At 65.6% G+C, this 53651-nt stretch carries 63 protein-coding genes (2 of these 63 running past the window's edge); 34 read left to right on the top strand and 29 right to left on the bottom strand.

The annotated features are described in order from the left end of the window. The 4 genes in view from zapE to L5876_RS10315 are tightly spaced (at most 5 nt apart) and all read left to right on the top strand, a layout consistent with a single transcriptional unit that may run on beyond the window. Window positions 1-54 carry the 3' end of a cell division protein ZapE gene (gene zapE / locus L5876_RS10330; protein WP_236956268.1) on the top strand. The gene continues 1083 nt to the left of window position 1, outside the view, so only the last 54 of its 1137 coding nucleotides appear in the window; its start codon lies off the left edge, out of view; it ends in the stop codon at window positions 52-54. Beyond that, window positions 54-725: an O-methyltransferase gene (locus L5876_RS10325; RefSeq protein ID WP_236956267.1), complete on the top strand. Its 672-nt coding sequence runs from the start codon at window positions 54-56 to the stop codon at window positions 723-725. Before zapE ends, L5876_RS10325 begins: the two co-directional genes overlap by 1 nt. Before the next feature lie 5 nt (window positions 726-730). Next, a complete protein-coding gene (locus tag L5876_RS10320; protein WP_236956265.1) occupies window positions 731-1201 on the top strand; it encodes a hypothetical protein in 471 nt (156 codons plus the stop codon). Further along, on the top strand, window positions 1198-1563 hold the full coding sequence (locus L5876_RS10315) for a TfoX/Sxy family protein (protein ID WP_236956263.1): 366 nt from the start codon (window positions 1198-1200) through the stop codon (window positions 1561-1563). The genes L5876_RS10320 and L5876_RS10315 overlap by 4 nt, the downstream gene beginning before the upstream one ends. Here L5876_RS10315 and L5876_RS10310 read toward each other — a convergent pair. Then, the gene (locus tag L5876_RS10310) at window positions 1560-2003 is read right to left on the bottom strand and encodes a DUF6265 family protein (RefSeq protein WP_236956262.1); all 444 of its coding nucleotides are present in this window, start codon (window positions 2001-2003) and stop codon (window positions 1560-1562) included. The two genes, L5876_RS10315 and L5876_RS10310, sit on opposite strands and share 4 nt — an antisense overlap. 90 nt (window positions 2004-2093) lie before the next feature. On the opposite strand from L5876_RS10310, the gene L5876_RS10305 reads away from it, so the two are divergent. Both L5876_RS10305 and mdh read left to right on the top strand, forming a co-directional pair. Then, window positions 2094-2855, top strand: a complete 762-nt coding sequence (locus L5876_RS10305) for a helix-turn-helix domain-containing protein (RefSeq protein WP_236956261.1) — start codon at window positions 2094-2096, stop codon at window positions 2853-2855. A 78-nt stretch (window positions 2856-2933) separates the two neighbouring features. Continuing rightward, on the top strand, window positions 2934-3896 hold the full coding sequence (gene mdh, locus L5876_RS10300; protein WP_236956260.1) for a malate dehydrogenase: 963 nt from the start codon (window positions 2934-2936) through the stop codon (window positions 3894-3896). A gap of 240 nt (window positions 3897-4136) precedes the next feature. Here the strand turns inward: mdh and L5876_RS10295 are convergent, their stop codons facing one another. Beyond that, window positions 4137-4634: a tryptophan-rich sensory protein gene (locus L5876_RS10295; protein ID WP_236956259.1), complete on the bottom strand. Its 498-nt coding sequence runs from the start codon at window positions 4632-4634 to the stop codon at window positions 4137-4139. A gap of 167 nt (window positions 4635-4801) precedes the next feature. Between L5876_RS10295 and L5876_RS10290 the strand changes: the two genes are divergently transcribed. After that, window positions 4802-5353 (top strand): GNAT family N-acetyltransferase, encoded by a 552-nt coding sequence (locus tag L5876_RS10290; RefSeq protein ID WP_236956258.1) that lies wholly within the window; start codon window positions 4802-4804, stop codon window positions 5351-5353. Window positions 5354-6611: 1258 nt separating this feature from the next. Here the strand turns inward: L5876_RS10290 and L5876_RS10285 are convergent. Next, window positions 6612-7355 carry a LytTR family DNA-binding domain-containing protein gene (locus tag L5876_RS10285; protein ID WP_236956257.1) on the bottom strand — a complete coding sequence of 248 codons (744 nt, stop codon included), beginning with the start codon at window positions 7353-7355 and terminating at the stop codon, window positions 6612-6614. A 176-nt stretch (window positions 7356-7531) separates the two neighbouring features. On the opposite strand from L5876_RS10285, the gene L5876_RS10280 reads away from it, so the two are divergent. The 4 genes from L5876_RS10280 to L5876_RS10265 all read left to right on the top strand — a co-directional run bounded on the left by L5876_RS10280 (window position 7532) and on the right by L5876_RS10265 (window position 10426). Next, entirely contained in the window at window positions 7532-8113 is a 582-nt protein-coding gene (locus L5876_RS10280) for a DUF2306 domain-containing protein (RefSeq protein WP_236956256.1), read from the top strand. Between the two features lie 81 nt (window positions 8114-8194). Continuing rightward, on the top strand, window positions 8195-8653 hold the full coding sequence (locus L5876_RS10275; protein WP_236956254.1) for a DUF2141 domain-containing protein: 459 nt from the start codon (window positions 8195-8197) through the stop codon (window positions 8651-8653). 108 nt (window positions 8654-8761) lie between these two features. Then, on the top strand, window positions 8762-9490 hold the full coding sequence (locus tag L5876_RS10270) for a hypothetical protein (RefSeq protein WP_236956252.1): 729 nt from the start codon (window positions 8762-8764) through the stop codon (window positions 9488-9490). Window positions 9491-9535: 45 nt separating this feature from the next. Further along, a complete protein-coding gene (locus L5876_RS10265; RefSeq protein WP_236956251.1) occupies window positions 9536-10426 on the top strand; it encodes a DUF1036 domain-containing protein in 891 nt (296 codons plus the stop codon). A 5-nt stretch (window positions 10427-10431) separates the two neighbouring features. Here L5876_RS10265 and L5876_RS10260 read toward each other — a convergent pair whose 3' ends face one another. Both L5876_RS10260 and L5876_RS10255 read right to left on the bottom strand, forming a co-directional pair. Beyond that, complete coding sequence (locus L5876_RS10260; RefSeq protein ID WP_236956250.1) at window positions 10432-11067, bottom strand: DUF1109 domain-containing protein; 636 nt, start codon at window positions 11065-11067, stop codon at window positions 10432-10434. Next, on the bottom strand, window positions 11064-11615 hold the full coding sequence (locus L5876_RS10255; RefSeq protein ID WP_236956249.1) for a sigma-70 family RNA polymerase sigma factor: 552 nt from the start codon (window positions 11613-11615) through the stop codon (window positions 11064-11066). The genes L5876_RS10260 and L5876_RS10255 overlap by 4 nt, the downstream gene beginning before the upstream one ends. 309 nt (window positions 11616-11924) lie before the next feature. Here L5876_RS10255 and L5876_RS10250 point away from each other — a divergent pair, with 309 nt between their 5' ends. Genes L5876_RS10250 through L5876_RS10235 form a run of 4 tightly spaced genes read left to right on the top strand, consistent with a single transcriptional unit; the run spans window position 11925 to window position 14405 of the window. Next, window positions 11925-12221 (top strand): DUF2282 domain-containing protein, encoded by a 297-nt coding sequence (locus tag L5876_RS10250; RefSeq protein WP_236956248.1) that lies wholly within the window; start codon window positions 11925-11927, stop codon window positions 12219-12221. A 23-nt stretch (window positions 12222-12244) separates the two neighbouring features. Then, window positions 12245-13105 carry a DUF692 domain-containing protein gene (locus tag L5876_RS10245; RefSeq protein ID WP_236956247.1) on the top strand — a complete coding sequence of 287 codons (861 nt, stop codon included), beginning with the start codon at window positions 12245-12247 and terminating at the stop codon, window positions 13103-13105. Next, window positions 13098-13823 carry a DNA-binding domain-containing protein gene (locus L5876_RS10240; protein WP_236956246.1) on the top strand — a complete coding sequence of 242 codons (726 nt, stop codon included), beginning with the start codon at window positions 13098-13100 and terminating at the stop codon, window positions 13821-13823. The genes L5876_RS10245 and L5876_RS10240 overlap by 8 nt, the downstream gene beginning before the upstream one ends. 3 nt (window positions 13824-13826) lie before the next feature. Then, entirely contained in the window at window positions 13827-14405 is a 579-nt protein-coding gene (locus tag L5876_RS10235) for a DoxX family protein (protein WP_236956245.1), read from the top strand. On the opposite strand, the gene L5876_RS10230 is transcribed toward L5876_RS10235, so the two are convergent. Then, window positions 14393-14986, bottom strand: coding sequence for a YceI family protein (locus L5876_RS10230; protein WP_236956244.1), 594 nt, complete (start codon window positions 14984-14986; stop codon window positions 14393-14395). The two genes, L5876_RS10235 and L5876_RS10230, sit on opposite strands and share 13 nt — an antisense overlap. A 70-nt stretch (window positions 14987-15056) precedes the next feature. Here L5876_RS10230 and L5876_RS10225 point away from each other — a divergent pair, with 70 nt between their 5' ends. The 8 genes from L5876_RS10225 (at window position 15057) to L5876_RS10185 (ending at window position 24737) form a co-directional block, all read left to right on the top strand. Continuing rightward, window positions 15057-16331, top strand: coding sequence for an MFS transporter (locus L5876_RS10225; protein WP_236956243.1), 1275 nt, complete (start codon window positions 15057-15059; stop codon window positions 16329-16331). Between the two features lie 108 nt (window positions 16332-16439). After that, window positions 16440-17636 (top strand): ADP-forming succinate--CoA ligase subunit beta, encoded by a 1197-nt coding sequence (sucC, locus tag L5876_RS10220; protein WP_236956242.1) that lies wholly within the window; start codon window positions 16440-16442, stop codon window positions 17634-17636. Window positions 17637-17645: 9 nt separating this feature from the next. After that, window positions 17646-17972 carry a hypothetical protein gene (locus L5876_RS10215; RefSeq protein ID WP_236956241.1) on the top strand — a complete coding sequence of 109 codons (327 nt, stop codon included), beginning with the start codon at window positions 17646-17648 and terminating at the stop codon, window positions 17970-17972. Next, window positions 17969-18415: a thioesterase family protein gene (locus tag L5876_RS10210; RefSeq protein WP_236956240.1), complete on the top strand. Its 447-nt coding sequence runs from the start codon at window positions 17969-17971 to the stop codon at window positions 18413-18415. Before L5876_RS10215 ends, L5876_RS10210 begins: the two co-directional genes overlap by 4 nt. Window positions 18416-18431: 16 nt before the next feature. Continuing rightward, window positions 18432-19328 (top strand): succinate--CoA ligase subunit alpha, encoded by an 897-nt coding sequence (sucD, locus tag L5876_RS10205; protein WP_236956239.1) that lies wholly within the window; start codon window positions 18432-18434, stop codon window positions 19326-19328. A 234-nt stretch (window positions 19329-19562) separates the two neighbouring features. Then, entirely contained in the window at window positions 19563-22535 is a 2973-nt protein-coding gene (locus tag L5876_RS10200) for a 2-oxoglutarate dehydrogenase E1 component (protein ID WP_236956238.1), read from the top strand. A gap of 47 nt (window positions 22536-22582) precedes the next feature. Continuing rightward, window positions 22583-24181, top strand: coding sequence for a 2-oxoglutarate dehydrogenase complex dihydrolipoyllysine-residue succinyltransferase (gene odhB / locus L5876_RS10190; protein ID WP_272906942.1), 1599 nt, complete (start codon window positions 22583-22585; stop codon window positions 24179-24181). A 106-nt stretch (window positions 24182-24287) separates the two neighbouring features. Beyond that, complete coding sequence (locus L5876_RS10185) at window positions 24288-24737, top strand: hypothetical protein (protein WP_236956237.1); 450 nt, start codon at window positions 24288-24290, stop codon at window positions 24735-24737. On the opposite strand, the gene L5876_RS10180 is transcribed toward L5876_RS10185, so the two are convergent. The 3 genes from L5876_RS10180 to L5876_RS10170 all read right to left on the bottom strand — a co-directional run bounded on the left by L5876_RS10180 (window position 24734) and on the right by L5876_RS10170 (window position 26707). Then, window positions 24734-25225, bottom strand: a complete 492-nt coding sequence (locus tag L5876_RS10180; RefSeq protein WP_236956236.1) for a MarR family winged helix-turn-helix transcriptional regulator — start codon at window positions 25223-25225, stop codon at window positions 24734-24736. The genes L5876_RS10185 and L5876_RS10180 overlap by 4 nt on opposite strands. Before the next feature lie 19 nt (window positions 25226-25244). Then, entirely contained in the window at window positions 25245-26333 is a 1089-nt protein-coding gene (locus tag L5876_RS10175; protein ID WP_236956235.1) for a hypothetical protein, read from the bottom strand. A 116-nt stretch (window positions 26334-26449) separates the two neighbouring features. Further along, window positions 26450-26707: a hypothetical protein gene (locus tag L5876_RS10170; RefSeq protein ID WP_236956234.1), complete on the bottom strand. Its 258-nt coding sequence runs from the start codon at window positions 26705-26707 to the stop codon at window positions 26450-26452. 145 nt (window positions 26708-26852) lie between these two features. Between L5876_RS10170 and lpdA the strand changes: the two genes are divergently transcribed. Next, window positions 26853-28259 (top strand): dihydrolipoyl dehydrogenase, encoded by a 1407-nt coding sequence (gene lpdA / locus L5876_RS10165; RefSeq protein WP_236956233.1) that lies wholly within the window; start codon window positions 26853-26855, stop codon window positions 28257-28259. Between the two features lie 194 nt (window positions 28260-28453). After that, window positions 28454-29017, top strand: coding sequence for a GNAT family N-acetyltransferase (locus L5876_RS10160; protein ID WP_236956232.1), 564 nt, complete (start codon window positions 28454-28456; stop codon window positions 29015-29017). On the opposite strand, the gene L5876_RS10155 is transcribed toward L5876_RS10160, so the two are convergent. The 5 genes from L5876_RS10155 to L5876_RS10135 all read right to left on the bottom strand — a co-directional run bounded on the left by L5876_RS10155 (window position 29018) and on the right by L5876_RS10135 (window position 32315). After that, window positions 29018-29323, bottom strand: a complete 306-nt coding sequence (locus L5876_RS10155; protein ID WP_236956231.1) for a transcriptional regulator — start codon at window positions 29321-29323, stop codon at window positions 29018-29020. Further along, the gene (locus L5876_RS10150; RefSeq protein WP_236956230.1) at window positions 29320-29937 is read right to left on the bottom strand and encodes a hypothetical protein; all 618 of its coding nucleotides are present in this window, start codon (window positions 29935-29937) and stop codon (window positions 29320-29322) included. The genes L5876_RS10155 and L5876_RS10150 overlap by 4 nt, the downstream gene beginning before the upstream one ends. Window positions 29938-30007: 70 nt before the next feature. Continuing rightward, window positions 30008-30622 (bottom strand): hypothetical protein, encoded by a 615-nt coding sequence (locus L5876_RS10145; RefSeq protein ID WP_236956229.1) that lies wholly within the window; start codon window positions 30620-30622, stop codon window positions 30008-30010. Between the two features lie 68 nt (window positions 30623-30690). After that, window positions 30691-31611, bottom strand: a complete 921-nt coding sequence (locus tag L5876_RS10140; RefSeq protein ID WP_236956296.1) for a tyrosine recombinase XerC — start codon at window positions 31609-31611, stop codon at window positions 30691-30693. Between the two features lie 20 nt (window positions 31612-31631). Continuing rightward, complete coding sequence (locus tag L5876_RS10135) at window positions 31632-32315, bottom strand: DUF484 family protein (protein ID WP_236956228.1); 684 nt, start codon at window positions 32313-32315, stop codon at window positions 31632-31634. A 155-nt stretch (window positions 32316-32470) separates the two neighbouring features. Between L5876_RS10135 and L5876_RS10130 the strand changes: the two genes are divergently transcribed. Next, on the top strand, window positions 32471-34636 hold the full coding sequence (locus L5876_RS10130; protein WP_272906948.1) for a primosomal protein N': 2166 nt from the start codon (window positions 32471-32473) through the stop codon (window positions 34634-34636). A gap of 25 nt (window positions 34637-34661) precedes the next feature. Continuing rightward, entirely contained in the window at window positions 34662-35408 is a 747-nt protein-coding gene (locus tag L5876_RS10125) for a TerC family protein (RefSeq protein ID WP_236956226.1), read from the top strand. Here the strand turns inward: L5876_RS10125 and solA are convergent. Then, window positions 35379-36497, bottom strand: a complete 1119-nt coding sequence (solA, locus tag L5876_RS10120) for an N-methyl-L-tryptophan oxidase (RefSeq protein ID WP_236956224.1) — start codon at window positions 36495-36497, stop codon at window positions 35379-35381. The two genes, L5876_RS10125 and solA, sit on opposite strands and share 30 nt — an antisense overlap. Window positions 36498-36768: 271 nt before the next feature. Between solA and L5876_RS10115 the strand changes: the two genes are divergently transcribed. The 7 genes from L5876_RS10115 (at window position 36769) to L5876_RS10085 (ending at window position 43004) form a co-directional block, all read left to right on the top strand. Beyond that, on the top strand, window positions 36769-37314 hold the full coding sequence (locus tag L5876_RS10115) for a F0F1 ATP synthase subunit delta (RefSeq protein ID WP_236956223.1): 546 nt from the start codon (window positions 36769-36771) through the stop codon (window positions 37312-37314). Window positions 37315-37320: 6 nt separating this feature from the next. Then, window positions 37321-38853, top strand: coding sequence for a F0F1 ATP synthase subunit alpha (gene atpA, locus L5876_RS10110; protein WP_236956222.1), 1533 nt, complete (start codon window positions 37321-37323; stop codon window positions 38851-38853). Between the two features lie 25 nt (window positions 38854-38878). After that, on the top strand, window positions 38879-39766 hold the full coding sequence (locus L5876_RS10105; protein WP_236956221.1) for a F0F1 ATP synthase subunit gamma: 888 nt from the start codon (window positions 38879-38881) through the stop codon (window positions 39764-39766). 28 nt (window positions 39767-39794) lie between these two features. Further along, on the top strand, window positions 39795-41237 hold the full coding sequence (gene atpD / locus L5876_RS10100; protein ID WP_236956220.1) for a F0F1 ATP synthase subunit beta: 1443 nt from the start codon (window positions 39795-39797) through the stop codon (window positions 41235-41237). Between the two features lie 121 nt (window positions 41238-41358). Continuing rightward, complete coding sequence (locus tag L5876_RS10095) at window positions 41359-42207, top strand: hypothetical protein (protein ID WP_236956219.1); 849 nt, start codon at window positions 41359-41361, stop codon at window positions 42205-42207. A gap of 69 nt (window positions 42208-42276) precedes the next feature. Further along, window positions 42277-42681, top strand: coding sequence for a F0F1 ATP synthase subunit epsilon (locus tag L5876_RS10090; protein ID WP_236956218.1), 405 nt, complete (start codon window positions 42277-42279; stop codon window positions 42679-42681). Between the two features lie 71 nt (window positions 42682-42752). Beyond that, window positions 42753-43004: a hypothetical protein gene (locus L5876_RS10085; RefSeq protein WP_236956217.1), complete on the top strand. Its 252-nt coding sequence runs from the start codon at window positions 42753-42755 to the stop codon at window positions 43002-43004. Window positions 43005-43196: 192 nt separating this feature from the next. Here L5876_RS10085 and L5876_RS10080 read toward each other — a convergent pair whose 3' ends face one another. The 14 genes from L5876_RS10080 to L5876_RS10015 form a co-directional block, all read right to left on the bottom strand. Further along, on the bottom strand, window positions 43197-43694 hold the full coding sequence (locus L5876_RS10080) for an RNA pyrophosphohydrolase (RefSeq protein WP_236956216.1): 498 nt from the start codon (window positions 43692-43694) through the stop codon (window positions 43197-43199). Continuing rightward, window positions 43691-44929 carry a divergent polysaccharide deacetylase family protein gene (locus L5876_RS10075; protein WP_236956215.1) on the bottom strand — a complete coding sequence of 413 codons (1239 nt, stop codon included), beginning with the start codon at window positions 44927-44929 and terminating at the stop codon, window positions 43691-43693. Before L5876_RS10075 ends, L5876_RS10080 begins: the two co-directional genes overlap by 4 nt. A 123-nt stretch (window positions 44930-45052) precedes the next feature. Further along, window positions 45053-46357, bottom strand: a complete 1305-nt coding sequence (locus tag L5876_RS10070) for a S41 family peptidase (RefSeq protein ID WP_236956214.1) — start codon at window positions 46355-46357, stop codon at window positions 45053-45055. Between the two features lie 29 nt (window positions 46358-46386). Then, entirely contained in the window at window positions 46387-47616 is a 1230-nt protein-coding gene (locus L5876_RS10065; RefSeq protein ID WP_236956213.1) for a murein hydrolase activator EnvC, read from the bottom strand. A gap of 36 nt (window positions 47617-47652) precedes the next feature. Next, window positions 47653-48123: a 23S rRNA (pseudouridine(1915)-N(3))-methyltransferase RlmH gene (rlmH, locus tag L5876_RS10060; RefSeq protein ID WP_236956212.1), complete on the bottom strand. Its 471-nt coding sequence runs from the start codon at window positions 48121-48123 to the stop codon at window positions 47653-47655. Window positions 48124-48132: 9 nt separating this feature from the next. Further along, a complete protein-coding gene (gene rsfS, locus L5876_RS10055; RefSeq protein ID WP_336886692.1) occupies window positions 48133-48540 on the bottom strand; it encodes a ribosome silencing factor in 408 nt (135 codons plus the stop codon). A gap of 46 nt (window positions 48541-48586) precedes the next feature. Beyond that, window positions 48587-49588, bottom strand: coding sequence for an L-histidine N(alpha)-methyltransferase (egtD, locus tag L5876_RS10050; protein ID WP_236956211.1), 1002 nt, complete (start codon window positions 49586-49588; stop codon window positions 48587-48589). A gap of 40 nt (window positions 49589-49628) precedes the next feature. After that, window positions 49629-50276: a nicotinate-nucleotide adenylyltransferase gene (locus tag L5876_RS10045; protein ID WP_236956209.1), complete on the bottom strand. Its 648-nt coding sequence runs from the start codon at window positions 50274-50276 to the stop codon at window positions 49629-49631. After that, window positions 50276-51328, bottom strand: a complete 1053-nt coding sequence (obgE, locus tag L5876_RS10040; RefSeq protein ID WP_236956207.1) for a GTPase ObgE — start codon at window positions 51326-51328, stop codon at window positions 50276-50278. The genes L5876_RS10045 and obgE overlap by 1 nt, the downstream gene beginning before the upstream one ends. Window positions 51329-51412: 84 nt before the next feature. Continuing rightward, window positions 51413-51955 carry a GNAT family N-acetyltransferase gene (locus L5876_RS10035; protein WP_236956206.1) on the bottom strand — a complete coding sequence of 181 codons (543 nt, stop codon included), beginning with the start codon at window positions 51953-51955 and terminating at the stop codon, window positions 51413-51415. A 111-nt stretch (window positions 51956-52066) separates the two neighbouring features. After that, on the bottom strand, window positions 52067-52333 hold the full coding sequence (gene rpmA / locus L5876_RS10030; protein WP_236956205.1) for a 50S ribosomal protein L27: 267 nt from the start codon (window positions 52331-52333) through the stop codon (window positions 52067-52069). A gap of 3 nt (window positions 52334-52336) precedes the next feature. Further along, entirely contained in the window at window positions 52337-52837 is a 501-nt protein-coding gene (locus L5876_RS10025) for a 50S ribosomal protein L21 (protein ID WP_236956204.1), read from the bottom strand. A 192-nt stretch (window positions 52838-53029) separates the two neighbouring features. Further along, window positions 53030-53323, bottom strand: a complete 294-nt coding sequence (locus L5876_RS10020; protein WP_236956203.1) for a hypothetical protein — start codon at window positions 53321-53323, stop codon at window positions 53030-53032. 78 nt (window positions 53324-53401) lie between these two features. After that, window positions 53402-53651, bottom strand: the 3' portion of a protein-coding gene (locus tag L5876_RS10015) for a hypothetical protein (RefSeq protein ID WP_236956202.1). The gene runs 44 nt beyond the window's last position; the window shows 250 of its 294 coding nt (coding positions 45-294); its start codon lies beyond the right edge, outside the window; it ends in the stop codon at window positions 53402-53404.

Here is a 53651-nt window from a genome sequence, read left to right as displayed (position 1 = left end):
GACTACCTGGCCGCGGCGCATGAAGCGAAACTGGAAGCGGAGGGCGAGGACTGATGTCGCGATCCATCGGACTGAACGAGACACTGACCGACTATCTGCGGACGATGAACCCGGAAGAGCATCCGGCGCTGAAGCGCTGCCGCGCGGAGACGGCGACGCGCGGCGATGCGCGCATGCAGATCAGCCCGGAGCAGGGCGCGTTCATGGCCTTCCTCGCCGGGCTGACCGGCGCGAAGATCGCGGTCGAGGTCGGTGTCTTCACCGGCTATTCCGCGATGTCCGTCGCGATGGCGATGAAGGGAAAGTACGGCGAACAGGCCCGCGTCTATGCGCTCGAGAAAGACCACGACCTGATCGCGCTGGCCGAGAAATACTGGGCCGAGGGCGATGTCGACGACGTGATCCAGCCCATCCTCGGCGATGCCCGGAAGACGCTGGCCGAACTGGCCGCCGAAGGGCTGGCCGAGAGTGTCGACTTCATGTTCGTCGATGCCGACAAGACCGGCTATGGCGACTATTACGCCGCCGCGCTGACCCTGCTGCGTCCGGGCGGGATCATCCTCTTTGACAATGTTCTCTGGGGCGGCAGCGTCGCCGACCCGGCCAAGCATGACGCCGACACCGAGGCGCTGCGGGCGCTGGCCAAACGCGTGCGCGACGACGACCGGGTCGATCAGGTCTTCACCGCGATCGGCGACGGCCTGCTCATCGCGATGAAGCGATAAGGGGGGTGCGTCCAGCCCTGATCCTCGGTTTCGCCGCGCTGATGTTCACCGCGATCCCGTGGTTCGTCGCGGCGAATTTCTGGAGTTTCGGCGATCCGCCGGCCCGGACCCAGTTCGCGCCGCGCGCCGACGCAGTCGTGGCGCGGATCGAGACCGAGGCGGTTGGCACCAGCCCATTCGTGAATGTGCTGGTCTGGATGGAGCCGGTGGAGGACGGCGGTTTCGCGACGGGACGGCGGCTGATCGCCGACGATCTCGCCTCCCGCCTGCCGCGCGAGGTTGACGCTGTCGAGGCGGACTATGCGCCGGGCACCGTGATGAATGTCAGGGTCACGGACGATGCCCTCTATCCCGCGACGATGGGCTTCTTCGACTATGCCGCCTGGTTCGTCACGCTATTCTGCCTTGTGGTCGGAGGTGTCGGCCTGTTCGGCGTCTTCGTCTCCTTCCGCATGGTGCTGGAGGGACGGGGATGAGCCTCAGCCCGGACTATCAGGACTTCCTCAGCGAGCTGTTCGAGCCGATGGGCGGGGTGCGTTTCCGCAAGATGTTCGGCGGGGCGGGCGTGTTCCATCAGGGGCTGAATTTCGCGATCGTCGCGGACGACACGCTCTATTTCAAAGCCGATGAAACGACGTTCGCCGATTTCGACGCGGAAGGCTGCGGCCCCTTTGTCTATTCCACCGACCCCTACAAGGCGATGACCGGCTACCGGCTGGTGCCGGAGCGGCTTTATGACGAGCCGGACGAATTCACGGTATGGGCGCGCAAGGCCTTTGCCGTGGCGATGCGTGCCGATCTGAAAAAGCCGCCGGCGAAGCGGAAGTTCACCGGCTAGTCGATCACGCGGGTCCAGACGAAGCTGAAGCTCTGTTCACCGCTCATGTCTGAGATGGTGGCGGTCATCGTGTCGCTTTCGCGTGTGTAGCGGATGCGCTGCGGGAAGTCGTGCTCTTCGTTTTCGAACACGGCATGGCTGTCACCGGTCTCGACGAGGCGGAAACAGGTCGCCGGTCCGCCATTCGGCTGGGCGCAGTATTCGCCTTCACCGGCGTCATTCCACACGATGCGGAGATATTCGAAGGCGCGAGCCTCGCCATCGACGAGGGTGCGATTGACGCCGAGGAAGAGGCCACCATGGCCGTCGGTCCAGATCTCCTCGGTGACCTGCGGGCCGGGCCCGGACGTCCAGTGACCGGTCATGAAGTCGAATTCGCCGGCGAGCGCTGGGGCTGTCAGGGTCGTGGCGAGGGCGAGGGCCGCAAGGGTGACGCGCATGGAAAGCTCCGTTCGTGTTGTGCCCGCAGGCTAGACCGGCTTTTCTGATCCGGTCTTGAACAATCCGGACAGGGCTCGGGATATCTGGTGATGAGTGAAGCGCATTATGATTTCCGCCCGGCTTCGGGGGCGTTTTCCGCGATTGCCGAAGGTGTCTGGCATTTGCGGTCCGGCGCGCGCGGATCGCAGGTGATCGCGCCGGACGGGTGCTGCGAGATCATCGTGCACCGTGGCGCGGTGCCCATCGAACACCGGGCAGATGGTTCCTCCACGCGCCAGCCGGACGCCTTTCTCTACGGTCCGCTGACCCGGGTCCTGCGGATCGAGCAGGACGCCGACATGGAGGTGTTCGCGGTCCGGCTGCGCCCCTGGGCCGTCGGGGCCTTCACCGCGCGGCCGGCGGAGTGGCGGGACCGGCTTGTCGGCCTCGCCGAGCTCGGCCTTGAGCTGACTGCAGACACGTTCGATGATTTCGCCGCACAGGCCGAGGCGAAGCTGACACCCCTGCCGCTTCCAGACGCCGCCGGGACGGTTCAAGCCGCCATTGCCAGAATGGAATCGGGTGCGCTGGCTTCTCTTGACGCTGCGGCGGACGCTGCGGGAATCACGGTGCGGACGCTGGACCGGCGGTTCGAACGCGTGGCCGGGCTGACGGCGGCGATGTATCTGCGGCTCGTCCGCTTTCACCGGGCAAGGGATGCGATCAAGGCCGGGGCGGGGCGTCTGAGCGATGTTGCCGCCGACGCCGGCTATGCCGATCAGGCGCATATGACGCGGGATTTCCGGCGTTTCGCGGGTGAAACGCCGAAGCTGGTCCGCCAGCCTGCGGCGTTTGATCCGCTCTACCGCTAGCAACCCGCCTTGCCGCAAGTCCGGCGCGGCGCTAAACCGGCGCGCAAGTTTTTCCGCATTTGCGAAGGAGACGCGCCCATGGCCCGCAAGAAGATCGCCCTTATCGGTTCCGGCATGATCGGGGGCACGCTCGCCCACGTCGCCGCGCGCGAGGAGATGGGCGACGTCGTCCTGTTCGACATCGCCGAAGGCACCGCCAAGGGCAAGGCGCTGGACATCGCCGAAGCCAGCCCGGTGTTCGGCAAGGACTCCAACCTCAAGGGCGCGTCCGACTACGCCGCCATCGCGGGCGCCGATGTCTGCATCGTGACCGCCGGCGTGCCGCGCAAGCCGGGCATGAGCCGCGACGACCTCCTGGGCATCAACCTCAAAGTCATGAAGGCCGTGGGCGAGGGCATCAAGCAGCACGCGCCGGACGCTTTCGTGATCTGCATCACCAACCCGCTCGACGCGATGGTCTGGGCGCTGCGTGAATTCTCCGGCCTGCCGCACAACAAGGTCGTCGGCATGGCGGGCGTGCTCGACAGTGCACGTTTCCGCTGGTTCCTGGCCGAGGAATTCGGCGTGTCCGTCGAAGACGTGACGGCCTTCGTGATGGGCGGGCATGGCGACACGATGGTGCCGCTGCTGCGCTATTCCACGGTTGCGGGCATCCCGGTGCCGGACATGGTGGAAATGGGCTGGTCCTCGAACGAGAAGATGGACGCCATCGTCGACCGCACCCGCAAGGGCGGCGGCGAGATCGTCGGTCTCCTGGGCAATGGCTCGGCCTATTACGCCCCGGCGGAAAGCGCCATCGCGATGGCGAAGTCCTATCTCAACGACAAGAAGCGCATCCTGCCCTGCGCGGCGCACCTGACCGGCCAGTTCGGCGTCGACGACCTCTATGTCGGCGTTCCGGTGGTGATCGGCGCGGGCGGTGTGGAGAAGGTCGTCGAGATTTCGCTCAATGCCGACGAACAAACCATGTTCGACAGCTCGGTCGATTCCGTGAAGGGCCTCGTCGAGGCCTGCAAGGGCCTGGAACCGAGCCTCGCCTGATCACCTTACGGCGAGTTCATGGATGTGACGTTACGGTGAGTTAAGTCTGGTGACGTTGATCGGTCATATATGAAGATTAGTGAGATTCCCGGGACGCAATAGGGGCGTCTCACTCTTATCCGAGAGAGACTGGCCGCACCCTCACCGGTGCGGCCATTTTCTTTGGTGATCCAGAGAGAGGAATTTGTTGCTCGCGTTCGCGAAACGAAAAACCGGTCCCCACTTTTTCTGCGAACGCTTCTAGAGCCCCGTATTCAGCCGCATCAGTTCGAAGCTGGCGGCGAGGGCATAGCTCTGGAAGATCAGGGGCAGCCACAGGAAGGCCCCGGCGCCGACGCTGGCGCGTCCGACGGCCCAGGCTGCGAAGACGGTCGTCACCCAGGAAGCGAGAACGGCCAGCAGGCCAAGCGACAGGTCGCGCATGAAGAAGAAAACAATCGTCCAGGCAAGGCCGCAGACGATCGTGCCGAGCACGCCGGCCGCGCCGAGCCAGCGCCAGCCTTCGCGGCCGAAGCGCTCGACGCTCCACAGGGCGAAGGCGAGCAGCATTGTCTTGGCGACCCAGAACATGGTCAGGAGGCCGCCGGGGAGCAGCCAGGCGGGCCGGTCGAGGTCCTGATAGACCCAGTCATAGGCACCAGCCGCATTCGCGCCGCCCGCGATCAGCCCGGTAAAGGCCGCGGTCAGGACGAAATAGACAGCCAAGCGTCCCACGGTGGGACGTTCGCGACCGGACAAGGCGTGCTCCTTCATCATGCGTACGCGTTTGACATGAGGGCGGTGCAATTGCCGGGCCGCAATGGGGCGGAACATGTGCAATGCAGTTCACCTGTCGGTCATTTCACTTGCGCGCGTCCGCCGAGCGGGGCCTTCTCCATGTCACACAGGGACAGAGCGAGGCGGAGATGAGCATCGACACATCGACATTCGGACCGAGGCTGGAGACCGAACGTCTCATCCTGCGCCCGCCGGTCGAGGCCGATTTCGAACCGCTCGCGGCGGCGATGCAGGACGAGGAAAACACCCGTTATATCGGCGGTGTGCAGAACCCGCCCCAGGCCTGGCGCGGGCTGATGGCGATCATCGGCCACTGGGCGGTGCGCGGCTATGGCTTCTTCTCGGTGCTGGAAAAGGACACCGGCCAATGGGTCGGCCGCGTCGGCCCGTGGAATCCGCATGGCTGGGTGCAGCCGGAAGTCGGCTGGACGATCGCCCGCGCGCATTGGGGCAAGGGCTATGCGAGCGAGGCGGCGTCGGCCTCGATCGACTGGGCGTTCGATCACCTCGGCTGGGACAGCGTCATCCACCTGATCGATGAAAAGAATACCGGCTCGATCGGCGTGGCGAAGAAGCTCGGCTCCTACCATACCGGCCAGCAGGCCGAGGTCGCGGGCTTCGGCATGATCGTCGATGTCTGGGGCCAGACGCGTGACGAGTGGCGGGGGCGTCGGGGCTAGAGGGTTTCCGAATCCTCACGCCAGCCGATTGATCCCAAATTTCGGGAAGAAATTTCTAATTGCGACGCATTGAATCCAAGGCTTCGTACACTTCGGCCCAATGCTCCGGTTCGGGATTCTCCTGTTTGAATCTCTCCGCTTCTTCCGACGGGAGTTTCAAGTACCAAATAACGAACTTTGATCGGTAGCTGATCGCCTCACTTCTCTCATGAACATCTGTGTGATCTCGCGGCAGGAAATCTGGAAATTTTTGCCAAGGTGGTATCACTTCCGTTCTCCATACCGGTTTCGTCGTGATGACGCTCCCCGGTTTCGCGAAGCGAAGACCGGGGTCCACAAAACTTAGATCATGGCTCCCGGACCGGCTCCGCCATCCGGGAAACGTCATTTTTGAAGTCATAGGGTTCCCATGCAAATGGGAACCTGAAGCATGCACCCGGTTTCGGATTCCCAATGCCTGTTCCCGCGCAGGCGGGGATTTCTGGAACCCCGGGAAAAAGAAACGCTCACCCCACCCCGCTCCCGTCTTGCTGACGCAAGCCGCTCGCATCCCTCCCCTTCAAGGGGAGGGGGAACGCCAATTGAAGCCAGACACTCGGCTGAAGAACATGCCAAAAATGATTGTACCTTAAGTCTTTGGATTCAGGGTTCAATCACGACAGGAGCGATCCGACTCCGTACCACCTCGAAATTTGGGGCCATATGTCTCGACTACGCCGCGTAGTACCTCTGCCCACATCAAGTCTTGCGGGCGGGACTCGTCATTTTGCGTCAAATTTATCGTGATTGAATTTTCTCCAGGTGGTATTTGATAATTATCAACGCGCCCTATCCATTCAATAGATATTGGAGAGCAATAAAAACCTTCAATTTCTATGGTGCTTTCGGAATCTGTAATTGCAAAATTGACAGCAGGCGTTCCGGTTCCGAAAATGTTGGACCGCGTTTCGGAAACAATAAACTCTTCTCCCGCTCCAATTGGTTCATCGGATGACGACCGAATGAACACCTCCACATTGTAATACTGCAATTGATCGGATGATGAGTTCTGATCGCATCCTGTTATTGGGAACGCGAAGAGAAAAAGAAACAGAGGTCTTATCGCCACCGTCAATGCTCCCAAAGTGACCGTTCAAATTCTCAAGAGCGGATTCGCATTTCGTCAGGGACGCCATCGTTCGTTGCCCTGAGATCATTGTTGTAATTTATCTCGGAGTCGTCACCCCACCCCGCTCCCCTTCGAGGGTAGGGGAAGCGCCTATAGCCAGCCTTTTTCGCGCAGTTTCGGGACATTCGCCCGGCTGACCGGGGCTTCGATCCCGCCCTTCAGCGTCAGCACGGCCTGCGACCCGTCGCGGCGGGCGTCGGTGATGGCGGACCGCGCCACCCACCAGGAGCGGTGGGTCTGTTCGCCCTCGAGTGCGGACGCCGCGGCGATGGCGTCCGACAGCCGCATCAGGATCAGCGCGTCCCCCGCCGAGGTGTGGACGCGCAGATAGTGGTCCTCCGACTGCAGCGCATGGAGGTCCGCCGTCCTCAGGCGAACGGGCAGCTTGTCGGTCAGGGTGCGGGCAATGATCGGCTCGGCCGACGGCCCGGCGGCAGCCGCCGTCTGACGGTCCATCAGCCAGGTCAGAAAGGTGACGGCTGCAGAAATCACCCAGACAAAGAAGAAGACGACCGGCCAGACCCACATCGGGCTGGGGTCTCCAAACAGGGCCTGCAGGGTCAGGACCGCCGCGGACACAGGAATGGAGATCAGGAGCGACAGAACCGGATAGCTGATCCAGTCCGGCAGGCCCGGCGCATGGCGTTCGAGCAGGGCCGCACCGATATTGCCGCACAGACCGCCCCAGGCAATCAGGCCGGTCCAGTAGAACCAGACCCAGGGCCAGCGCATGCCGTCGGTCTCGTAAGGGGCGAGGAAGGCCAGAAACGTGCCGACGCCGACGATGAATCCGGCGCCCGGCAGCAGCTGCTTCGCCCGCTCGATCCACGTCATGCCTGTCAGCCCCCTCCATTCGCGATACGCGAATGGAAAACTAGCGCCATTCGCGTCGGGAGACAGCCCGCTTGCGAAGATGAAGTTTTCCCGCCCGCCGCCGCCGGGCATCGCTTGCCTCGTCGAACACGGCCGGCCCGGTCAACCGGGTGCCGGCGCAGATTGGAGGAAGCGACATGAATGGTCAGGTCCAAATCACTCGAGACGACAAGCCCGTCAGCGGCATGCGCTCGGTCCTCATGAATCTCGGCGGCGGTTTCGCCGCACTCTCGGTCGTGCTGCTGCTGGTCTACTGGCAGGCGACGGACGGCAATCTTGGTCTTGTCGGAAACCTGTTCGGATCGGTCGACTGGTCGATCAATCCGGATTTCGGGGCCTTCGCGAAAGCGCCCTGGGTGATCCAGCTGCACGCCTCGACCGCAATCGGCGCGCTCGTGCTCGGCACGGTCCAGATGTTCGCGCCCAAGGGCACGATCCCGCACCGCACGGTCGGCTATGTCTGGGCCGTGCTGATGGTGACGACCGCGATCTCGGCGATCTTCATCCGGCAGATCAATGACGGCGGCTTCAGCTTCATCCACATCTTCGTGCCGCTGACGCTGATGGCGGTCTACGGGATGATCGCCAATGCCCGCCGCGGCCTGATCAACAAGCATCGCAATGCGGTCTACGGCGCCTTCTTCGGTGCGCTGGTCATCCCCGGCCTGTTCGCCTTCATGCCCGGCCGCCTGATGCACGTCATGCTGTTCGGCGGCTGAGCCCGCCCCGCAATCCAAACCTCAACCCGCACACACACACGCCGGACGGACGATCCGTCCGGCGAGCAAAGGAGAACTGCCATGAATACCCTGATGTCTTCCCTGATCCTCGCCGCCACCGCCGCCCTGTCCGCGACGGCGGTCACCTCCCCCGTCCTGGCCGATGACGCCAGCATCACCGTCACGGTCGAGGAGATCCGCGATGGCGGCACGCTGGAAGTCGCGCTCTACAACAGCGCGGAGTCCTGGGACGGCGACGAGCCGCTCTCCTTCGACCGCGCCGAGCCGGTCGACGGCCGGGTGACGCTGACCTTCGACGGGCTTGAAGCCGGCGAGTATGCGATCCGCATCTATCACGACGAAAATGCCGACCGGCAGTTCAACATGAATTTCATGGGCGTGCCGACCGAGGGCTATGGCTTCTCGAACAACCCCTTCCCGCGCTTCCGGGGCGCCCGCTACGACGAGGCGGTCTTTACGGTCGCCGAAGGCGAGGCCCGCGAGGAAAGTGTCGAGCTGATGGGCGGCGGATACTGGTAAGCCTTCGCGTCACGCAGACGTGAAGCGAATGACGCGCTTGTCAGCCCCTTCCTCACTGGCGCGTGTCACACTCTCCCCCGGATCTGAATTTCCGGGGGAGAGTTCCTTTTGAAACCGATCATGATGGCCGCGCTCGTGGCCCTTGTCCTTCCCGCTGCGGCGCTCGCGCAGGACGACTGGCGCACCGAAGCAGCCGCTCGCCTGCCCGACACCGGCGAAATGAATCTGCAATTCATCAACCAGGGCGAGGTTGACGGCTATATGCGCCTCGGCTGGCGCCGCAATGGCGAGCGGATCGAGATGTTCGACCGCACCATGATGATGAGCGGCGACATCTTTGAATCCATGACCGCCGCGATGACGGACGGCGATTTCGCGCCGCTGGAAACCGTCATCCTGTGGCATCAGGAATCGGCGGTCATGACGCTCGATACGGTCGCTTCCGATGGCCGGGTGACAGGTATTCAGACCATCCTCCGCCCCTTGAGCGGCGAGCAGAGCGCGCCGATCGCGCTGGACCTGCCCGACGGGACGATGCCGCGCGCGGCGACTTTCGTGCTGGCCCCCTTCATGGGGCTCGCACCGGGCGACTCCGTCACCTATGTCTGGTATGCGGTCATGGCCAATTCTGTCGCGACGGTGACGGTCACGGCGTTCGAGGGCGGGGCGGTCGACACGCCTGCGGGCCGCTATGAAGACACGCTGCGCCTCGAAGTGCGCGGGACACAACCGGAGAACGACATCTTCGTTTCCGGCGGCGAAGTGGTCCGGATCGATGTGATCGGCCGCGACATGACCTTCCTGCGCCGGCCCGATCCCGAGCCCGCGGCGCAATAAGCATTCGGGCTGACAACCATCGCAAGTTGTGACTAACTTGCGGCCATGACGCGTCTGATCATCCTGTTATCCCTGCTGGTTTTCGGCGGCGCGGCTGCCGAGGCGCAAGGCCGCCCCGTGTTGATGCGATTGTGCAATGACACGTCCTTCGCGGTCGGGGTCGCTGCCGCCTATGACACCAATCCGTCGGGCGGACGGCGCGCGGAAGGCTGGTTCCGGGTCGAGGCGAATGCGTGCCTCGAAGGCGCGATCCACGGCGTGGTCGGCGACCGGATGGCGCTCGCCGCCTTCTCCGGCACCTGGCAGTGGCCGGCGGGCGAGGGCGATTTCGCGCACTGTCTTCCCGCCGAAGGCTTCAACACGGGTGTGCTGGACGCCCCGCCCTGCGGAGACAGGACGCGCCGGGTGGGGTTCTCCACGCAGACCGTCCGGCATTTCCGGCAGGAATGGGGCGTCGTGGACTGGCGGATCGGCTGCAGCGATCTCGCGCAAGACGGGGACTTGTGTGCCGCCACGCCTGCCGCGGCCGACGGCATGGCCGAACCGCTCAGGACGGTCGAGCTTTGCGTCTTCGCGCCGGGCGGCGCGGAGGTCGCGACGGCGGCGCGCGAAGCGAGCGGCTTCTGGCGTGTGTCAGGCTGGGCGCATGTCGAGGACGGGACGTGCGCACCGATCTGGCGCGGCTTTCCGGACGACAGCCTTGTCCACTGGATGACGCGGGTGCCGGACTCCCCGCTCGCGGAGGATGATCCGCAAAGTTACGACGATGCGGCCTTTTGCGTCTCCGAAGGGCCGTTCGCGGTCACCGCCACGTCGGACCGGATATCGGACGAGATGTACTGCCCGCCCGAGGTCCCGCACGCGACCGGCTTCACCAGCTATCGCTTTGCACGCAATGTCTCGCACTTTCAGGCATTTCTGCGCCGCAGGCAGTAGCGGGTCTACCAGCGCAGCAGGCGCGGTCCGGCCAGTGCGCCCAGCCCTGCCACGATGAGCAGGGCGAGCTGATACCAGACCGCCAGGAAGGTCAGGCTCGCCTCGTTGCAGCTGAGCGAATAGACCGCCGCTCCTGCCGCGCCCGCGAACAAGCCTGCCGCCAATCCCGCCAGATGCAGACGCGTGGGCGCCATTCGGCGCAGGACAAGCAGGCTGCCCGCGAAGACCGGAAGGGCGGTCAGGACGACGAATGGCAGGCACCGCTGGATCGAATGTCCCATCAGGAGGTCCATCCGATTGCCCGGACCCGCGAAGGCGAGGTTCGCGAGACCGACGAAGAGCAGCAGAATGACGAGCGCTCCCGCTGCGATCAGGCCGGGGGCGGGAGACCGGCCAGGTCGTGATGCGGCGGACAGGGCGAACCAGCCCGCCGCCGCGATCGCCGTCATGGCGATCAGCTTGATCCAGAAGGAGGGCAGGACCAGCGCCGCGGGCATGTCCGGCCGCATGCCGATCAGGATCGCCAGACCGGCCGCCGAAACCAGCAAGGCCGGGAAGACGAAGCGAAGGGCGAGGCTGGCCGGGCGCACGGGGCGGACCGGTTCGAGCGCGCCGACGAGATCATCGATGGGGTCGGTCATGATCGCTCCTCTTCATTCGACGCGGCGTGCGCAGCGGCGGCTTTCAGGCCGCGATGGGCGCTGACCTTCACGGCGGACTCGCCCGCTCCGAGCCGTTCCGCTGCTTCCCGCGCCGTATGGCCCTGGAGGTGGATGAGCCGGATCGCCGCGGCCTGCTTTTGCGGCAGGCGGGCCAGCATGGCGTCGACATCGATGCGGGCGAGCGTGGCTGCGGCGTCATCGGTATCCGCCGCAAAATCGTCCTCCCCGAGCGGTATCGTCTCGCGGCGCTTGTGGCGCCGGTAGTGGTCGATGAGCTTGTAGCGCGCAATCCCGTGCAGCCATGCCCCGAAGGGCAGGGTCGGGTCATAGGTCGCGCGTTTCTCATGCACCGCCATCAGCGTGTCCTGTACCAGATCCTCGGCGCTGCCCGGATCTGCCGAGAGGCGCCGTGTGAAATAGCCGATCAACCTGACACGTGCCGTTTCGAGCACGGCGCGATAGGCCTGCCGGTCGCCCGACTGGGCGAGCACCATCAGCGTTCCGAGCGTGACTTCCGTCCGGGACATGAGCGTCTCTATCAAGGCCTTTCGCCGACAATCGCGAAATGGTTACACGGCGCGCTGCATTCCGTCTTGCCATAAGCGTTCCGAATGCCGGGCGCTGCGTCCGCGATTGTCCGGTCACGGTGACGTGATCGACATGTGATGAACAGAATAGAATTATATATTTCAATTATTTGAGAGGTTCTCGTGGGGTGCGTTACCTGCCGTGCCCCTTCGCGCTGTAACGATCCTCCCGGCCCGTTCGAAAAGCCCGGTGTGACCCTGATGAGCGGGATCACGAGGGACCAATTTCATTCGAACGGAGACTCTCCCATGAACACAAGCACCAAACTCGCCGCCCTGACGGCGTCTGCCTTCGCCCTGTCGCTCGCCGCTTCTGTCGCGCATGCCCAGGATGCCGGCGACATGAGCCCCGAGGGCCAGGAACGCTGCTATGGCGTTTCGCTCGCCGGCGAAAACGATTGTGCCTCGACCGGCAACAATTCCTGCGCCGGCACGTCGACCGTCGATTATGACGGCAATGCTTGGAAATATGTCGACGAAGGCACCTGCGAGGACATCCAGACCCCCTATGGTCCGGGTTCGCTGACGCCGGTCGAGCGCCCGTAATCCGGTTACGGAGCGTTTCCGTGATGATCACCTCCACCCGCCTCCCTCCCCGTGCCATGGGGGCCGGGCTCGGACTCAAGCCGGCGCATTACCGCGCCGTGCTGGAGTCCGACGCTCCCGGCCTCTGGGTGGAGGTGCATCCGGAAAACTACATGCTTCCCGGCGGTCCGCGCCTTCATTGGCTTGAAGCCATCGCACAGCGGCATCCCGTCTCCCTGCACGGTGTTTCGCTGTCGCTCGGCGGCGCGGACCGGCCGGACCCGGACCACCTCAAATCGCTTCGCGAACTGATCGACCGCTACCGGCCGGCATTGGTGTCGGAACACCTCGCCTGGTGCCGGCATGACGGCATCTATTACGGCGATCTCCTGCCACTGCCTTATACAGCCGGGGCGCTCGACCGCTTCTGCGATCATGTCGACGAGGTGCAGGACGCGCTGGGCCGGTCGATCCTGATCGAGAACCCGTCGCTCTATGTCGATCTCAAGGGCGATATGACGGAGACGGAGTTTCTGGTCGAGGCCGTCCGCCGGACGGGCTGCGGCCTGCTGCTCGATCTCAACAATGTCTTCGTCACGGCCATCAATCTGAAGCGCGATGCGCTTGGGTATCTGGAAACCTTTCCGCTCGATGCCGTTGGCGAGATCCATCTCGCGGGGCACGAGACCGACCCGGACGGGAGCCTGCTGATCGACACGCATGGCGCGCCGGTCGCGGATGCCGTCTGGTCGCTCTACCGCGAAACGATCGCGCGCACCGGTCCGGTGCCGACGCTGATCGAACGCGACAACAATCTGCCGCCCTTCGTGGAGCTGATGGCTGAGCGCGAGAGGGCTCAGGCCCTGCTTGAATACGCGGACGAGGCCGCTCTGGCCGATGCGTGAGGCAGGCTTTCACGACTGTTTCGCTTCCATGCTGCGCGGCGGGGACACAGTGACGGTCGCGGCCTTCGCGGGCGGCACTCTGACCGGATTTCCCGTCTACCGGAATTCCGTCGTGCGCAGCGCGATCGAGGTTCTGGGCGACAATTATCCTGCGGTCCGGGCGATGTCCGGCGAAGGAAACTTCGCCGCGCTCGCCAAGGCCTACTGGACCGCTCATCCGCCCCGGGACGGCGTAATGGCGCACTACGGATCCGGCTTCGCGGATTACATCGCCGCGGAAAGCCCGCTCGGCATGCCGTCCATCCTTCCCGATATTGCCCGGCTCGACCGGGCCTGGAGTGAAGCGCATCTGGCACCGGATTCGGCCATTCTTTCGCCGGGCGCACTCGCCGGTGTCGAACCGGAGCGGCTCGCCGATCTGACACTCCGCCTTCATCCGAGCGTCCGTCTGCCGCGCTCCGATCGGGCACTTCATGCCTCATGGGCCGCGGCCCGGTTCGAGGGGCGGATGGTGAAAGCCGGGCCGGAATCCGGCGAGACCGTTCTGGTCTGGCGGCCGTACCAAGAAGTGCGTCACCGGGCGCTCGAGCCCGTCGAAGCCGCGCTTCTCGATCAGCTTGCGGCCGGGGTTGCGCTTGGACTTGCTGCCGAGCGAGCCGGCTGCGGCATCGAAAGTTTTATCCGCCTTCTGAAAGACGGCGTTTTCGCGAGGGACTGACCCATGACATCACACCTGCAAAACCTGCCGCTGATCGGTTCAGCGGCGCGGCTTCACGCGGCCGTCTTCGGCACCGTCGAACGCGTCGTGTCGCACGACGCAATGGCCTTCTTCTTTCGCCTGACGATCGCGGGCGTGTTCTGGCGCTCGCTTCTGACGAAGGTCCAGACCTTCGGCCTGCTGGGCTATACCGAGCTGATCAACGACTTCCCGGTGCAGCGCTATCACGTGAAGCTGCCGGTCCTGCCGCTCGATCTTCGGCCGGCCGTGATCGGCCAGTTCGAGACTGACTTCGCGCTCCCGATCATTCCGGGCGAGGTCGCGGCGTGGATGGCGACGCTGGCGGAATTCGCCCTGCCGATCCTGATCGTGCTCGGCGTGTTCACCCGCCTGTCCGCGCTGGGTCTGCTCGCGATGACGCTGGTGATCCAGATCTTCGTCTTCCCTGGCGCCTGGTGGAGCGCGCACGCGCTCTGGGCCGCGCTGTTGATCTATCTGATCGCGCGCGGTGGCGGGGCATGGTCGCTCGACGGGCTGGCGGGACGTTGCTCGCCCCGCCGTCTGACCGATCAGCGCTCGTAGACGAGATAGGCGCTGACGGCACCGACCGGCGAGACGGAATCGAGGCCGGCGAGGGATTCGAGCAATTCCACCGCATTGCCGAGGCCGAAATCGCGGGCATCGACCATGACCGGTTCGGCCGTGGCGACAATGACCGTGTCCGGTCCGGCACGCGTCACGAGCACATCGGCGTAAAGCGTGCGCGGCGTCGACACGATCGTGACCGTCAGGGTCAGCTCGGTGCGCCGCGTTTCGCCGATCTCCATGTCGTCATAGGCGTCGAGATCGATCTGGGTATCGACCGACAATTGCGGGTGCTGGGCGCTCTGGAAGAAGTGCTCGACCATGCGGCCATTGCGGACATCGACCCAAGTTTCGAGGGTTTCGGTCTGGGCGGCGACATGGGCATTGCCCTCCTCGCTCACCGAGCCGGTCAGCGTGCCGAAATGGCTGGCTTCCAGTACGGTTGCGTTCTTCACCGAAACGAAGCTCAGCGCGGAACTCTCCGCGTTCAGCGTCCAGCTGCCGGAGGGCTGCGAACAGGCCGCGAGTGCCACAAGGCTGCCGAGAATCGCGAATAACAGGGACCGCGGCTTGAACATGGGAACGCTCCGTGATGGGTTGCGACAGGTTTCCGGTGTCACTTTCATAGCATGAGTTAGGGCGCGCGCCTTGGCCTTCTACCGCAATGTTCTCGTCCTGATGATCTCGATGGCGCTGCTGCATGTGGCGACCGGTGGCCTGGCCGTGGTGCTGCCCGTCGCGATGGCGGCCGACCAGTGGTCCGGCCTCGCCATCGGTGCCGTCGCGGCGGCCTATGCTGGCGGCTTCATGGCCGGGGCGATCTACGCGCCGCGCTTCATTGCCCGGGTCGGACATATCCGCGCCTTCGCCGCCTCGGCCGGCGTGGCCGCGGCGGTGACGCTGGTGCTCGGCCTCGATACGCAGGCGCTTCTGTGGTTCCTCGCGCGCTTCGCCTTCGGCTGTTCCACGGCGGTGATGTTCGCGGTCGCGGACAGCTGGATCGCCGACGTGACACCGGCCAACCGGCGCGGCTCGGTGTTCTCGATCTACCAGATTGCGGGCCGGGCAGGCCTCGTCATCGGTCCCTTCCTGCTGGCGGTGCCGGGCATGGATCTGACGCGCGCCTTCCTACTGATCGGCGTCTTCATGGCGCTGGCGCTGGTGCCGATCACCGCGACCCGCAAGGACCAGCCGCGCGCGCCGCGCCCGGTCATGATCATGCCGAGCAAGCTGATCCAGATCGCCCCGGCGGCCGCGGCCAGCGTGTTCGCCGCCGGCATGGTCAATTCGGGGCTTCTCGCCTTCGTTCCGATCTGGGCGGAGCGGCTTGGCCTGCCGGAAGGCGAGACTCTGACGTCCGGCATGGCGCTCGGGGCTGCGCCGCTCGTCATGGCGGCGATCTATGTCGCGGCGATGGCCAGCCAGTGGCCGGCCGGCAAGCTGTCCGACCGGATGGACCGGCGACTGGTGATTGCGGGTCTCGCCGGAACGGCAGGCGCGATCACACTCCTCCTGATGGTGTTCGTCGATCCGGGCCTGACGCTGGGGCTGATCCTGATCGCGCTGTGGGGCGGGACGGCGCTCATTCACTACGGGATCGGCGTCGCGCACGCGAATGACCGCGCCGAGCCGGAAGACCTGCCAGGGCTCGCCTCCTCGCTGCTTCTGACCTGGGCGATCGGATCCGTGATCGGTCCCTTCGTGGCCGGCGCCTTCTATGCCAGCCCGATGGGGATGCGCGGCGTCTTCCTCTATGCTGCGGTCTGCCTGTTCGCGCTGACCGGCCTCATGTTCATCCGCAGCCGCGTGAAGCCCGCCGCGCCGAAGGACGAGCGCGAGGACTTCAAGGATATCCGCGCCACATCGCCGGTTCTGGCCGAGGCCGAAGAGACGGCCGGCTACGATAGCGGCGAGCCGGAATAGGCGGGCTGGCCGCTCGCGTTGCACCGCACCATCGCGGTGTTATAAGCGAGGCCTGCATTCCGGCCGTTCAACGACCGATTCCCATTCCGGACTGAAGGCTCGCTTCCCATGAACATCCACGAATACCAGGCCAAGGCCCTGCTGAAATCCTATGGTGCGCCGGTTGCCGACGGCGCTGCCGCGATGACCCCGGCCGAGGCCGAAGCCGCCGCGAAAATGCTGCCCGGACCCCTCTGGGTCGTGAAGGCGCAGATCCATGCCGGCGGCCGCGGCAAGGGCAAGTTCAAGGAAGCCGAAGCGGGCGAAAAAGGCGGTGTCCGCCTCGCCAGGTCGGTCGCCGAGGTTCGCGAATTCGCCACGCAGATGCTGGGCAACACGCTGGTGACCAAGCAGACCGGCGAGGCCGGCAAGCAGGTCAACCGCCTCTATATCGAGGACGGGGCCGACATTGCCCGCGAGCTTTACCTGTCCTGCCTTGTCGACCGCGCCAATGGCCGCGTCGCCTTCGTCTGCTCGACGGAAGGCGGGATGGACATCGAGGCGGTCGCCGAAGAGACGCCGGAAAAGATCCACACCATCCATGTCGACCCGGCGGCAGGCTATGCCCCTTATGTCGGCCGCAAGATCGCCGCAGCGCTGAAACTCGAGGGCGACCAGGTCAAGCAGTGCGTCAAGCTGATGGGCCAGATCTACAAGGCCTTCACCGAGAAGGACATGAGCCTTCTGGAGATCAACCCGCTGATCGTGACCGAAAAGGGCAATCTGCACGTGCTCGACGCCAAGGTCGGGTTCGACAATAACGCGCTCTACCGTCACCCGGACATCGTCGAGCTGCGCGACCTGACCGAGGAAGACGACAAGGAAATCGAGGCCTCGAAATACGACCTCGCCTATATCGCGCTCGACGGCACGATCGGCTGCATGGTCAACGGGGCGGGTCTCGCCATGTCGACCATGGACATCATCAAGCTCTACGGCGCGGAGCCGGCGAATTTCCTCGATGTCGGCGGCGGCGCGTCGAAGGAAAAGGTCACGGCGGCGTTCAAGATCATCACCGCCGATCCCAACGTCAAAGGCATCCTCGTCAACATCTTCGGCGGCATCATGAAGTGTGACGTGATCGCCGAAGGCGTGATCGCGGCGGTGAAGGAAGTCGGCCTCAAGGTTCCGCTCGTCGTGCGCCTCGAAGGCACGAATGTGGAGAAGGGCAAGAAGATCCTCTCCGAATCCGGGCTCGACGTGATCCCGGCCGACGATCTCGACGATGCCGCGCAGAAGATCGTCGCGGCGGTTCAAGGGAAGTAGGCGGGCAGCATGATGCTCGTCCTTTTCATCCTCATGTCGGGTGCCGGGATCGGCGCGGCCTGGTGGCTGCGCGACCGCATCCGGTCATGGCGATGGAATGTGTTCGCCGCGCTGTTGATGATGGGGCTGCTGGCGCCGATGTTCGCCGGCCAGCTTGTGGCGCTGATGCTCAGCGGCGCGGTGGAATCCAGCATCAATGCGTGCCGCGAGGCAGGCGGGACGAACTGCAATGCCTCGACCCAGTGGCTGATCCTGCCGCTGATTGCCGGTATCGCCGGCGGGGCGGGCTGGTTCTGCGGCGCGCTGGGCTTCAAGTTCACGGGGGTCGAGGGATGAGCGCCCGCTCCGATTTCACCTATTTCCACACCGTGCGCGTGCGCTGGTCCGAGGTCGATCCGCAGGGGATCGTCTTCAACCCGAACTATTTCGTCTATGTCGATCTGGCGCTGACCGAGTATTTCCGCATGCTCGGCTATGGCGGATCCGCCTTCGAGCAGGACGGGATCGAGTTCTTCACCGTCAACGCCAATTGCGACTACCGGTCGCCGGCGCGATTCGACGAGGAGATCGAGATCGGTTTCCGCGCCGCGCGCTTCGGCAATTCGTCCATGACCTATGCCTTTGCCATGTTCCGCGGCGACACGCTGCTGACCGAAGGCAGCATGACCTATGTGTGCGCCGACATGACCACCCGCCGCCCGGCCCCCGTGCCGGCGCACTTCATCGCCCGTATCACCGAATTCGAAAAGACGCCGCCCGCGCGGCCGCAAGCTGCCTGAACAAGGAACGCCATCCATGTCCGTACTCGTGAACAAGCATACCAAGGTCATCTGCCAGGGCATCACCGGCAAGAACGGCACCTTCCACACCGAACAGGCCATCGAATACGGCACCGCCATGGTCGCCGGTGTGACGCCGGGCAAGGGCGGTCAGGACTGGGAAGGCGCGGGTGCCAAGCTGCCGATCTTCGACACGGTCGGTGAGGCCAAGGATGCGACCGGCGCGAATGCGACCGTCATTTACGTGCCGCCCCCCTTCGCGGCGGATGCGATCCTCGAAGCCATCGACGCGGAGATCGAGCTGATCGTGACGATCACCGAGGGGGTGCCCGTGGCCGACATGGTCAAGGTGAAGCGGGCGCTGACCGGCTCGAAGTCGCGGCTCGTCGGGCCGAACTGCCCGGGCGTGATCACGCCGGGCGAATGCAAGATCGGCATCATGCCGGGCCATATCCACAAGCGCGGCTCGGTCGGCATCGTGTCGCGTTCGGGCACGCTGACCTATGAGGCGGTGAAGCAGACGACGGATGCCGGTCTCGGCCAGACGACCTGTATCGGCATCGGCGGCGACCCGGTGAACGGCACGAATTTCATCGATTGCCTGGAGCTTTTCCTCGGCGACGACGAAACGAAGTCGATCGTGATGATCGGCGAGATCGGGGGCTCGGCGGAAGAAGAAGCGGCGGAATTCCTGAAAGCCGAGGCCAGGAAGGGCCGCAAGAAGCCGATGGTCGGTTTCATCGCCGGGCGCACGGCGCCGAAGGGCCGCACGATGGGCCATGCCGGCGCGGTCGTGTCCGGCGGCAAGGGCGGCGCGGAAGACAAGATCGAGGCGATGAAGTCGGCCGGGATCGTGGTCTCCGACAGCCCGGCGCGCATCGGCGTCACGCTCGCGGAGATCGTGAAGGGCTGATCCCTTCCGTCAGGATTTGCGTTTCAGGCGCGGCCCCGGGAAGGGGCCGCGCCTTTGCTTTGCGCGCCCGCTCGCCGCATGCATCGGGCGAGGCAAAACTGTCAGCATGTGTCAGGGCCCTTTTTTCCTATGCAGAAGGGCGTAAATGGGGAGGGAACGGTGCGTTAAGACGCGTGCCGCCATACCGCTGACACAAGGCCGCGCGAAGGTCGTTCGGCCGCAGGAAAGCCTCCCATGTCCGAACGCTCGCGCAGCCCGCGTAACCAGACCTTCCTCGATACCTCCTTCCTCTATGGCGGCAATGCCCGCTATCTCGAAGACATGGCCGCCGCCTACGCCCGGGACCCGTCCTCGGTTCCCGCGGAGTGGCGCGACTTCTTCGCCGAGGTCGGCGACGATGCCGCCGAGACCGGTCATGCCGCGCGCGGTCCTGCCTGGGGCAAGGCCAAGCTCGGCCGGGCGGACGAATTCGGCGAGGCGCTGGGCGTCATCGACGGGGCGGTCACGCCGTCACTGATCGATAAGGTCGCCGAACGCCATGAAGGCGCGTCAGCGGCGGACATCCGCAAGGCGACGCAGGATTCCATCCGCGCCATCATGATGATCCGCGCCTACCGGATGCGCGGCCATCTGGCGGCGGATCTCGATCCGCTGAATCTGACGACGTTCGGCGAGCAGCCCGAGCTCGACCCGGAAACCTACGGCTTCACCGCGGCCGACATGGACCGCGAGATCTTCATCGACGGCTATCTCGGCCTCGAGACGGCGACGCCGCGCGAAATGCTCGACATCCTGCAGCGGACCTATTGCGGGCCGCTCGGCGTCGAGTTCATGCACATCTCCAACCCGGCGGAGAAAGCCTGGCTGCAGGAGCGGTTCGAAGGCCCGGAGAAGGGGATCAACTTCACGCCGGAAGGCAAGATCGCCATCCTGAAGAAGCTGATCGAGACGGAAGGCTTCGAGCAATTCCTGCAGAAGCGCTATCCGGGCACGAAGCGCTTCGGCCTTGATGGCGGCGAGGCGATGGTCCCCGCGCTGGAACAGATCATCAAGCGCGGCGGCGCGATGGATGTGGAAGACATCATCGTCGGCATGCCGCACCGCGGGCGCCTCAATGTGCTCGCCGCCGTGATGGGCAAGCCCTATCACCAGATCTTCCACGAATTCCAGTCGGGCACGTCTTCGGGCGAATTCGGGTCGGGCGACGTGAAATACCATCTCGGCGCGTCTTCCGACCGCGAGTTCGACGGCAACACCGTCCACCTCTCGCTGACGGCGAACCCGTCCCACCTCGAAGCGGTCGACCCGGTCGTCCTGGGCAAGGCGCGCGCGAAGCAGACCAAGCTGCGCCGCGAGTTCGGCTTCGACACCAATCAGGCGCCGAAAGTCCTGCCGCTGCTGCTGCACGGCGATGCGGCGTTTGCCGGACAGGGCATCGTGGCGGAATGCTTCGGCCTGTCGGGCCTGCGGGGTCACCGCACCGGCGGGGCGATCCACTTCATCGTCAACAACCAGATCGGCTTCACGACCAGCCCGAAGGATTCGCGCTCCTCGCCCTATCCGTCGGACGTCGCGCTGATGGTGCAGGCGCCGATCTTCCACGTGAACGGGGATGACCCGGAGGCCGTGGTCTATGCCGCGAAGATGGCGACGGAGTACCGCCAGCTCTTCGGCAAGGACGCGGTCATCGACATGTTCTGCTATCGCCGCTTCGGCCACAATGAAGGCGACGATCCGTCCTTCACCCAGCCGATCATGTACCGGAAGATCAAGCAGCACCCTTCCACGATCGCGCTCTATTCCAAGCGCCTGATCGAGGAAGGCGTGATCACGCAGGCCGATTTCGACAGCTGGACGCAGGAATTCGCCGACTTCCTCGACAACGAGTTCGAGGCCGGAAAGACGTTCGAACCCAAGCAGGCGGACTGGCTGGACGGGGTCTGGTCGGGCCTCGGACTGCCGGAAGAGGACGAGCGGCGCGGCGAGACGGCGGTGCCGGAAGAGACGCTGAAGCGGCTCGGGACGGCCTTCACCGAAATCCCGGACGGCTTTGACGTCCACAAGACGCTGAAGCGGGTGATCGACAACCGGCGCTCCGCGATCGAGGCGGGCGAAGGGATCGACTGGGCGACGGCGGAGCATCTTGCCTTCGCCAGCCTGCTCGACGAAGGCTTCCCGGTGCGCCTGTCCGGTCAGGACAGCGGCCGCGGCACCTTCTCGCAGCGCCATTCCCACATCATCGATCAGCAAACGGAAGAGCGTTACACGCTGCTCAACCACCTCTCCGAGGGCCAGGCCCGCTATGAGGTGATCGATTCCATGCTGTCGGAAGAGGCCGTGCTCGGCTTCGAATACGGCTATTCGCTGTCGGCCCCGAACACGCTCGTCATGTGGGAGGCGCAGTTCGGCGACTTCTACAATGGCGCGCAGGTGATCGTGGACCAGTTCCTCGCCGCCGGCGAACGCAAGTGGCTCAGGATGTCCGGCCTCGTCATGCTGTTGCCGCACGGATATGAGGGCCAGGGTCCGGAACACTCCTCGGCGCGCCTCGAACGCTTCCTGCAGCAGTGCGCGCAGGACAATATGCAGGTCGCCAACTGCTCCACCCCGGCGAACTATTTCCACATCCTGCGGCGGCAGATTCACCGCAATTTCCGCAAGCCGCTGGTGATCATGACGCCGAAATCGCTGCTGCGTCACAAGCGCTGCATCTCGAACCTCAAGGCGATGGGTGAGGGCTCGTCCTTCCACCGCGTGCTGTGGGACGATGCCGATCATTCCGCGCGCGACGAGGGACGGTCCGAGGTCACGACGACGAAGCTGGTCGCGGACGACAAGATCAAGCGCGTCGTGCTGTGTTCGGGCAAGGTCTATTACGACCTTCTCGAAGCGCGCGAGGAGCGCGGTATCGACGACATCTACCTGCTCCGTGTCGAGCAATTCTATCCCGTCCCGGCACGCTCCATGCTGAACGAGCTGAAGCGCTTCGTGAACGCCGACATGGTCTGGTGCCAGGAAGAGCCGCAAAACATGGGGGCCTGGAGTTTCATGGAGCCGAATATCGAGTGGGTGCTGCAGCAGGCCGAGGCGAAGACCACCCGGCCACGCTATGTCGGCCGTCCCGCCTCGGCCTCGACCGCCGCCGGCTCCGTCCAGAAACACAAGGAAGAGCAGGACGCGCTGATCGACGACGCGCTGACGCTCTGACCTGACCGAATATCCACCGTCTGACCCGAACCCGAAGGACGATCGACATGAGTGACATCACCGTACCCCAGCTGGGTGAATCCGTATCCGAAGCCACGGTGGGCAGCTGGAATTTTGCCGAAGGCGACGCGGTGAAGAAGGACGACATCCTCGTCGAACTGGAAACCGACAAGGTCTCGATCGAGGTCCGCGCCGATGCCGATGGCACGCTGACGAAGATCGTCGCGCCCGAAGGCGAGACCGTCGAGATCGGCGCCAAGCTGGCCGAACTGGGCGGTGAAGGTGCGGCTCCGGCCCAGACGGAAGAGAAGTCGGAAGAGAAGATCGAAGAAAAGCAGGACGCCGCGCCGCAATCGAGCGCGCAGCCCGAACAGAAGAAGGCGGACAACGCGATGTCAAAGGCGGAAACCGGCAATGGCGATCTGGTCGAAGCGACCATCCCGGAGATGGGCGAGAGCGTGTCGGAAGGCACGGTCGGGGCCTGGCTCGTGGATGCCGGCGCGGCGGTGAAAAAGGACCAGGCGCTGGTCGAGATCGAGACCGACAAGGTCGCGGTCGAAGTGCCCTGTCCGGCGGACGGCATCCTGGCCGAACGGCTCGCCGACGAAGGCGATGTCGTGACCCCCGGCGATGTAATCGCGCGCATCCGCACCGGCGAGGCGAAAGCGGACGCCGCTCCGGCCGCCGAAGCGCCGAAGCAAGAGACCAAGGCCGAAGCGAAGTCCGACGAGTCCGGCGATGAGAAGAAGGCGATGCCGTCCGCGGCACGCATGGCCGAGGAAAAGAATGTCGACCTCGACAGCGTCGAAGGCTCCGGCAAGGACGGCCGCGTCACCAAGGGCGATGTGCTGAAGGCGCTGGAATCCGGCGCGACGGCCCCGTCCTCGGCGGAAGCCAAGCGCGAACCGGCCGCCGAGAAGGCGAAGCCGGCTGCCCGGGAAACCGGTCCGCGCGAGGAGCGGGTGAAGATGACCCGCCTGCGCCAGACGATCGCGCGGCGCCTGAAGGATGCCCAGAACACGGCGGCGATGCTCACCACGTTCAACGAGGCCGACATGAGTGCGATCATGTCGATGCGGAAGACGCATCAGGACGCCTTCGTGGAAAAGCACGGCGTGAAGCTCGGCTTCATGAGCTTCTTCGTGAAGGCCTGCGTGAATGCCCTCAAGGAGCTCCCGGCGGTCAATGCCGAGATCGACGGCGAGGACATCATCTACAAGAACTATTACGATATCGGCGTGGCGGTCTCGACCGAGCGCGGCCTCGTCGTGCCGGTGCTGCGCGACTGCGATACCAAGTCGCTGGCCGATATCGAAAAGGAAATCATCGATCTCGGCAAGCGCGCCCGTGACGGCAAGCTCGGCATCGAGGACATGCAGGGCGCAACCTTCACGCTCTCCAATGGCGGGATTTTCGGCTCGCTCCTGTCGACGCCGATTCTCAACGCGCCGCAGTCCGGCATTCTCGGCATGCACAAGATCCAGGAACGCCCGGTCGCGGAGAAGGGCCAGGTCGTGGTCCGTCCGATGATGTATCTGGCGCTCAGCTATGATCACCGCATCGTCGACGGCCGCGAGGCAGTGACCTTCCTCGTGAAGGTGAAGGACGCGCTGGAAGACCCGGCCCGGCTGGTGCTGGACCTGTAGTCCGCATCCCTCTTCGCTCACGAAAACGAGAGCCCGCGACGCTTTTGCGTGCGCGGGCTTTCTCTTGGCGTTAGCCTCCCCCGATCAATCAAAGGGGGAGGGACCCATGACTGATACGCAAACCGCGCCGACCGGCGCGAAGGTTCCGGTCTGGTTCTGGATCGTTGCCGTGCTTTTCGTGTTGTGGAACATCGTCGGCGTGATCGACTACGTCTCGTACAGGCTGATGACCGAGACCTATCTCGCCGCGATGGGCGCAGAACAGCAGGCCTATATGACGGCGCTGCCGGCCTGGCTCACGGGCGTGTGGGCGGCAGCGGTGTTCGCGGCCTTTATCGGTGCAATCCTGTTCCTCGCCCGGATGAAATGGGCGATGCATCTCGCCGGTCTGTCGATCGCGCTCTTCCTGGTGTCGCTGATCTATCACTACGGCATGGCCGGCGCGCTCGCGGTCAGCGGGGTTGGCGCGCTGATCTTCTCGCTGGTGATCCTTGCCATCCTCGCGGTGCAGTTCCTGTTCGCGCGCTGGGCGGTCGGGCGCGGGATCCTGCGCTAGGGCGTCTCCTCGGCCCGGCCGAGTGCCTCATTCCATTGCGGGCGGTCGCGGTCGAGTGTGTCGCGCAGCGCATTCAGGAAGAGCAGCGCGGCGTCGAATTCGGACTGGGTGAACCGGTCCGAAAGAATGGTTAGCCGTCCGACAGCGGCCGATACGGCGCGCGCATGCAGTTCGGAGCCGGCCTGGGTCAGGCGCACCATCTTGCCGCGCCCGTCATCGGGGTCGGGTGTGACCTCGACCAGTCCCCGGCTTTCGAGGCGCGCCACGGTGTTGGTGATGGCGCCGCGCGTGACCTGAAGGGCATTGGCGAGACGCGCCGGACTCCAGGCGCCGCCGCGCCGGGAGAGGTGCGTCATCAATGTGAAATGGGCCAGTCGAAGCCCGCCCGGCAGCACCCGTTCCAGCGCGCTGGATGCCAGCTGATTGATGATCCCGATCTGGACGAGGACTTCGTAGACCGTGTCTGGCATGGCGGGGGACTCGTTCATGCCGGGCAGCCTAGCGCGCTTACCTCAACCGTGTCTCCAACCCCCAGCGCGGAGCAAGCGGCACGCCGCGGGAATAGCCCAAACGGGCGAACATCTGGACCGTTCCGCCCTCCGGCGCGAGCCGCCGATGGATCTCGGTATAGGGACCGGCCATCTCGGGGAATTCCTGTAGCGCCTGGCTCATGGGCTGGATCGCCACATCTTCTCCGGCGGCCGTGAGCGCTGCGCGCAGATAGGCGGCTCCGGCGTTAATCTGATCGATGCGCGTGTTGGTGTCCGTACGCAGCCAGACAAAAGCCATGGCGGTGCGCGCCCAGCTTTCGACGAGATCAAGGGATTGCTGGTAGGCGAGACTGCCCGGATCGGACATTGTCTCCTGCGTCATCACGCCGGTCATGCGCAACAGGTCGGGGATCGCCCCGGGCAACGCGATCCCGTCGGGGTTGCGATTGATTGCCGCCTTGCCAATGCGCATCAGATCGACGGTTTCCTGCCAGGTATGCGGCGTGCGCTGTTCGATTTCGCTGGCCTGCCAACACAGATCACGCAGCGATGCGACCGTGTCCACATCATTGATGAAGCCGCTGTCCACGCCCGAAACCGTCGCCGATCCGATTGCGCGTAGAGACGATTCCGCGACGCGTCTGCCGGTGTCATAGGCGGTGCGGTTCGTGTGGCGGTCACGCGCATGAACGAACAGCGGGTCCGGCGTGCCGCCGGGTTCAAGCCGGATGCGCGCAATTGGCCGTGTGTCGAGACGGTCCCCTGCCTCTCCATCCGGAAAGGGATCGATCCGGGCCAGAAAGCCTTCCTCCGCGGCGGCCATGCGGAAAAGTTCGAGGAAGGCGCCCAGACCGATCGTGATCTGCCGGTCGGACGGATCTGTTTCGGGCAGGCGCCGGTCAAGCTGGCACAGTAGCAGCGCCTCGTCCTCCCCCTCGATCTCCACGAGCCATGGCTGGCGATTGTGCGGGTTCGGCGCCAGCAAGGCCCAGGACAGGGCGCGGCGCATCGGGTCGGGATAGGTGCCGGCTTCGGTCCACGGCCGGCGGGCGGTGTTCGGGTTCCGTGTCAGCGCAAAGCCGGTCGCGCCTACGGCGAGGATCACCGCCGTGGAGCCAGCAACCCGCAAAAAATTCCGGCGGCTTCCCGGCATGTCGCACCCATTAGTTCAACGTTGAACCAAATTGTCCAACGATGAACCGGAGTGCAAGCAAATTCGTGTCAGGCCGTATTCCTCAACCGGCTGAGGCCGGCGAGCAGGCCGCCGATGATGGCGCCGGCAAAGCCTGCCTCGAAGCCGAGATAGAGGAAGGCCTCCACGGCCAGTTGTTCCGTCGGGCGGACCGCACCCAGGGAAAAGACGAGGATGGCCGCGGCCACGAGGCCGATCACGGCACCGATCAGGCTGCCCTTGATGATGCCGCGCGACAGGGTGCGCCGCGGGCGCTTCCGTTCGGGGGGATGGGTGGTGACAGCCATGGGGCGTTTCCTTCATCGCTCTGCATACATAACGGCATGGCCCTTATGACCGTTCCGGGGCGTGCGGACGCATTGACGGGCGCGCGTGCCGGAGTAGGGTGCGCGCCAACGCACCGACACCCGCCTGCCGCAAGGGAAATCCGCCATGTCCGAGAGCTACGACGTCGTCATCATCGGGGGTGGTCCCGGCGGCTATAATTGCGCCATCCGGGCCGGTCAGCTGGGACTGAAGACCGCCTGTATCGAGATGCGCGACACGCTCGGCGGCACCTGCCTCAATGTCGGCTGCATCCCGTCAAAGGCGCTCCTGCACGCTTCGGAACTCTACGAGACGGCGGCGAAGGATTTCGAAGGCTTCGGGATCAAGACCGGCGAACTGTCCTACGACCTTGAGACGATGATGGCGCGCAAGCAGGAGGCGGTGACCGGCCTGACCAAGGGCGTTGCGGGCTTGCTGAAGAAGAACAAGGTCGATCACATCCGCGGCAAGGGCCGCATCGCCGGCAAGGGCGAAGTCGTCGTCGAAGACACGGATGGCAAGACGCAAACGCTGAAGACGAAGCATATCGTCATCGCGACCGGGTCGGAAGTGACGCCGCTGCCGGGCGTCGAGATCGACGAGAGGCGTGTCGTGTCCTCGACCGGGGCGCTGTCGCTGGAGAAGGTGCCGGGCAAGCTGGTGCTGATCGGTGCCGGCGTGATCGGGCTGGAACTCGGGTCGGTCTGGCGCCGCCTCGGTGCCGAGGTCACGGTCGTGGAATATCTCGACCGCATCCTGCCGGGCATGGACGGCGAGATCGCCAAGCAGGCCCAGAAGATCTTCGCCAAGCAGGGGATGAGCTTCAAGCTCGGCCGCAAGGTGACCGGCGTCAGCGAAGGCGAGAATGGCCAGCTGTCGGTTGCGACAGAGGCTGCCTCTGGAGGCTCGGATGAGGCGCTCGAAGCCGATACGGTGCTCGTCTGCATCGGACGCCGTCCGTATACGGAAGGTCTCGGTCTGGAGACGGTCGGGATCGAAACCGACAAGCGCGGCTTCATTGCCAATGATCACTGGCAGACGAGCGCGGAGAATGTCTGGGTTGTCGGCGACTGCACGCATGGCGCAATGCTGGCGCACAAGGCCGAGGACGAGGGCGTCGCCTGTGCCGAACGCATTGCGGGCAAGGCCGGGCACGTCAACTACAACGCCATTCCGGGCGTGGTTTACACCAATCCGGAAATCGCGTCGGTCGGACAGACCGAGGAGCAGCTGAAAGAATCCGGCCGCGCCTACAAGGTCGGGAAATTCCCCTTCCTCGCGAATTCGCGCGCCCGGGCCAATCACGAGACGGACGGCCTCGTCAAAGTTCTGGCCGATGCGAAGACGGACGAGGTTCTGGGCGTCCACATGATCGGCAAGGGCGTGGGCGAGATGATCGCGGAAGCCGCGCTGGCGCTCGAGTTCCGCGCCGCGTCCGAGGATATTGCCCGGACCAGCCACCCCCACCCGACGATGACGGAGGCGATCCGCCAGGCGGCCATGGGCGTGGAAGGCTGGACGATGCAGATGTAATCGGGAAGACCCGATCACGGCCGGTTTTCGGCTCGTCTGACAAACAATTTACACGAGAATCAGGTCTATCCGTGCTAGGATTGGTGTGTCGGCATGCGTCCCCCGCGCTCCGGCACGAGGTGGCTTGCCGAAACCAGACTATCCTGCCGCGCGTTCTTCGGTCGCGTGGCGACTCTTGAATCGCGGAAGGCAGAATGACCGAACGGTTGATCGAGATCCGGACAAAGCGGCTGAAGCTGGTGGCGCTCAACACGTCACTGTCCCGGCTGCAGATCGAGGACCGTGCAGCCTTCTTCGACGCCCTCGGGGTGCGCCACGAGATCGTCTGGCCGCCGGAACTGATGGATGGCGAGGCGCTGACCCGGCTTGATGACCGGCTCAACGCCGATCCGGACGAGGCCGGCTGGCTGACCTGGGTGTTCATCTGGCCGGGTGTTGCCGGACAGCCCGACCGTCTGGTCGGGGCGGGGGGCTTCAAGGGCGCGCCCGACGCAAGCGGCACGGTCGAGGTCGGCTATTCCATGCTGCTGTCATTCCGCGAACAGGGGCTGGCGACCGAGGCCGTCGAAGGCCTGCTCGACTGGGCGGAATCCGACCCGCGCGTGAAGCGGATCATCGCGCACACTTTGCCACACCTCACTGCGTCACAGCGTGTTCTGGAGAAGACCGGATTCGTGGAGACCGAGACGTTCGACGATCCGGACGAGGGCGAGCGCGTCGTGCGCTACGAGCGTCCCCGCCGCGCCGCCGCGGCCTGATCACGCGCCGCCGAGCAGATTCCGCATCTGGTCGAGATAGGCGAGCCAGGCCGAACGCCCGGCATCCGTCAGGCTGGCCCGGGTTTGCGGCCGGCGGCCGACAAAACGCTTGTCGATCGCGATATAGCCGGTCTCTTCAAGCTTTCTGAGGCTGACCGAGAGATTGCCGTCCGTCGCGCCCGTGCGTTCCTTCAACTCTCCGAAGGTCGCGGATTCCACGCCCGACAGATAGGCCATGATCCCGAGCCTCAGCTTGGAATGGATGACATCGTCGAGCGCCGCGGCGTCGAACCTCTGCTCGTTCATGCAGCCTTCCCGGGTTCGCGCATCATCATCGCCGCGCCGGGCAGGACAGCGGCAGTCAGAATGACGGCCGAGGCGCCGAAATAGAGCGCCGCGCTGCCGTAGAGGACCGGCGTCGCCATCGCCGCGAGGCCAGAGAGCAGCGCCGGGCCATAGAGCCATTTCAGACCGGAGAGCGCTGCCGTCACCGAGAAGGCGAAGGCATACCCGAAGAAGGCGATCGTCAGTATGCTGTCAAACAGCAGGACGGGCGCACCGAAGGCCGACGTCCAGAGCACGATCGCCAGCACATATCCGAAGATGCCGAACCCGACCGTGGTCCAGGCGGCGCGTGATACCCGGTTTGCCGCCGAAGTTGCGCCTGGCTTGTCACCGAGCCCGCTGCCGATGAGGCGCGAGGCGACACCGCCGGCAATGCCGTAAACGAGCCAGATGAAGCCGACGCTTGCCATCGGTACCGGCAGCAGTCCCGCAACGACAAGGCCGTGTGCGAAGGTCGCGAGAACGGAAAGCCCGCCCCAGAGGAGGAGATAGCGCCCGCCTATGAGCGGTGCCTGAGCCCCGGACTCAGCCAGAGATTTGAGCCAGGCAATGTCCTGTTCGGCATGCGCATTCATGGCGATCTCCCGTCACTTTATAATTCAAAGTGACGGGACTCGCGCAGCATTGCAAGCCGTTTGGCGGAAGTCAGCCGGGGAAGCGGACCGAGGCGGCAAGGCGCTCGCTGATCAGCGCACCGGCATCGGCGATCGGCTCGGCCGTTTCGTCATTCGTGGTGAGCAGCGTGAAGATGAAGACGCCTTCGCGCGGTCCGTTCGAGAGCACGATGGCCTGGCCGTAGAAGTCGCCCTCCGGCGTTTCCTCATAGCCGCGGCACACGCGCACCGTGGTGCCCGGCCCGGCATCCTCGAACGGGCCTTCATAGGCCACGCCCTCGCTCCCGGCTGGACACATCTCGTCGCCTGCGCGGGTCTCTCCGGCGCCATAAGTGTGCAGGTCAAAGCTGAGACCGAATTCGCCATTATTGCCGTCGCCCTGCTGCAGGGTCGGCCAGATGGCCCCCATGATGTCGGCGAGGTCCGCGGACAGGCTGTCCGGGTCGTCGATCACGATACGGCCCTCGGGAGAGGCGATTTCGGCGACATCGATCAGAGACCCGACGAGCCCGTCGGCCCAGGATTCCGGCGACTCGACCCCTTCATCGAAATTCTGCGCAATCTCGTCGGCGGCCTGCTGTTCAGGTGTCGCCTCCTGGCCCGACAGCGACGCGGCGAGGACGAGGGCGGAGACAAGCGAAAGCATGGGTCAGCATCCTGTGGCTGGATTTCGGCGCACTATGGCGTGTCGCCATGAACTGCGCATGAAGGGATTCAGTTGCGCGGCAGGCGGTTCCGGTCGCGGTTTCTGGCCCGCGGATGGGCGGCGGCGTGCACCGCCATGAGCCGGGCCGGCTCGATGTCGGCATAGACCTGCGTGGTCGACAGGCTGGCATGGCCGAGAAGTTCCTGGATCGCGCGCAGATCCCCGCCATGGGCGAGGAGGTGAGTGGCAAAGGCGTGCCGTAGCGCGTGCGGGGTTGCCGACGGGCCGAGGCCGAGGCGCGAGCGGAGGGTCTGCATCAGCTTCTGCACGGCGCGGGGGCCGAGGGGGCCGCCGCGCGCGGCTCGAAAGAGCGGTGCCTCCTTCGCCAGTTCGAACGGGCAGAGACCGGCATAAGTCTCGACGGCGGTCCGGACGGCAGGCAGTACCGGTACGATGCGGGTCTTGTTGCCCTTGCCGGTGATCCGAAGGCTTTGCGGAAGGGGCGTATCCGCACCGGTCAGCGACAGCGCTTCGGACAGGCGCAGGCCGCAGCCATAGAGGAGGGCGACCAGCGCAGCATCCCGCGCCTCGATCCAGGCTTCACCGCCGCGCTGGCCCGCTTCGTCGAGCAGGCGAGCAGCCGCGTCCTCGGAAACGGGCTTGGGTTTCGATCGCGGCAGTTTCGGACCCTCGACAACGAGCAGACCCGGCGCGTCGATTCCCCATCGGCGCTGGACGTAGCGGAAGAAGCCGCGCACGGCGGAGAGCTCACGGGCCAGCGAGCGGGCCGACAGGCCGTCACGCCGGCGCGCCGCCATCCAGGCGCGGTATTCCGCTGCCTTGAGGCTGGACAGGGCGGCGAGGTCCGGCGCCTGTGCCAGATGATCGGTCATGAAGGCGAGAAAGCCGCCCAGATCCCGGCCATAGGCCTCGATCGTGCGCGCACTCGAGCGGCGCTCACCGGCAAGGTGATCGAGATAATGGGCCAGCGCGGTCGCGGCCGGTGTGGTCAGTCCCTCAGCCAGGGGGTGATCCGCCTTTCCATCGCACGCGCCAGGAAGCTCAGGAATTCCGTGCCCTGGCCCGGTTCGAACATGTCTTCATCGCGGCTGCCAAGGGCCAGGAGGCCGGCCACGCCCTCGAAATCGAGGCGGGCGAGGGCTTGCGATCCCATGGGCTTGCCGAACACGGCCTGGGCGGTCGGGCCGCTGACCGGGCCGGTATAGTCATTGTCGTCGCCCAGCAGCTGGTCGCCAAAGCCTGGCGCCGCCGGGCGAATGGCCAGCGAACCGGCGAGCGGGGTCACGCCCTCGGTCAGGACAGTGACGGCATCGACGCCGAGCGAGACCGGAAGCGTGGTAACGCACATGGTGTCGAGATCGGCAAGCTCGGCGCAGTCCATAAGCGAAAGGGCCGCGACCTGTGTCCGGCCCATCAGGGCGAGGTTGGCGCGGGCGGTTTCCGCCATGTATTCGCGGGAGGCTTTCAGGCGGCGGTTCTCGGCGAGCAGGCGATCGCGAACAACGGCGTTGAAATCGACGACATTGCCGCCCGCCTCCGTCCCGGCGATGCGCTGCATCAGCTCGGGGTCGTGGCGGACCCAGTCGGGATTGTCCATCAGGGCCTGACGGATGGCTGCCATGTCGTATCCGCCGGGCGCGGCCATGCCGCGCGCGTTCGAGTTCGCTTCCATTTTCCCACCATCGGTTTTCCGATTTTTATGAGGGCAGGCTAGCGCGGACCGGTTGGGATTCCCCTAACGCGGCTGACGAAACTTCGTCTCGTCCGATCGCTTCGCTACACTGAAGTCCGAGTCGCTTCCGAACGGACCCCGCCCCTGTGCCCACACTGAAAGTCTGCGCGTCGATCCTGTTTCCGCTGCCCTTGCCGGAAGCCTTCGACTATGCGGTGCCGGAGGGGATGGATCTGTCGATCGGCGACCACGTCGTCGCGCCGCTGGGCAAGCGGGAAGCGCGCGGCGTCGTCTGGGACCTCAAATCCGATGACGGCAAGCGGGCGCTGAAGACGGTCTCGCAGCGCTATGACGCGGCGGGTCTCAGCCACACGACGGTGCGCTTCGTCGACTGGGCGGCGCGCTATCTCGTCCAGCCGCCGGGCATCGTCCTGCGCACCATCCTACGCGGCGAGGATTCGCTGATGCCGTCGCCGACCGATACGGTCTACCGGCTGACCGGCCGCCCGCCGGCGCGCATGACCCCGGCGCGGGAAAAGGTGCTCGACGCGATGCAGGCCCTCGAAGCGCCGACCGCCGCGGAGATCGCCCGCGAGGCGGGTGTCAGTTCCGGCGTGATCAAAGGACTGGTCGACGCCGGGGCGCTCGAAAGCTTCGACCTGCCGAAGGATCCGCCCTTCCCGGACCCCGATCCGGACCGGCCGGGCCTCGACCTGTCGGAATTGCAGGCGGGCGCGGCCGACACACTGAAGCGGCTGGTCCGCGCCGGGGGCTTCCAGTGCGCCCTCCTCGACGGGGTGACCGGGTCGGGCAAGACGGAGGTGTATTTCGAGGCGATCGGCGAGGCGCTGAAGAGCGCCGCCAATGGTCAGGTCCTGGTCCTGCTGCCCGAAATCGCACTGACGCAGTCCATCCTCAAACGTTTCACCGACCGGTTCGGCGCCGAGCCGGCGGTCTGGCATTCCGGCCTGCCGCCGAAGGAGCGCCGCCGGGTCTGGCGCGAGATCAATGAGGGCCGGGCGCGGATTGTGATCGGGGCGCGGTCGAGCGTCTTCCTGCCCTTCCGCAATCTGCGCCTTGCCGTCGTCGATGAGGAACATGACCCGACCTACAAGCAGTCCGACGGGCTGATCTATCAGGCGCGGGACCTCGCCGTGGCGCGGGCGAAGATCGACGGGGCGGCGGTGGTGCTGGCCTCGGCGACACCGTCGCTGGAAAGCCTCGTGAATGCGCGGTCGGGCCGCTATGTCCACGTTCCGTTGCCGGCCCGGGTCGGAACCGCCGTCCTGCCGCAGATCGAGACGATCGATCTTCGCCAGCATGCCCCGCCCGCCGGGCGCTGGCTGTCCGATCCCATGGTCGCGGCGATGAAGGAGACGCTGGCGGCGGGCGAGCAGGTCCTGCTCTTCCTCAACCGGCGGGGCTATGCGCCGCTCGTGCTGTGCCGGGATTGCGGGCACCGCATGACCGCGCCGGACACGCAGACCATGCTGGTCGAACACCGTTTCACCGGCATGCTGGTCTGCCATCTGACCGGCTTTTCCATGCCGAAGCCCGACGTCTGTCCGAATTGCGGCGCGCGGGATTCGCTGACCAGTGTGGGGCCGGGTGTCGAGCGGATCGCGGAGGAAGCCGCGGCGCACTTCCCGGACGCGACAATCGAGCTTTTCTCCTCCGACATGACGGGCGGGGCGGAGGCGATCCGCCAGCTGGTCGGCCGGATGGAGCGCGGCGAGATCGACATTCTCGTCGGTACGCAGATCGCCGCGAAGGGACACAATTTCCCGCACCTGACGCTGGTCGGCGTGGTCGATGCCGATCTGGGTCTGGCGGGCGGTGATCCGCGCGCCGGAGAGCGGACCTATCAGACGCTGGTGCAGGTCGCGGGCCGGGCAGGCCGGGCCGACAGGCCGGGCCGGGCGCTCCTGCAGACCCACGACCCGGAACATGACGCCATCGCCGCGCTGGTCGCGGGCGACCGGGATGCCTTCCTCGATGTCGAGCGGGCGTCCCGGGAGATGTTGCAACTGCCGCCCTATGGCCGGCTCGCCTCGGTGATGATTTCCGCGCAGTCGGAGGACCGCGTCGAGAAAGCCGCGGCCGAAGTCGCACGATGTGCGCCGATGGCGGACGGCATCACGATCTGGGGTCCGGCGGAGCCGCGCTATGGCGTGATCCGGGGGCGCTGGCGGCGGCGTCTGCTCGTCCGGGCGGAACGAAGTGTCGATCTGTCGGCTTATCTCTCCGCGTGGCGGGCGCGTGTGAAGCAGCCGCCCTCCGTGCGCGTGACATTCGACGTCGAACCCTACAGTTTCGTCTGACCCCCCGCTGACGGAGACCGCCAGAATGATCGAAGCCCTGACCTCGCCGGAAATCTGGATGGCGCTCGCCACCCTGACCTTCCTCGAAATCGTCCTGGGCATCGACAATGTCGTCTTCATCGCGGTGATCGCGGGCAAGCTGCCGGCGCACCAGCAAGCGGCCGCGCGGCGATTAGGGTTGGCGCTCGCGTTGATCATGCGGATCATCCTGCTGTTCAGCCTCGTCTGGCTGACACATCTGGAAGCCAGCCTGTTCTCGCTGTTCGGCCATGATTTCTCGTGGCGCGACATCATCCTGATCGGCGGAGGCCTTTTCCTGCTGGCCAAGGGGACGTGGGAGATCCACGAAAATATCGAGGGCGAGGAACACGAACGAAGCGGCGCGGCGCAGATGGCCTTCGCCGCTGCGGTGGCGCAGATCGCGGTCATCGATGCGGTCTTCTCGATCGATTCCATCATCACCGCCGTCGGCATGACCGATGTGCTGCCGGTGATGATCACGGCGGTCGTCATCGCGATCGGCGTGATGCTGCTGGCGGCGAAGTCGGTCGGCGAATTCATCCAGAAGCACCCGACGACCAAGATGCTGGCGCTGAGCTTCCTCCTCCTGATCGGCGTGGCGCTGATCGCAGACGGTCTCGGCTTCCACATCCCGCGCGGCTACATCTACTTCGCCATCGCCTTCTCGCTGCTGGTGGAGGTGTTCAACATCCTCTACCGCCGGGCGCGGACGAAAGACCGGCTAGCGAAGGCGGGTCACGGCGAAGGGTGACAGGTCGACCGCCGGCGTTTCTCCGAGGGTCAGCTGTGCCGCAGCCTCTCCGATCGCCGGGGCGAATTTGTAGCCATGCCCGGAACAGGGGGAGAGGAGGGTGACGGCCTCGTCCTCCGGCCAGTTGCCGATGATGAAGCGGTCGTCCGACGTTCGCGTGAAGCGGCATTCCTGAAGCGTTTCCAGCCCTCCGTTCGCGGCGGGCAGCCATTCCGCCAGCCCCGAGCGTAGCAGGGCTTCGTCTTCGGCGTCGGGTGCGCGGCCTTCGCACATGTCCGGCCCGCGTTCGCCGCGATGACCGTAGAGGCCGATCTTGGTGCCGGATCCGTCGAGCGGCGGCAGGACGTAGTAACGGCGGCCGCCCGGCGGCTCGACCTGAAAGACGGGGAGGCGGGCAAGGTCAACGCCGGTCGAAGGCGCAAACCAGCCAACGACCTGACGTTCCACGATCAAGGCCGAATCGATCTCCGGCAGCAGCGTTCCGGCCCAGGCCCCGGCGGCGATGACGAGGCGTTTCGTTGTCTCGGTCCCTGTGGGGGTCTCGACGGCGATGCGATCGCCGGTGCGCCGCCAGCCGAGGACGGGGGTGTCGAATCGCAATTCGGCGCCCGCGGCCCGGGCGGCCTTCCGCATCCAGCGATTGGCCGCGTCGGAGCGGAGCTGGCCCGAATCAGGAGCATGGACGGCGGCAAAGCCGTCCGGCACGCGAAGCTCCGGCCAGCGGGCACGCAGCGAATCGGCGTCAAGCACGTCGTGCGCGATTTCCTCCGCTTCGGCGCAGGCGATGGCGTTTGTCAGGGAGGGTGCGCCTTCGGGTGCGATATCGAGCCCGCCGGTGCGGACCAGGAAGGTCTCGCCGCTCTCCGCCGCCATCGCGTCCCAGAGCGCATAGGCGCGGGAGAGAAGGGGCATGTAGACCGGGCCTTCGGAATAGATGCGGCGGATCACCCGCGTGCGGCCATGGCTCGAGCCCTTGCCGTGGCCCTCCGCGAACTGCTCCAGCCCCAGCACGTCCGCGCCGCGGCGGGCCAACTGCCAGGCCGCGGCACTGCCCATTGCGCCGAGCCCGATGACGATGACGTCACGCATCCGAAGTCCTTCCGCTCCCCGCCGGAGAAGCTGCCGTATGCGGAGGGTGATGTCAGCCTTGCGCGAGGGCCGTGATTGCCGCAGCCGGTTGAGGTTGCCGCCCCCTCCCCCCTGTGCTAGAGCGGCGCCGATTTGATGAAAAGGCCGTTTTCGTGGCGGTCGGGTCGTCGAAAAAATCACCGAAGTTTCAAACGCTTGCGCGGTCCCAAATGAGACATGCGCACGCGTGATCAGGCATAACGGGCACGGCACGGGTTCGATGAGCGGAAAGATGGCAAAAATCGGTGGCGCGGCGGAACGCTATGCGACCGCCCTTTTCGAGCTGGCGAAAGACGCCAAGGCCATCGACGCCGTCGAAGCCGATCTCAATGGCCTGCTGGCCGCCCTGACCGAAAATGCCGAACTGGGCGAAGCGCTTTCGAGCCCGCTCTACGAGGGCGAAGGCAAGGCTGCGGCGCTCGCCGCGATCGCCGACAAGGCCGGCTTCAACGACCTGACCAAGAACACGCTCGGCGTGATGGCCCGCAATGGCCGCGCCGGACTGGCCGGTGATCTGGCGCGCGGTTTCGCTGCGCTGGCCGCCGCCGAACGCGGTGTCAGCGAGGCGCATGTCACCAGCGCCGCCAAGCTGACGCAAAAAGAAATCGATGCCCTCAAGGCGTCCCTGAAGCGCGCCCTCGGGCGTGATATCGAGATCCGGACCGATGTGGATCCGGCTGTTTTGGGTGGGCTGATCGTTCAGGTCGGCTCCCGCATGTTCGATTCGTCCCTCCGCACCAAGCTGGACGGGCTACGTACAGCGATGAAAGAGGCTTAGACCGCCATGGACATCCGCGCCGCGGAAATCTCCGCGATCCTTAAAGAGCAGATCAAGAATTACGGCGCTGAGGCGAAAGTCTCGGACGTCGGCAGCGTGCTGTCCGTCGGTGACGGTATCGCCCGCGTCTACGGCCTCGACGAGGTCAAGGCCGGCGAGCTGGTCGAATTCCCCGGCGGGGTGAAGGGCATGGCCCTCAACCTCGAGCGCGACAATGTCGGCTGCGTGATCTTCGGCGACGACCGGGGCATCAAGGAAGGCGACACCGTCAAGCGTCTGGGCTCGATCGTCGACACCTCCGTCGGCCGCGGCCTGCTCGGCCGTGTGGTTGACGGTCTGGGCGAGCCGATCGACGGCAAGGGTCCGCTGACCGATGTCGCCGAACGCCGCCGCGTGGACGTGAAGGCCCCGGGCATCATTCCCCGGCAGTCGGTGCACGAGCCGATGGCGACGGGCATCAAGGCGATCGACGCGATGATCCCGGTCGGCCGCGGCCAGCGCGAGCTGGTCATCGGCGACCGCCAGACCGGCAAGACCGCGATCTGCATCGACACGATCCTGAACCAGAAGCAGATCAACGAGAGCGGCGACGAGAGCCAGAAGCTCTACTGCATCTATGTCGCCGTCGGCCAGAAGCGCTCCACGGTCGCCCAGATCGTGAAGACGCTCGAGGAAAACGGCGCGCTCGACTATACGATCGTGGTCGCCGCGACGGCCTCCGACCCGGCCCCGATGCAGTTCCTGGCGCCCTTCACCGGCTGCGCCATGGGCGAGTGGTTCCGCGACAACGGCATGCACGCCCTCATCGTTTACGATGACCTGTCGAAGCAGGCCGTGGCCTACCGCCAGATGTCCCTGCTGCTCCGCCGTCCGCCGGGCCGCGAAGCGTATCCGGGCGACGTCTTCTACCTGCACTCCCGCCTCTTGGAGCGTGCGGCGAAGCTCAATGCCGACAATGGTTCGGGTTCGCTGACGGCGCTGCCGATCATCGAAACCCAGGCCAATGACGTGTCGGCCTATATCCCGACCAATGTGATCTCGATCACCGACGGCCAGATCTTCCTGGAAACCGACCTGTTCTTCCAGGGCATCCGCCCGGCCGTGAACGTCGGTATCTCGGTGTCGCGCGTGGGCTCTGCCGCCCAGACGAAGGCGATGAAGTCGGTCGCCGGCAAGATGAAGGGCGAGCTCGCGCAGTACCGCGAAATGGCGGCCTTCGCGCAGTTCGGTTCCGACCTCGACGCCGCGACGCAACGCCTCCTCAATCGTGGTGCGCGCCTGACCGAGCTTCTGAAGCAGCCGCAATTCTCGCCGCTGTCGATGGAAGAGCAGGTCTGCGTGATCTATGCCGGTACGCGGGGCTATCTCGACAAGCTGGATATCGCCGATGTCCGCCGCTACGAGGAAGAGCTTCTGCGTCTCCTGCACGGTGACGAAGCCAAGCTCCTCAAGACGATCCGCGAAGAGAAGAAGCTGTCCGACGAGACCGAGGCGAAGCTGCGCAGCGTGCTCGAAACCTTCACCGCGAACTTCGGTTAAGGCGAACGGCGTCAGGAGAGCCTGAATGGCGAGCCTCAAGGAACTTCGCAATCGCATCGCCAGCGTGAAATCCACGCAGAAGATCACCAAGGCGATGCAGATGGTGGCAGCCGCGAAGCTGCGCCGCGCACAGGATGCGGCCGAAGCCGCACGCCCGTATGCGGAGCGCATGGCGGCGGTCATGGCGAATCTGTCGACGTCGCTGAAGGACGCGCCGGGCGCGTCGCCGCTGCTGGTCGGCACGGGCAAGGACGATGTCCGCATGCTCGTGGTGATGACGGCGGACCGTGGCCTGTGCGGCGGTTTCAACACGAACATCGCCCGCAAGGCGCGCGAGCGCATCGTGAAGCTTCAGGGCGAAGGCAAGACGGTGAAGATCGTCGCCGTCGGCAAGAAGTCGTTCGACGCGCTGAAGCGGCTCTATGCCGACAAGATCGTCCAGCGCTTCGAACTGGGCGGCGGCAAGGATGTCGGCGCCCCCAAGGCGGCGCAGATCGGCCAGTGGATCCGGGAGCAATTCGCCGAGGGCGCGTTCGACACGCTCGAAGTGATCTCGTCCGAATTCGTCTCGGTGATCTCGCAGAAGCCGCGCGCGCAGACGCTGATCCCGGCGATGGATGCCATCCCGGAGGATGTCGAGCGCCCGGATCTTGGCGGGGCCGTCTACGAATACGAGCCGGACGAGGAAAGCATCCTCGACGTGCTGCTGCCGCGTTATGTCGACACCGTGATCCTGTCCTCGCTCTTGGAGAACGCAGCGGGCGAGATGGGCGCGCGGATGGCGGCGATGGACAACGCCACGCGCAATGCCGGCGAGCTGATCGACAAGCTGAACCTGGTCTACAACCGCACGCGCCAGGCCAAGATTACCACCGAATTGACCGAGATCATTTCCGGCGCGGAAGCGCTGTAGAGCTGATCGATTAGAAGGAACGACCGAGATGGCGAAACAGCAACACACCGGCCGCATCGTTCAGGTTACGGGCGCCGTGATCGACGTGGAATTCACCGGCAAGCTGCCGGACATCCAGAACGCGCTCGAGACCGAGAACAACGGTCAGAAGCTGGTCCTGGAAGTGGCCCAGCACCTCGGCGAGAACACGGTCCGCACGATCGCGATGGACGCGACCGAAGGCCTGCAGCGCGGCACCCCGGTGCGCGACACGGGCAGCCCGATCACCGTTCCGGTCGGCCCGGGCACGCTCGGCCGCATCCTGAACGTGACCGGCGACCCGATCGACGAGGCCGGTGATGTCGGCGCGGAACAGCGCGCCCCGATCCACCGTCCGGCCCCGGCCTTCGACGAGCAGGCCACGGAAGCGGAAATCCTGCCGACGGGTATCAAGGTCATCGACCTGCTCTGCCCCTATGCGAAGGGCGGCAAGATCGGCCTGTTCGGCGGCGCCGGCGTGGGCAAGACGGTTCTGATCCAGGAGCTGATCAACAACATCGCCAAGCTGTTCGGCGGCTATTCCGTGTTCGCCGGCGTCGGCGAGCGGACCCGCGAAGGCAACGACCTCTATCACGAGATGATCGAGTCCGGCGTGAACAAGGACCCGAAGGAGCACGGCTCCGCGGAAGGGTCGCGTTGCGCCCTGGTCTTCGGCCAGATGAACGAGCCGCCGGGCGCGCGTGCCCGCGTCGCCCTGTCCGGCCTCGCCCAGGCGGAGTATTTCCGCGACGAGGAAGGCAAGGACGTGCTGTTCTTCGTGGACAACATCTTCCGCTTCACCCAGGCGGGCGCCGAAGTGTCGGCCCTGCTCGGCCGTATTCCGTCGGCCGTGGGTTACCAGCCGACCCTGTCGACCGACATGGGCGCGCTGCAGGAGCGCATCACCTCGACCAAGAAGGGTTCGATCACCTCGGTGCAGGCCGTTTACGTGCCGGCCGACGACCTGACCGACCCGGCCCCGGCCACGACCTTCTCCCACCTCGACGCCACGACGGTTCTGTCGCGCTCGATCTCGGAAAAGGGCATCTATCCGGCCGTGGACCCGCTCGACTCGACCTCGCGGATCCTCGACCCGCGCATCGTCGGCGAGGAACACTACCAGACCGCCCGCCGCGTTCAGGAAATCCTCCAGCGCTACAAGGCGCTGCAGGACATCATCGCCATCCTGGGCATGGACGAGCTGTCGGAAGAGGACAAGCTGATCGTGGCGCGCGCCCGGAAGATCGAACGCTTCCTGTCGCAGCCCTTCGACGTGGCGCAGGTCTTCACCGGCTTCCCGGGCATCCAGGTGCCGGTCGCCGACACGGTCCGCAGCTTCAAGGCGCTGTGCGATGGTGAATACGACCACCTGCCGGAACCGGCCTTCTACATGGTCGGCACGATCGAGGACGCGGTGAAGAAGGCCGAGGAACTGGCCGCCGAAGCCGCCTAAGACCTCGCATCTCCTGCGAAAGTTCAAGGCCGGTCCCGATGGGGCCGGCCTTTTTCGTTGTGTTTTCGTTTGATCCCTTGCTCCCCGATGCCTAGCCTTCATGGCCAGACAGGGGAATTTCATGAAACGCATTCTGCTTGCCGCGAGCGCATTGGCTCTGGCCGTATCGGCCGCTGCATCCGCCAGCGTGCCGCCGCCCCCGCCCCCGCCGCCCGACGGGCTGCCGGAAAGCTATGACGGCTATTCCACGGATCGGCTCTGGTATGCCTATCTCTACTGGGTGCGCGGCGAGACGGCGACGCGCCGTCAGGCGGCGTTCGATGCGCTGCGCCTGCCCGGCTACAGCGATGATCCGGAGGCCTGGCGCACGGATCTGGAAGGGCCGAGCTATGAAGCGATCAGCTGGTGGATACCCCACGGCACGCTGTTCGCCTTCGAGGAGGTCTGTCCGGTCAATGCCGGATATGGCGATGCGGAGGGCTGTCTCTGGCGCTACCGCTCGGCGCGCTTCACGACACAGGCGAACGACATCCACGCCATCGCCTATGACACGTTCGACGGAGCAGCCTTTGCGGCCCGGCTGCGCGAACAGGGCATTGCCCCCGACGCAGTGGACAACAGTTTCCGCAGTGATTTCGGCCTGGAATCGCAAGTCCACGCCCGGCTCGACGCCATGATCCAGACCCGTGCGGTCCGCGAGGACGAATGCCCCGGCGTGCGCGACGGGATCGAGTCGCTCGCCGCCATCTCGCTGCCGCTTTCGCCCTATGGTCCGCCGCCGGGCGCACCGCCGCCTCCGCCGCCGGCCCCGCCCTCGGGGGACAGTCAGACGCTGACCATTCCGGTCGGCTTCTACCCCGACATGGACGTGACGGTGACGATCGAGAGCAATGGCGCGGGGTCGATGAACGCGCTGCTGTCCGGCCTCATCGGGCCGGTCAATGCCTGCATCGAGGCGGCGCAGGACTGACTTGCACTTGAGGGTTTCACAAAGCCGCAATCACCTGCTAGAGAGCGGCCCGACACGAAAGGCAGGACAATGGCCGACAAGCTTCATTTCGATCTCGTTTCCCCGGAACAGCGCCTGTTCGAAGGCGAAGTCGACATGGTCGTCGTGCCCGGCGAAGAAGGCGAATTCGGCGTCCTTCCCGGCCACGCCCCGCTGATGAGCGCGATCCGCATGGGCGCCATCGCGGTGCATGACGGCGGGCAGGTGACGCGCACCTTCATCCGCGGCGGTTTCGCCGAAGTGACGCCGGACGGTCTGTCGGTTCTGGCCGAGGAAGCCATCGATCTCGCGACCTTCGACGCTTCGGGCCTCGACGCCGAAATCCAGAATGCCCGCGAAGACATCTCCGCGGCCAAGGAAGACCATGAGCGCGAGCACGCCGAAGCGGCGCTCGCCCGCCTCGAAGCCCTGCGCGACGCGGCCCGGGCGGCGTAGGCCAATTCAAATGCTACAGTCTGGCCGGCGGATCGCGATGCGGTCCGCCGGTTTGCTTTTCAGGTGCCCCCATGACCTTCACCTTCCCTGATCTTGTCGGCTTCGTCGGCGTCGCCATGATCCTCGTCTGTTATTTCTGGCAGCAGACGGCCGGCGTGGAACGCACGGACTGGCGCCATCCCGCGATCAACGGTCTGGGGGCGATCCTCCTGCTCTACTCGCTGATCTACCGGCCGAACCCGGCCTCGATCGCGATCGAGGGCTTCTGGCTTCTGATCTCGATCATAGGTCTCGTGCGGGCGCTGCGGGCACGGCGGGGTTAGTTCCTTCTCTCCCTACCGAAACCGACCTAGCCGACGTTTCCCGGACGCCCGTCAGGGCGATCCGGGATCCAGAATTTGCGAAAACGGCGGACCCCGGTCTTCGCTGACGCGAAACCGGGGAGCGTCAGCGAGATTCCGGAGCGGACACGAGTCCAGACTGGATCCCTGCCTTCGCAGGGATCCCGGGGAAGATCAGGGTTTTGAGAACTGCGCGAACTCCCGGGCCACCACGTCATAGACGTGGCGTTTCCACGGGATGATCAGGGGCGGGACGGCGGCGAGGTCTTCCCAGCGCCAGGCGTCGAACTCGACCTCGCCATGGCATTCCAGGTCGACGTCTGAATCCGACCCCAGAAAGCGGTAGGCGAACCAGCGCTGCTTCTGGCCGAGATGGCCGCGGCTGGCGTGCCTGTGGTGGTCGCGGATTTCCGGCGGGAAGTCATAGGTCAGCCAGTCTGTGATCGTGCCGAGCGGCTCGGCCTTGTCCGCGGGGATACCCGTCTCTTCGTAAAGCTCGCGCAGGCCGGCGGCTTCGGGCGTTTCGCCGCGATCGATGCCGCCCTGCGGGAATTGCCACTGCCAGGGCGGGGGCGTATCGGCGCGGCGGCCGATCCAGACCTTACCCTCGGCGTTGAACAGGACGGCCCCGGCATTGGGGCGGTAGCGGGACAGGTCCGGCTGCCCGGTCAATGCTGCCCGCCCGCATCGGCGGTATGGGTGGCGGCTTCCCCGCCGTCCTGCTCATTGCGGCGGGCCAGAACGGCCGAGGCCGGAGCGAGGACATAGCCACGCGTCTCGAGCGAGCGGGCCCAGTCGGCGACCTGTTCGACGGTGGCGGGATAGGCAAAGCCTGCGCCGAGCGAAGCGCCGTTCTGCAGCGCCAGCGCTTCGAGCGTCAGCAGGCGGTCGTCGATCGAGCGCGGTGAGGGGTCTTCGTCGAGAATGCGGTCGGCGATGGTGAAGCGGGCGCCGGCATTGTGTCCGGCGGTCTCGATGGCGGCGCGGCGGCCATTGCCGTCATGAATGAAGGCAACGCCGCGATCCTCGATCCGGCGCAGCGTCGACTCGAAGGGCGAACCGGCGGTGGAGAAGCGCGCGCCGAGATAATTCATCACCGCGAAATAACCGGTGGTCTGGCTCATCACCCAGGCGAGGCGGCGGGCATTCTCGGTCTCGGACGCGTCGGCCAGCAGGGTGTGGGGACCGGGGTCGTTGTTCGGATAGTCGTAGGGCTCCATCGGCATTTCGATGAGCACTTCGTGTCCGGCGGCGCGGGCGCGTTCGACCCAGGTCTGAAGGTCGCGGGAATAGGGCGCGAAGCTGAGCGAGACTTCCGGCGGCAGCGTGTCGATCGCTTCCTCGGTCACGGCGCGGTTGAGGCCCATGCCGCCGATGATGACGGCGATGATCGGGGCTTCCGGGTCGGCATGGAAGGGGCGCGCATAGGCGCTGTCGGGGCGTTGGCCGTCCGGGCCGATGACGGGGAGGGGGCCGGACGGGCCGTCCTCGGTCAGGCCAGAGATCGGGGCGGGCGTCAGGGCGTAGGGATTGGCCACGGCGGCGTTGCGTGCCTCGGCGTCTGCCGGGTCGGAGCCATGGGCGGGCTGCGGCGGGTCGAAGCCGTCATTGACCCCGGCAAGCGAGACTTCGTCCTCGTGGCCGTCATCATGCCCGGTGGTGTCCTCGCCCGCGAAGCGGACAGGCTGGGCATGCGCGTCCTCGGGGGCGTGTTCGATCCCGGCGCGCAATTCCGGCTGCGGCAAGGCGCCGAGTTCGCCGCGCGCCAGCGGCGGCCGGCCGGCCGGGTCGCCGAAGAGTGCAATCAGGCCGACCCCGGCGGCAAACAGCAGGGCGGTTCCGCCACCCGCGATCAGCGGGGCGCGGAGCGGTGCCAGCTCGTTTGTCTTGCGCGTTGTGGTCGCCATGTCGCGTCAGTGTCCGGTCATGACGGAAGACCGGCCCGAATCGCCGGTTCTCCGCTCATGCCGGACGCTGAAGCGTCGCGGGAAAGAAAGGGTTAATCGGACAGGCTTTCCGGCCTGCTTCGATCAGTTGAGCGAGGCCTGTTCGCGGCCCGTCATCGTACGCAGGACTTCCAGTGCGCGATGCAGCTGGTAATCCTCACCCTCGGCCCAGTCTTCGGGCGGCTGCTCGACGGCCGAGAAATCGATCGTGGGACGTTCGTCGCCATTCTCGTTCTCGAGCGCGTTCGGCAGTGCCGCTTCACTCATCTGTTCGTCTTCGGCCTCTTCGACATCGAAGCGACGCGAGGAGATCAGCCAGTCCGGCTCGATGCCGGTGGCCTGGATGGAGCGGCCCGACGGGGTGTAGTAGCGGCCCGTCGTGAGGCGCAGCGCACCGTCACGGCCGCCGCGCAGCGGGATGATGGTCTGGACCGAGCCCTTGCCGAAGCTGGTCATGCCGACCAGCGTGGCGCGTTCGCGGTCCTGCAGGGCCCCGGCGACGATTTCCGCCGCGCTGGCCGAACCTTCATTGATCAGGACGACGATCGGCACGTCGCGCAACATCTCGCCCGGGCGCGCGTTGTAGCGCTGGTTCTCGCGCGGATTGCGATAGCGCGTCGACACGACTTCACCGCCATCAAGGAAGACATCACTGACCGAGACCGCCTGGTCGAGCAGGCCGCCCGGATTGTAGCGCATGTCGAGGACGATGCCCGGAATCTCGCCGTCATAGGCTTCGCGGATCTCGCCGATCGTGCGCACGAGGGTTTCGGTCGTGTGTTCGTTGAAGCCGGCGAGACGGAGATAGGCAAAGCCCTCTTCCTCGCGCCAGGCGACGGTGCGCAGCGGAATGGTGTCGCGCACGATGGTGACGTCGAACGGATCGTCTTCGCCGCGCAGGATGGTAATCGAGACCGGTTCGCCGACCGCGCCGCGCATCAGCGCGACTGCGTCGTCCAGCGACCAGCCGACAATGGATTCGCCGTCAACCGCGATGATGTGATCGCCGGGTTCCATCCCGGCGCGCTCGGCCGGCGTGTCCATCATCGGGGAGATGACGGTGACCATGTCGTCGCGGATCGTGACCTCCATGCCGAGGCCGCCATATTCGCCGCGCGTGGTGACCTGCATGTCGCGGAAGCCGTCCGGCGACAGGTAGGAGGAGTGCGGGTCGAGGGATTCCAGCATCCCTTCGATCGCCGCTTCGATCAGGGCCGCGTCGTCGACCTCGGTGACATAGTCGGATTCAACCCGGCTGAGCACGTCGCCGAACAATTCGAGCTGACGGAAGGTATCCGTCCGCGAATTGTCGAAGCCTTCAGCGGAAACGGCGATGGCCGCTGCGCCGAGCGCAAAGGCAAAAGCCGCGGAGATGAAATTCAGACGCATGTCACAGGCCTTCCTGTTGTTTCGCGGTCTCAGCCAGTGCCCGAAACCGGGCGCAGCCAGGGCTGCGGATCGATCGCTTCACCATTTCGCCGGATCTCTACATACAAATCCGGTGCCGGTTCGTCCTGGTCGGGCATGGTACCGACCGGTTCACCGGCGAGAACGCTTCGTCCCGCTTCGGTATAGAGCGCCGAAAGCCCCGCGAGCACGATATAGTAGTCATCACCGACATTCAGTATCAATAGACCGTGATAACCGCCGAACGGGCCGGCGAATTCCACCGTCGCATCGAAGGGGGCCACGACCTGCGCGCGGCCGCGCGTGCGGATCAGAATGCCTTCCGATGCATCGCCGGTGTCGTCCGGCGCACCGAAGCGGCGGCGGATGTCCCCCGCGGCAGGCGGGCGCAGACGTCCGCGGGCATCGGCAAAACGAAGCGTTTCCAGCGGCTGGTCGGGCGCCATGGCCGCGACCAGCGTTTCGCTGGGTCTTAGGGCCGGGAGGGGCGCGCCGTCATCGGTCTCGATCAGGCGGCGCGGGCTCAGCCGCGGCATCACGTCGCGCATCGCGGCGAGGCGGGACAACAGGTCACGGATCGACTGCGCCTCGCGTCCGGCGGCCTCGGCTGCAGCGGTCTGTGTCTCGGCCTCGGACAGGAAGCGCGCCTCGACCTCGCGGCGCTGGGCGATCAATTGCTCGATCTCGCGGCGCTGGACTTCGAGGGCGTCCTCGGCTTCGCTCAAGCGACCCTGCTCGGTCGCGGTTTCCCGGCGGACGCCGCGCAGCCGGTCGAGCTCCAGCATCAGGTTTTCTGCCCGGTCGCGCAGAGCAGGCGCAATCTGCGAAAACAGTCCGGCGGCCCGGGCGGCCTGAAGCGCGTCCTCCGGGGCCGCGGCCAGCGCGGGCGGGGTGCCGCGTTCGATGCGCTGCAGCGCGGCGAGGATTTCCGCCGTGGTTTCCCGGTTCGCAGCGAGATTGGCGAGGATGGCCGACTCTTCTTCCGACAGTTCGCCGATGCGCGATTGCGCGGCCAGAGCGGCCCGCTCGCTGGCGTCGGCGCGGCGGCCGGCCTCGACGAGACGCTGTTGCAGTTCGGCGATTTCCCGCGCCACGGCTTCGGCCTCGGCCCGCGCTGTCGCGGCCGCCGCCTCGGCCGCCTCGCGCTCGGCTTCCAGCCGCTCGATCTCGGCGGGATCGGGCGGCGGTGTTTCTTCCGGCACGGGCTGGAGAAACAGGAAGAGGGCTGCGAGGGGCGTCATCTTGGAACGGGAGCCTAATGGCGTGCGGATTAACGCTTAATCACGGTGATATGGCATTCCTGCAAGAATCGAGACGCCGCGATAGAGCTGTTCGGCCAGCATGACGCGGACCAGCTTGTGCGGCCAGACCGTCTTGCCATAGGCGAGAACGAGATCGGGTTGGGGCAGGACGCTGCGGTCGAGCCCGTCCGCGCCGCCGATCAGGAAGACGGTTTCGCGCACGCCTTCGTCGCGCCAGCCGCCGATCTTCGCGGCGAAGTCGCGCGCGGACAAATCCTTGCCGCGCTCGTCCAGGAAGACGCATTTCGCTCCGGCGGGAATGGCGTCGGCGAGGGCCTTCGATTCCGCAGTGCGGTCGGTCAGCGACCGGTTGTCGATCTCGGTCTCACTGGCCGGTCCGAGGCCGATGGCGCGGCCTGCCGCCGTGGCGCGGGACAGGTAATCGTCGACGAGTTCGCGCTCGGGGCCGGACCGAACCCGGCTGACCGCCGTGATGGTCAGGCGCAAACCGGCCGCCTAGTGCTTGGACTTGGCGGGCTCGGGCTCGACCGACCAGAGCTTTTCGAGATTGTAGAAAGTGCGGACTTCCGGCCGGAAAAGGTGGACGACCACGTCGCCGGCATCGATCAGCACCCAGTCGCAGGCCGGCAGGCCCTCGACGCGGGGGCTGCGTCCGGATTCCTTGAGCGCCGTCATCAAATGGTCGGCGACAGCGCCGACATGGCGCGCCGAACGGCCCGACGCGATCACCATCGCATCGGTTACGGACGATTTTCCACGCAGATCGATGGCAATGATGTCCTCGGCCTTGTCGCCGTCCAAGACGTCCAGAACGAGCGCTTCCAGCGCTTCGCTCGATTCCGCATCACCGGTGACTTTCACGGGGGCGTTCTCTTCACCCTCGTTCCGGCGGCTCTGTTCCATGCTCAGCGTACCGACTCCTCTGTCGCCATGGGCAAAGCCAAGTCTATCACGCTTCGCTGCCGCGTTCGAGCCAGTAGAGCGTGAAGTGTTCAGCGGGGTCGGACCAGGTGTCGCGAACGCTGAGGCTGGCCTTCCGCGCGAGGTCAGAGAAGCTTTCGATGCTGAATTTGTGGGAGTTTTCGGTGTGGATGGTTTCGCCCTCAGGTATCTCGAACCGCTCGCCCGCTACGGTGAAGGCGACATCGCGCTTCGCCTCGAGGTGCATTTCGATCCGCGCCCTGTCGTCATTCCAGATGGCACGGTGGCTGAAATCCGCCGGATCGACGTCGCTGCCCAGTTCGCGCGCGATGCGCTTCAGAAGATTGAGGTTGAAGGCTGCGGTGACGCCCTCGGCGTCGTCATAGGCGGCCTTCAGGATGGCGGGGTCCTTGATCCGGTCGGCGCCGAGCAGCAGGGCATCGCCGGGGCGGAGCCAGGAGCGGATATTCTTCAGCACCTGAACCGCCTGGGCGGGTTCGAAATTGCCGATCGTCGAGCCGGGGAAGAAGACGAGGCGGCGGCCCTCCGGAATATCGAGTTCGGACAGGTCGAGCGGCGCGGTGAAATCGGCGCAGACTGCACCCACGAACAGGCCGGGATGGTCGGCGGCGAGATCACGGCAGGCCGCGATCAGGTGCTCTTTCGAAATGTCGGAGCCGATATAGGCCTTCGGCCGGTCCAGCGCGCGCAGAAGGGTCGAGATCTTCACCGACGAGCCGGAACCCGGTTCGATCACGATCGCGCCCTGTCCGGCCCGCTCCGCGATGTCCGGCGCGATCCGTTCGAGGATCGAGAGCTCGGTTCGGGTGACATAGTATTCCGGCGTCGCCGTGATCGCGTCGAACAGGGCAGAGCCGTCCGCGTCGTAGAAGTATTTCGGCGGGATGGTGCGAGGCCGCGCCTTCAGCCCGTTGAGGACATCGCTGCGGAAGTCCGCCACCGGCGGGTGAAGATCGACAAAGAAATCGAGCGGATCGTCCGGCGTGATCGCCGTCGCTGTATCGGTCATCAAAGTCTCGTTCAGGCGGAGGCTGCGGCCAGAAGGGCGGTCAGGCCTCGCCGCGCAGGCGAGACGATGACTCCTTATGTAGAGGCTCGACGAGATAGGTCCACCCCGGCGCGCCCCGCGCCATCAACGCGCCGGCGCGATTGTCGTTGCACCTTGCGTACGAAAAAGCCCGTGCGGTCAGTGACAGGCGGGCGCGGATCGGGTCTTGCGGGCGGGCAACGACGGCGACAGGGACGGTTCGCAGAATGTCGCGCCAGCGGGTCCAGCGGTGGAAGGATTTGAGATTGTCCGCGCCCATGATCCAGACGAAATCCACCTGCGGATAACGTCTCACCAGCGCTTCGATGACGTCGGCTGTGAGGCGGGCACCGAGCCGCACTTCGATATCCGTCACCACCATGCCGGGATCGCGCGCGAGCGATCTGACGCCTTCGAAGCGGCGCAGGAAGTCACCGGCCGTCCGGTTCTTCAGCGGGTTCTGCGGCGAGACGAGCCACCACACCCGGTCGAGGCCGAGACGGCGCTTGGCGACGCGGGCGGCATGGAGGTGCCCCTCGTGCGGCGGGTCGAAACTGCCCCCGAACAGGCCGACCCGCAGGCCCGGCGCAAGCGCCTCGCCATGCAGGGGCGGCGCGGAGCGGCCGCGGCGCGTCAGCACGCCGAAGCGGACGGGGGCGGAGCGCCGCATCAGGGGGTCCAGTCGTCGTCCCCGGCGTCGAACTCGTCGTCCTCGCCGACCAGTTCGCCGCGATCACGGCGGATCGCATCCCACACTGCGAAGAGGGCTTCACGCACGCCCGTATGGGTCGCGGCCGAGAGCCGCATCGGCTTGCGGCCACTGATCTCTTCCAGCGCGTCGGAGGCGGCCTCCAGCGTTTCCTGATCGACCGTGTCGATCTTCGACAGGGCAAGGATTTCGGCCTTGTCCTCGATGCCTTGGCCATAGGCCTCCAGCTCACCCCGGACGATGCGGTAGGCCTCGGCGACGTCTTCCTGTCCCGCGTCGATCAGATGCAGCAGGACGGCGGTGCGTTCGATATGTCCAAGGAAGCGGTCGCCGATCCCCGCGCCCTCATGCGCGCCCTCGATCAGGCCGGGAATGTCGGCGAGGACAAAGCGTGCGTCCGAGGCCAGATCCACGACGCCGAGATTGGGGTGCAGCGTGGTGAAGGGGTAGGCGGCGATCTTCGGATTGGCCTTCGAGGCGGCGGCGAGGAAGGTCGACTTGCCGGCATTGGGCAGGCCGACGAGGCCGGCGTCAGCGATCAGCTTCAGCCGCAACCAGATCCACCGTTCCTGACCCGGCTCGCCGGGCTGAGAATAGCGCGGGGCCTGGTTGGTCGAGGACTTGAAGTGGGCATTGCCCTTGCCGCCGCGGCCGCCCTCCATGAGGAGGATGCGCATGCCCGGCTTGTCGAGGTCGGCGAGGACCTCCTCATTGTCCTCGTCGAGGATCTGGGTGCCGACCGGGACTTTCAGCGTGATGTCGTCGCCGTCCTTGCCGGTTCTGTTCGAGCCTTCGCCATGCCCGCCAGTCTTGGCCTTGAAATGCTGCTGGTAGCGGTAGTCGATCAGCGTGTTGAGGTTCTCGACCGACTCCACCCAGACATCGCCGCCCTTGCCGCCATCGCCGCCATTCGGACCGCCATATTCGACGTATTTCTCGCGCCGGAAAGAGACGGAGCCCGCCCCGCCATTGCCCGAGCGGATGTAGATTTTCGCCTGATCGAGGAATTTCATTGGGCCGGCCAGTTCTGTTTCAAAACGCTCTATAGACGTTTGACGGGATTTTGACAGTGGTGAGCATAAGTCGCGGCGGCAAGGTCAAAGCGCCATCGCCACCCGCCGGCAGGGGGCTTTCGCCATCCGGCCGAAGCTGAACAGGTCGAGCGTTTCCCCGGTCGGTGTGAAGCCGAGCTTGTCGAGCACGCGCGCCGAGGCCGGATTGTCGAGGAAATTGCCCGCCGTGAGGCGCGCAATGCCCCGCGTCCGGGCAGCCGCGATCATCGCTCGCGCGGCTTCCGTGACATAGCCCCGCCCCCAGGCGGACGGCGCCATCCAGTAGCCGAGGTCGAATACGCCGCCGCCCGCAGCGTCGAGGCCGATGATGCCAAGTCGAACGCCGGTCTCGCGCGACGTGATCAGCCGGACGAGGCAGCGCCCGGACCGTTCGCCAAGACGGGTCCGCGTCACGAAGATTTCCGCGGCCAGCACGGGGAAGCGCTTCGGGACGCGCGCAATCATCCGGCAGATTTCCGGCTTCGACGCCGTCTCTGCCAGGAATGCGGAATCGTCCTGCGTCAACTGCCGCAGGACCAGCCGGTCGGTTTCGATGGGCGTGTGCCCGTGTGTTGTGGCCGTCGTCATGTCCGCCTCGCCAGGGACGGGGAAAGAAAAAGGGGAGGCGGGCGTCCCGTCTCCCCTTCGCTTTCCTGCTACCGGGCCGCCCCCTTTGGAGCTGCCCGTATCGCGGACAGCCTATTTCTTTTCGTCAGCCGGAAGAATGGCGACGAAAGCCTTGCCGCCCGCCTTTTTCGAGAAGGCGACATGGCCTTCCACGAGCGCGAACAGGGTGTGGTCCTTGCCCATGCCGACATTGTCGCCCGGGTTGAACTTGGTGCCGCGCTGGCGAACGATGATGTTGCCCGGAATGACGTGCTCGCCACCGAACTTCTTGACGCCCAGGCGCCGGCCTTCCGAGTCGCGGCCGTTACGCGACGAGCCGCCTGCTTTTTTGTGAGCCATGGGTTAGTCCTCTTTCTTCGCGGCGGCCTTTTTCGGGGCAGCCTTCTTCGCCGCCGGCTTCTTGGCCGGGGCCTTGGTGTCGTCGGACTTGGCCGCGGCCTTCTTCGGTGCAGCCTTCTTCTCGGCCGGCTTGTCGTCGGCCTTGGCGTCCGTCTTCGGTTCGGCCTTCTTCGCGGCCGTCTTCTTGGCGCCCGGCTCGAGGATTTCCGAGATGCGGATCAGGCTCTGCCACTGACGGTGGCCGGCCTTGCGGCGGTAATTCTGGCGGCGGCGCTTCTTGAAGACGATGATCTTCTTGCCGCGGTTGGTCTCGACCAGCTCACCGGTCACGGTGGCACCGTCGATCAGCGGAGCGCCGACGGTGACGCCCTTGTCGCCGCCCATCATCAGCACCTGATCGAAAGTGAGGCTGTCGCCGGCTTCGCCGTCGAGCTTCTCGACGAGGATCTCGTCGCCCGGGGCCACCCGGTACTGCTTTCCGCCTGTCTGAATGACAGCGAACATGATGTGTCCTTTCATCCGGCCAGTCCCGGCAAGCCTGCCGGAAGGGCCCTTTTTCTTCGGCGCATTCTTGTGATCACGCCGTTGCTGAAAAACGCGAAGTCCGCACCCGGTAAAGGGCGCGGACCCCAGCCGCGCGCACATACACGCGCGATGCCTCCCGAGTCAACCGAAAGACCGCATTACAGGCGGTGACTAGCCGCCGCGGCCGTCCGGGTTGATCCGCAGATGCCGGACCGATTCCTCGGCGAACATCTCGTCCGCCTCGCGTTCGAGAGCGTCGCGCTCTGCCCGGGTCATGCAGACACGGCGCGGGATCAACTCGCCGGTTCTCCGCTCGCTGCGGCAGATCAGTTCGTCCGGACTTCCGGGTTCGACTGCGGCATTCGCCGCGACCCGGTCATTCATTGTCATGCGATCCGGATCGGTCGCACAGGCCGCCAGGATGGCGGCCAGACCGGCCGCCACCAGAATTCGGGTGATAGGCATGCAGAAAACCTCCCTGTCGTGGTTTCTACGGTCCCTATTCCGGTGGCCGAAGCGCGAAGCCTCTCTGGCCGAATTCCCTTACTGACCGCCCGACGGATTGATCCGCAGGTTGCGGGCCGACTCGTCGCGGAAGGTTTCGTCCGCCCGGTCTTCCAGCGCCTGGCGTTCGGCGCGGGTCATGCAGACGCGGCGCGGGATCATCTGGCCGGTGACACGTTCGTTGCGGCAGATCATCTCGTCCGGGCTGCCCGGCTCGACATTGGCATTTTCCGCGACCATGTCATTCTGGCTTTGCGCGCCGCCATCAGTGGTGGCGCAGGCGGCGAGC

The sequence above is a fragment of the Hyphobacterium sp. SN044 genome, assembly GCF_021864465.1.
Taxonomy (GTDB): Bacteria; Pseudomonadota; Alphaproteobacteria; order Caulobacterales; family Maricaulaceae; genus Hyphobacterium.
The sequence above is the reverse complement of the archived record's forward strand: the minus strand, read 5'-3'. Positions and strand labels throughout refer to the sequence as shown.

What these genes read in the sequence shown, in the direction of transcription:
- L5876_RS10325 (WP_236956267.1), top strand. Translation starts at nt 54, where the DNA reads ATGTCGCGATCCATCGGACTGAACGAGACACTGACCGACTATCTGCGG.
- L5876_RS10315 (WP_236956263.1), top strand. Translation starts at nt 1,198, where the DNA reads ATGAGCCTCAGCCCGGACTATCAGGACTTCCTCAGCGAGCTGTTCGAG.
- L5876_RS10310 (WP_236956262.1), bottom strand. Translation starts at nt 2,003, where the DNA reads ATGCGCGTCACCCTTGCGGCCCTCGCCCTCGCCACGACCCTGACAGCC.
- L5876_RS10305 (WP_236956261.1), top strand. Translation starts at nt 2,094, where the DNA reads ATGAGTGAAGCGCATTATGATTTCCGCCCGGCTTCGGGGGCGTTTTCC.
- mdh (WP_236956260.1), top strand. Translation starts at nt 2,934, where the DNA reads ATGGCCCGCAAGAAGATCGCCCTTATCGGTTCCGGCATGATCGGGGGC.
- L5876_RS10290 (WP_236956258.1), top strand. Translation starts at nt 4,802, where the DNA reads ATGAGCATCGACACATCGACATTCGGACCGAGGCTGGAGACCGAACGT.
- L5876_RS10285 (WP_236956257.1), bottom strand. Translation starts at nt 7,355, where the DNA reads ATGACGTGGATCGAGCGGGCGAAGCAGCTGCTGCCGGGCGCCGGATTC.
- L5876_RS10280 (WP_236956256.1), top strand. Translation starts at nt 7,532, where the DNA reads ATGAATGGTCAGGTCCAAATCACTCGAGACGACAAGCCCGTCAGCGGC.
- L5876_RS10275 (WP_236956254.1), top strand. Translation starts at nt 8,195, where the DNA reads ATGAATACCCTGATGTCTTCCCTGATCCTCGCCGCCACCGCCGCCCTG.
- L5876_RS10265 (WP_236956251.1), top strand. Translation starts at nt 9,536, where the DNA reads ATGACGCGTCTGATCATCCTGTTATCCCTGCTGGTTTTCGGCGGCGCG.
- L5876_RS10260 (WP_236956250.1), bottom strand. Translation starts at nt 11,067, where the DNA reads ATGACCGACCCCATCGATGATCTCGTCGGCGCGCTCGAACCGGTCCGC.
- L5876_RS10255 (WP_236956249.1), bottom strand. Translation starts at nt 11,615, where the DNA reads ATGTCCCGGACGGAAGTCACGCTCGGAACGCTGATGGTGCTCGCCCAG.
- L5876_RS10250 (WP_236956248.1), top strand. Translation starts at nt 11,925, where the DNA reads ATGAACACAAGCACCAAACTCGCCGCCCTGACGGCGTCTGCCTTCGCC.
- L5876_RS10245 (WP_236956247.1), top strand. Translation starts at nt 12,245, where the DNA reads ATGATCACCTCCACCCGCCTCCCTCCCCGTGCCATGGGGGCCGGGCTC.
- L5876_RS10240 (WP_236956246.1), top strand. Translation starts at nt 13,098, where the DNA reads ATGCGTGAGGCAGGCTTTCACGACTGTTTCGCTTCCATGCTGCGCGGC.
- L5876_RS10235 (WP_236956245.1), top strand. Translation starts at nt 13,827, where the DNA reads ATGACATCACACCTGCAAAACCTGCCGCTGATCGGTTCAGCGGCGCGG.
- L5876_RS10230 (WP_236956244.1), bottom strand. Translation starts at nt 14,986, where the DNA reads ATGTTCAAGCCGCGGTCCCTGTTATTCGCGATTCTCGGCAGCCTTGTG.
- sucC (WP_236956242.1), top strand. Translation starts at nt 16,440, where the DNA reads ATGAACATCCACGAATACCAGGCCAAGGCCCTGCTGAAATCCTATGGT.
- L5876_RS10215 (WP_236956241.1), top strand. Translation starts at nt 17,646, where the DNA reads ATGATGCTCGTCCTTTTCATCCTCATGTCGGGTGCCGGGATCGGCGCG.
- L5876_RS10210 (WP_236956240.1), top strand. Translation starts at nt 17,969, where the DNA reads ATGAGCGCCCGCTCCGATTTCACCTATTTCCACACCGTGCGCGTGCGC.
- sucD (WP_236956239.1), top strand. Translation starts at nt 18,432, where the DNA reads ATGTCCGTACTCGTGAACAAGCATACCAAGGTCATCTGCCAGGGCATC.
- L5876_RS10200 (WP_236956238.1), top strand. Translation starts at nt 19,563, where the DNA reads ATGTCCGAACGCTCGCGCAGCCCGCGTAACCAGACCTTCCTCGATACC.
- odhB (WP_272906942.1), top strand. Translation starts at nt 22,583, where the DNA reads ATGAGTGACATCACCGTACCCCAGCTGGGTGAATCCGTATCCGAAGCC.
- L5876_RS10185 (WP_236956237.1), top strand. Translation starts at nt 24,288, where the DNA reads ATGACTGATACGCAAACCGCGCCGACCGGCGCGAAGGTTCCGGTCTGG.
- L5876_RS10180 (WP_236956236.1), bottom strand. Translation starts at nt 25,225, where the DNA reads ATGAACGAGTCCCCCGCCATGCCAGACACGGTCTACGAAGTCCTCGTC.
- L5876_RS10170 (WP_236956234.1), bottom strand. Translation starts at nt 26,707, where the DNA reads ATGGCTGTCACCACCCATCCCCCCGAACGGAAGCGCCCGCGGCGCACC.
- lpdA (WP_236956233.1), top strand. Translation starts at nt 26,853, where the DNA reads ATGTCCGAGAGCTACGACGTCGTCATCATCGGGGGTGGTCCCGGCGGC.
- L5876_RS10160 (WP_236956232.1), top strand. Translation starts at nt 28,454, where the DNA reads ATGACCGAACGGTTGATCGAGATCCGGACAAAGCGGCTGAAGCTGGTG.
- L5876_RS10155 (WP_236956231.1), bottom strand. Translation starts at nt 29,323, where the DNA reads ATGAACGAGCAGAGGTTCGACGCCGCGGCGCTCGACGATGTCATCCAT.
- L5876_RS10150 (WP_236956230.1), bottom strand. Translation starts at nt 29,937, where the DNA reads ATGAATGCGCATGCCGAACAGGACATTGCCTGGCTCAAATCTCTGGCT.
- L5876_RS10145 (WP_236956229.1), bottom strand. Translation starts at nt 30,622, where the DNA reads ATGCTTTCGCTTGTCTCCGCCCTCGTCCTCGCCGCGTCGCTGTCGGGC.
- L5876_RS10135 (WP_236956228.1), bottom strand. Translation starts at nt 32,315, where the DNA reads ATGGAAGCGAACTCGAACGCGCGCGGCATGGCCGCGCCCGGCGGATAC.
- L5876_RS10125 (WP_236956226.1), top strand. Translation starts at nt 34,662, where the DNA reads ATGATCGAAGCCCTGACCTCGCCGGAAATCTGGATGGCGCTCGCCACC.
- solA (WP_236956224.1), bottom strand. Translation starts at nt 36,497, where the DNA reads ATGCGTGACGTCATCGTCATCGGGCTCGGCGCAATGGGCAGTGCCGCG.
- L5876_RS10115 (WP_236956223.1), top strand. Translation starts at nt 36,769, where the DNA reads ATGGCAAAAATCGGTGGCGCGGCGGAACGCTATGCGACCGCCCTTTTC.
- atpA (WP_236956222.1), top strand. Translation starts at nt 37,321, where the DNA reads ATGGACATCCGCGCCGCGGAAATCTCCGCGATCCTTAAAGAGCAGATC.
- L5876_RS10105 (WP_236956221.1), top strand. Translation starts at nt 38,879, where the DNA reads ATGGCGAGCCTCAAGGAACTTCGCAATCGCATCGCCAGCGTGAAATCC.
- atpD (WP_236956220.1), top strand. Translation starts at nt 39,795, where the DNA reads ATGGCGAAACAGCAACACACCGGCCGCATCGTTCAGGTTACGGGCGCC.
- L5876_RS10095 (WP_236956219.1), top strand. Translation starts at nt 41,359, where the DNA reads ATGAAACGCATTCTGCTTGCCGCGAGCGCATTGGCTCTGGCCGTATCG.
- L5876_RS10090 (WP_236956218.1), top strand. Translation starts at nt 42,277, where the DNA reads ATGGCCGACAAGCTTCATTTCGATCTCGTTTCCCCGGAACAGCGCCTG.
- L5876_RS10085 (WP_236956217.1), top strand. Translation starts at nt 42,753, where the DNA reads ATGACCTTCACCTTCCCTGATCTTGTCGGCTTCGTCGGCGTCGCCATG.
- L5876_RS10075 (WP_236956215.1), bottom strand. Translation starts at nt 44,929, where the DNA reads ATGGCGACCACAACGCGCAAGACAAACGAGCTGGCACCGCTCCGCGCC.
- L5876_RS10070 (WP_236956214.1), bottom strand. Translation starts at nt 46,357, where the DNA reads ATGCGTCTGAATTTCATCTCCGCGGCTTTTGCCTTTGCGCTCGGCGCA.
- L5876_RS10065 (WP_236956213.1), bottom strand. Translation starts at nt 47,616, where the DNA reads ATGACGCCCCTCGCAGCCCTCTTCCTGTTTCTCCAGCCCGTGCCGGAA.
- rsfS (WP_336886692.1), bottom strand. Translation starts at nt 48,540, where the DNA reads ATGGAACAGAGCCGCCGGAACGAGGGTGAAGAGAACGCCCCCGTGAAA.
- egtD (WP_236956211.1), bottom strand. Translation starts at nt 49,588, where the DNA reads ATGACCGATACAGCGACGGCGATCACGCCGGACGATCCGCTCGATTTC.
- L5876_RS10045 (WP_236956209.1), bottom strand. Translation starts at nt 50,276, where the DNA reads ATGCGGCGCTCCGCCCCCGTCCGCTTCGGCGTGCTGACGCGCCGCGGC.
- obgE (WP_236956207.1), bottom strand. Translation starts at nt 51,328, where the DNA reads ATGAAATTCCTCGATCAGGCGAAAATCTACATCCGCTCGGGCAATGGC.
- L5876_RS10035 (WP_236956206.1), bottom strand. Translation starts at nt 51,955, where the DNA reads ATGACGACGGCCACAACACACGGGCACACGCCCATCGAAACCGACCGG.
- rpmA (WP_236956205.1), bottom strand. Translation starts at nt 52,333, where the DNA reads ATGGCTCACAAAAAAGCAGGCGGCTCGTCGCGTAACGGCCGCGACTCG.
- L5876_RS10025 (WP_236956204.1), bottom strand. Translation starts at nt 52,837, where the DNA reads ATGTTCGCTGTCATTCAGACAGGCGGAAAGCAGTACCGGGTGGCCCCG.
- L5876_RS10020 (WP_236956203.1), bottom strand. Translation starts at nt 53,323, where the DNA reads ATGCCTATCACCCGAATTCTGGTGGCGGCCGGTCTGGCCGCCATCCTG.